This window comes from Pseudomonas sp. T8, assembly GCF_024610635.1.
GTDB classification, from domain to species: Bacteria; Pseudomonadota; Gammaproteobacteria; order Pseudomonadales; family Pseudomonadaceae; genus Aquipseudomonas; species Aquipseudomonas chlororaphis_I.
On the sequence record NZ_CP102374.1, the window covers coordinates 2,900,090 to 2,955,625 of the forward strand.

The following is a 55,536-nucleotide window of genomic DNA, read 5'->3' on the forward strand; positions in this document are numbered from 1 at the left end:
TCCGGTACCAGCTCACTGGCGCCCGCCGGGTCCATTTCGTTGAGCAGGTCGGCGGCACGGGCGTCGAGGCGGGCCAGTTCCTGGGAGACGCCTTCGAGCACCTCCTCGAGTTCCGGCACCCGCTCCGGGTCCCAGGCCGGGCCGCTGGGCAGCAGGCTGCGCAGCTGGCTCTGGTACTGCGCGGCGGTTCTTACTCCAGCCATACGCAACCTCCGAACGTCAGCAACTGGTTACTGGCAGCGGGAACATCCGCGGCCGGCGCGCTGAGCCGGTGATCGTTCTCGCCGGCGGCACTGCTGATGGCCTCGCGGATATGGCTGATCAACAAGGTGTCGCCCAGGCCGGCCTCGCGGTTGTGCAGATCGCGCAACTGCGCCTCGACCGCCGCGCGTACCGCGCTGGTGTCCGGCGACAGCCGCAGGCTGTAGGTCACCGGCAATTGCTGCGGCGCCAGCACATGCAACTCGGCCGTCACCGGACGCAGCGGTTCGATGTAGGCCTTTACCTCCGCCAGTTGCTCGGCATTCGGGATCGGTTGCGCATCGTCGTCACGCATCACGAACAGGCCCACGGTGCCCGGCCCCAGGTAGCTGCCACGGCACCACGCGCGGGTAATCCCCGGGCATTCCAGCGCCCAGGTTTCATAGTCCTGGGCCGAGCCGCCGTGGGGGATGATGCGGTAGGAGCGGATCACCCGCGCGCGCAGCGATTCCAGGCTTTCCGCGGCGACGCCGCCGCTCAGACCGGGGGCGAGCACGGTGAAGCTGTTGCCGATGCCCTGGATCGGTTGCACCGGGATCAGGTCCAGGCCGGCCTCGGCGTTGCCCAGGGTGCCGGCGTCGAGGGCCTGGATGGTGGTGCTGTTGTTGCCGGCGCTGGTGGTGCGGGCGGCGGTGACTTTGTAGGTGCGGCCGTCACTGGCCTGCAGCAGGGTATCGACGTCCAGTACGGCGCCCGCCGCAGCGCTGAAGCTCACCGAACCGCTGGCCGCCTGGGCGGCCTTGCGTGGCTGGTTGAGGCGCAGCGCGGCGATGCGTTCCAGGGTCGACTCGTCGGCCTTGTCCGGCAGGATCTGATCGGCGATCCAGTCCAGGTAGCCGTAGAGGCCATAGGCGGCGCCACCGAGGGCGCGGGCCAGCACTTGCGCATCGGACTGGCGCAGCGCATCGCTGGCCAGGTCGCTTTGGGTGCGCTTGATCAGCACCGGCAGCGAAGGGGTATCAAAGGGCATAGGTCACCTGCCAACTGTTATCGGGGTTGATGTCCAGGCGTTCACCGTTGGCCAGGACCAGCGTCGTGCGCAGGTTCAGGCGCTGGTCGTCGAGACGCTCGCTGATGATCTCGACGGCGCTGCAATGGCCATCGTCGATCAGCCATTGCAGGGCTTCGCGGGCATAGAACTCGGCGTCGAGCTGGGTCTGGCGGGTGAGCTTGACCCGCCGCAGCAGCCACAACCGCGAGCCGATGCGGTCGTCGGCCACGGTGGGAAAGCTGTCGCCCCACCAGCCGAAGCGCTCCTCGTCATCCAGCGGGTCGTCGTCTGCCGCGCGGCGCCAGGTGAACAGGCTGATCAGCACGGCACGGGTCAGTGCGCGATGCAGGTCTTGGCTGATGAACATCATTGGCCTCCCGCCGGCGCGCCGGTCTGCCCGCTACCCGACTGCACGCCGCCATGCACGTGCTGGATCTGGCTGATGCCGCCAGCGACCTGATCGCCCTGGGAGACGATCTTGCCGGTCTGGGTCAGGGTCGGGGTGTCGATGTGCACCGCGCTGCTGGCGCGGATATTGAGCGTGGCGGTCTCGATGTCGATGATCCGCCCGCGCTTGAAATGAATCTTGTCGCCTTCGTCGGTGTAGATCGCCACTTCGCCGGGGGCCAGGGCCTTGAGGCGAAAACGGCGGTCGGCGACCACCAGCACGACGGCATGGGAGCGATCGCCGCCGAGAAAGGTGGCGATGCCTTCGGCGCCGGCCAGCGGGTTGCTGGTGAAGCCGTAGGGTTCGAAGTGCTCCATGTCGTCGTTCACTTCGCCGGCGGTCAGGCGCATTTGCAGCGATTGCAGTTTGTTGGCCGAGTTGGCGAGCACGACGGTGCCGCGCGCCAACAGGCGTGTCAGTAGGCTCATGGTTTTTTCCTTGACCTCTGTAGGAGCGAGCTTGCTCGCGATGGAGGCAGCACGGGGTGTCAGGCGGAGCGCTATCGCGAGCAAGCTCGCTCCTACACATGCATAAGGGGAACAACGTCAGGTTTTGGGGGGCACGGGGCTGGCGTCGAAGGTATGGGGCGGCGCCACCTGCAGGGTGGTGATCGAGCCCAGCTCGGAGAGCGAGTAGGTGACCTTGGAAATCAGCAGGTCCTGGTCGAAACCCAGCACCGGGTCGATCACCCGCACCAGGGTGTTGTGGCGCCACAGCTCGCCGTTGCTCTGGCGCCAGCCCTGCACCTTGTAGGTGCTGGTCAGGGCCTTGCCGGTACGGATGGCGCTTTCCCAGTCGGCCCGTTGCTGGGCCAGCTCCTGGGTCAGCTGGGCCGGCTCGTTGATCACCGTGACCCGCTTGCGCTTGGCCGTGCTGTCGCTGGCCACGCCCGACACTTCGCTGACCGCGGCGCCGCTTTTCTGGTCGTTGCCCTTGTGCTGGCCGATCACCCGGTACTCGGAAAACACCTGGCTGAAGTCCATCGGCGCACTGGCCGAAAGGATGTTCTGGCCCAGCTCCAGCACATCCACCGCGCGCCCGCCGCTGCCCGGCCGGGCCAACAGCACCCGGCCTTCGGCGTCGTCGGTGGAGAACACCCGGAACAACGTCAGCAGGCGGTCGATAGACTGGAACACGGTTTCCCCGGGCACGATGCTGTGGCTGCTCAAGCGCGTGGTTTCCGCGATCTCGCTGACTACACCAACGCCGTAGGACGCCGCCAGGGCCTGGACGATTTTCAACAGGCTCTGTTCGCGCCATTGGCCGGGCTGGTTGATCGCTGCGCAATCCACCAGGTCCTGGGTCAGGGAACTGCCCTCGATGCTCAGGCCGATCTGCCGACCGTCATAGCTGATCGGCGCCTTGAACACATGGCCGCTGAGCAACAGGTCGGCGCCGATGCGCACCTGGCACTTGGCGCCGGGACGGATGCGCTGGTCCAGGGTCTGCCCCGGCCATTGCCAGGTCACGTCGAGCTTGAAGGTGCGAAACTGCCGCTCCAGGTCGGCGCTGATTTCGACGCTTTTCCAGCCGCCGTAATCCTGGCCGTCCACCGTCAACAGCACCCGGTTATCGAAGTTGCTCATGGCTCACTCTCCCGCCACTTTGACGTTGGTCGGCGGCAGGAAACCGGGATGGGCCACGCCGTTGCGCTGCTGCACTTCGGGCGCCCGGGTGGCGTCGCCGAACAGCCGGTAGGCGAGTACCACCGTCGGCAGGCTCTGCATCGGGTTCTTCACCACCAGCCGCACACCGGACGAAGCCACCGCGGTGAGGTGGCCGTAGACCAGCTGGCGCAAGCCGTTGAGCACCTCGTAGTGCACAGCGTCGGCTTTTTCCGCCGCCTGCCAGATCGCCTCGTTGATCGCGTTGCGCAGCGCCAGCACCTCATCGGCCACCGGCACTTCCGCACGGGTCACCGGCTGGATTGCCTGCTTGGCCAGCGACGGCGTGCCGCTCAGCTTGACCGCCGGGGTCGCCACCGGCAGCGATGCCACGGCCTGGGCGATCCGCACCAGCACAGCGTCCTGCACCAGGTCCGCCATGGCTTGCGCCGCGGCGGTGGTGTCCTTGCCGGTGGTGAGTTTCGGCGTGTCGATCTTCTTCACCGCCTCGACCTGCTGCGAAACGTTGGCCAGCACGCCGCGATAACCGTTGCGCGCATAGTCCTTGAGGTCCTTGATGTCCCCCAGCAGGCCCTTGAACTCGGCGCTGACTTCCTTGGGCAAGTCCTTGATCGCCCGCACCAGCAGGTTGAGATCGCGGTAGGTGTCGATCAGCGGCTTGAGCTCCTGCTCGATGGTCTGGTAGACCTCCTTGAGGCTGTTGCGCAGATCGGCGATGCCGATGCGCGCGGCCTTGACCAGGGTCATGGCCTCCTCGAAGCGGCGCACCGCCGAGCCGATAAGGCTGTCGGCCGACACCAGCAACAGCTGGCGGGTGTTGACCGTGGCGCTGGGGAACTGCAACGGCTGGTCGGGGTAGAACTTCAGAGTGAAGGTCACCAGGCCGCCGTCCTGGCGACTCTGGGTCATCTCGCATTCACCGACCTTGACCTGCAGGCGCCCCAGCCACGGATGCACCAGCTCGCCACTGCCCTGCTCCAGCGCCTGGAGCAGCTTGTCACGCTGCTCCAGGCAATCGGCGCCGACGATGAACGCCGTCAGGTCGTGGGTCCGCGCCTGCCGTCCCAGGCTCTCGTAGAACGGCAGGTCACGCTGCGGGTACTCGTGCAACTGGCCCTTGTGGCCGACCGGGGTTTTCGCCTGGTCGACCCAGAACCCGACGCCACGAAACGACGCCGGCAACAAACGATCACGCCAGCTCATTGGAACCTCCTAGCGAAAGTGAGCGATAGCCGACACGCGACGACAGCGCCACGCCGGGTTGGTTGATTTGCGGCGCGCTGGTACGCAGGCCCGCCGGGGCGTTTTCGAAGCTCACCGTCAGCCCGCCCTGCAATTGCGTGCGGTTGTTGGCCGCGCTCTGTTGCAGCAGCGAGGTGGAGCTTTGCGGCAGGCTGCCGGAAAGCGCCGAAGAACCCGGTGCCGGCTGGCCACCACCGAAAAACGCCGGCGCCAGCGCACCTTTGCCTTCGGCATTGGTTTGCCGCTGCGCCTCGGTGAGGTTTTCCACCTTGCCGGTGACGCGAGCGACGAAGCCGGCGAACCCACCGTCGAACAGTTCCCTGATCGGCGCGATCACCGCCTGCAGCCGTTGCCACAGGCCACTGAACCACTCAGTGATCGGCTCCCAGTTCTTGATGATCTGCCCCAGGGGCGACCACTCGAACATACCGCGCATAAACTCGATGGCCGGCGCCGCCAGGGCTTTCAACACCTCCCAGAGGGCCGCGAACACGTCGCTGATGGGCTGCCAGTTGGCGATGACCTGCCCCACGGGCGACCACTCGAACAGGGTGACAAAAAAGTCCTTGATGACCTGTGCCGCGCTTTTCAGGGTGGCCCAGATGGAGTCGAAGTAGGTGCTGATGGCACCCCAGTTGTTGATCACCATCCCCAGTGGCGAGGTATCGAACAACCTGACGAAGAAGTCCTTCACCTGTTGCGCCGGACCTTGCAGGCCGGCCCAGAGCGAAGCGAAGTAGGCGCTGATCGCGCCCCAGTTGTTGACCACCATCCCCAGTGGCGAGCTGTCGAACAGCCCGATGAAGAAGGCCTTGAGCCGTTGCGCCGGACCTTGCAGGCCGACCCAGAGCGAAGCGAAGTAGGCGCTGATGGCGCCCCAGTTATTGATCACCAGCCCCAGCGGCGAGCTGTCGAACAGCCCGATGAAGAAGGCCTTGACCCGTTGCGCCGGACCTTGCAGGTCAGCCCAGAGCAAGGCGAAGAAACCGCTGATCGCTCCCCAGTTGTTGATCACCATCCCCAGCGGTGTCCAGTCGAACAGGCCTTTGAGGAAATCCATCGCCGGAACGGACAACGCCTTGAGCAACTCCCAGAGCGCCGAAAACAGGCCGCTCAGGGGCGTCCAGTTCTCAATCACCAGCCCCAACGGCGTCCAGGAAAACACCTGCTTGAAGAAGTCGACCACTGACGCGGCCATCGTCTTGAGCTGTTCCCAGAGACCGGCGAAAAATCCGGTGATCGATCCCCAATTGGCGATCACCATGCCCAGCGGGGTCCAGCCGAAGACAGTCCTCAACCCCGCCATCAGTTGCGTGGCGGCGTCCTTGATGCTTGCCCAGAGGGTGACAAAAAACGCCGACAGCGGCTCCCAGTTGGCCACGATCAGGCCAGCCGCCACCGCGATCCCCAGGGCGACCAGGCCGATGGGCGAGGCCAGCAGGCCGCTGCTGAACAGGGTCACGGCGGACGAAGCCAGGGTCATGGCGCCGCGGATCGCGGTGAAGGCCAAGGCGCCGGCGGCGAGGCCCTGGACCAGTTGCGGGTTGCTTTCAATGACCTTCGCCACAAAGCCCAGCAGCGGTTGCACGGCGGTCACTACCGAGTTGACCGCCGGCAGCAGCGCGCTGCCGAACTTTTGCGAAATATCGTCGACGCTGTCGCTGAAGGCCTTCAGGTTGGTGCCCGTCTCGCCCAGCACATCCTTGGGCGGTTCGATGCCCTGCGCCACCAGCTTGGCCCGCGCCGCCTGGTTCTCGAATTCGATGGCGGAATTGACCCCCGCCACGAAGGGCGCGGCCAGGCCACCGCCCTTGATCAGGCCGGAAAAATCCAGCCCGCCCAGGCCGCTGTCTTCGATGCTTTTCTTGAAGTTGCTGACTTTCGAACGAACCTCGCCCAGCTCGGCGTCCAGTTTCTGCATGCCTTGCATGACCACCAGCATGTTCACCGTGGTCTGCACATGGGTCACGCTCAGGCGCTGTTTGATGCTCGTCTGATTCAAGCTTTGATTGATGTTCGCCATCACTGCACCTGCTGCATCGCATTGATCCGTTGCGCGTGCTCCAGGGACTCCCGGAGCACATCCAGTGGCCTGGCCATCATCTGTTCGGGGTCAACCTTCCAGAACCAGGCCAGGTCATAGGCAACCGCGATCAGGTCGCTGATGGCTCCGATGCCGCACTCATGAAAAAACTCGCGACCGCCCAGCTCAGGGCGTTGAGGTCAGCCAGGTCCAGCTGGTTGACCGAGGACGGAGGAATGCCGGCACAGACCGCGATGTACTTGGCCGCGACGTCCATGTCGAGGCTGACTTCTTCGCTCTTGTCGATCTTGTACGGCAGCGCCTTGATCGCCCGCACTTCCTGCACCGTCGGGCGGCGCAGGGTCAGTTCGGTCAGCGGTTCGCCGTGGGCTTCGATGGCCACACGCAGCTTTACGCTATCGCTCATTGCCAGGTCCCCTTGATGCCTTCGAACTTCAGTTCGATGCTCGCGTCGTCACCCTTGGAAACCGGCTCTTCCACCAGGTAGGCGCCGGCCAGGACGTAGACCTTGCCGTTGCTGAATTCGCAGGTGACGGTCATGTCGGAACCGGCCACCAGCTGCTTGAGCGGGAAGTCCGGGGTGTGCAGCGCCGTGACCTTGAAGGACGGGGCAATGTCGGTTTCCTTGTAGAAACCCGGCACGATGGTTTCCCGTTTCACGGACATCAGCGGTGCTTCGCAGCCGCCGTTGATGGTCAGTTGAGCGCCGTCCACTTTGACGTAGCAGGTGCCCGCAATCAGTTGACCCATGGTGTTTCTCCCAAAAAATGAGCCCGCGCGAGGCGGGCTGGAAAAGCGCAGTGAAAGAGGCTCGGCTTAGGCCGCCGCGTCGTACTGCAGACGGAATTGGTTGAGCAGCGCGAACACTCGCAGGCCGTTGATGTAGTCCGGCGGGAACAGCACGTTGACCCGGCTCGGGTCCTGGCTGTCGCGCTCGACGATCAGGTGCTCGGCGAACAGCTCGGCGTTCTCCACGTGGCCTTCCAGTTCCAGCTTGGCGTACTGGGCGATCAGCTCGCCGCGGATGGTGCTCGGGGTCACGATCGGCTGGCCGGCACCGAAGCGGGTACCGTCGGCGGCCAGTTTGTGGCGCCCGTACTTGCTGGTGATCACGCTTTGCAGGCGGCGCACGATAAAGGCCGACTGGTGCATGGTTTCGCTGTCCAGGTAGGAGTTGTCGGCCTGGCCGTAGGCGTTCTTCTGGTAGGTGGTGATCGAACGCTGGATGCGCACGTAACCGCCTTCGTAGTAGGCGGTGGCGATGCCGTAGCTGAGCAGCGACTGACGCTCGGTCAGGGTGAAACGCTCGCTGGCCGGCGCCGGATCGACACCCGGCAGGCTGCCGCTCTGGGTCGGACGGCTGGCATCGGCGGAGATGAACACCGAGGTGCGCGCGGCCAGTGCGGCGGCCTGCACCCAGAACGGTTGCGGTACGCCCGGCTCCAGGGCCTGGATGGTGATGTGCTGGTCGTTGCGGGCCTGGCCGGCCGCCACCAGGGTGCCGACGGTACCGCGCTTGGCGCTGTAGACATGACCGAACAGTTGCTTGGCCCAGGACCAGCGACCGGTGTTGTCATCCATGACGGCTTGCCAGGCGTTGAGGGTCGCGGTGTCGGTCCACGGCATGCAGATGAACTCGAACGGTTCATCGCCCAGGGCCGCCAGGGCAGCGACCTGATCCGGCACGCCGGCGCCGCCGGCCATTTTGCCGACCGTCACGCTCAAGCCAGCCGGGGTTTCTTCGCCATTGCTCTTGCCCAGGCGGTTGAGCTGCAGGCTGATGTCGTTAGCGCTGTCGCCGGTCCACTTGGCGGTCAGGGTCAGGGTGCCTTCGACCGCGGCGGCGCTCACCGGCAGGTCGGCGGCGGCGTTGATTTTCAGCGCCAGCGCGCTGGCGGCCTGCGCCGCGGTGGCGGCATTGACGATGGCGGCCTGAACCCGCACACCACCGACATACAGGTTGAGCACGCCGCTTTCGCTGGCGGTGCCGGTGAACTTCAGCTCGGCCTTTGCCACGCTGCCTTCGACGTTGTGCAGCGGCAGGCACCAGATTTCACCGATCGGGTCGGTCTTGCGCCAGGTCTCGTACATGGAGGCGAGCATCGAGCCCTGACCGCCGATGCTCTTGGCCAGCGCGACGCTGGACACCAGCACCAGCTTGCCGGTTTCGGCCGGCGCGACGTTGTCGTTGACCTGGGCCACGATCAGTCGGCGCATGGCCGAAGACGCGCTATTGGCCGCCGAATTGTCCATCTCGGCGTAGAACAGCGGTACACGAATGTCCGCCGGAATATTGCTGAATCCGATCGCCATTATTTGGCTCCTTGTGGTTTGGCCGCCTTCGCGGCCTTGAGGGTGATATCGCCATCGGCCAGACGCCGGCGCCACCAGGCGTTGTCGTCGACTTCACGGCCTTCCAGCGGCAGCAGGTCGCCGGCTTCGGGGTCCGGCACGGCGCGGCCCGCGGCCGGCAGCACAGTGATGCGTTTGCTCATTGCGTTACGTCTCCAGAGAAAGTCAGTTCCAGGCGCCCGTCGGGCCCCGGGTGTTGCAGGTTGGGGTCCGCCGGATCGATGGCATCGACCCGCACCGTGACCCCGGTAAAGGACGGCAGGCCGTCCAGTTCACGCTCACGCCAGGTTTCCGCCGGCTGGCTGGCCAGGTTGCGTCCCAGCTGGAACTCGGCGAAAAAGCGCAGCTGATAGAACAACCGCGTGGCACTGAGCGAAACCAGCTCGCCACCGTCGTATTCGATCGGGTTGTAGTCCGCGCCCGGCTTGAACCCCACCAGCGCCCGCCACAACTCGGCCCGCAGGCTTTCGAGTTGCTCCAGCGCCTGCCGGGCATCGCTGGCATCCAGCACCAGGGTGATCACAAAGCGGTCGCGGATGGCCTGGCGGGTAACGTTCTGCCCGCTGCTCGGGCTGGCCAGATCGGCGATCGGCGTCACATGGGCACTGGGGGTGGGCAACGCGGTATTGCTTTGCAGCAGCGCGAGATCGACGCCGACGGCCACCTGATTGGCCAGGCCGGGGCAGTGATCGCGCAGCTGCGTGAGGATCGGAGTGATCTTCATGAAGAAGCTCCAAAACTGAGTGAATGGGAAACCATCAGGCGCGGCCACAACGGATCGCCCAGGCAGCGGGTGCCCGGGCAACAGGATGGAGCCGTAGAGAAGAAGGACGCGGGAGAACAGGATGCTGGGCAAGGCCCGGCAATTAAGGCTGCTTCTCCAGGCAGGTTGCCTCGATCATGCAGCGATAGTTTTTCTCGCGACTGCCGCTGGCAGTCACCTTGTCGATCGACCAGGTGCCCTGCATGAATGCTGGCCAGCTGTTGTCCAGCAACACCAACCCCTCGGCCGACAGGGACGGGTCGCCGGGACAGTCGAGCTTGAGCTTGATCGCTTCGCGCTCGATCCGGCGCATCGCCCCTTGGGCTGCGCTGCGGGCCTCGCCCTCCCCCGGGTAACGCTGGCGCAGGGTCTGGAAGGGGGTCTGCCCCAACTTGACCACACGCTCCTTGCCGGCCGCCGAATCCCACCAGGTGGCCTGGCAGCCCTTGTGCTTGGCCCGGCCGTTCTCATCGATGCTGGCGGAGATGAACGCCGGATCCCCCGGACGGTTATCCCGGGTGACGCTCAAGCGCACCGGCGAAAGGATTTTCCCCGAGAGCGACTTCGCCTGCCCTCGCAGCGCCAGCACATACATCTCGTTGAGCGGCTTGGTGACGGCATCGTGCGGCCGCGCAATGCGCGTCAAGAAACTCATGTCGGTCTCGTTGCACTGATCGACATGCGGGACAGGGATCGAGTCCAGTTCGGGCGCCACCCGGGGTGAAAAACCGTGCCGGGAGGTCAGCTGGCGAAACAGCGCGCCGAGGGTCGTGGGGCCATGGCTGGCGGAGCGGCGCTGCTTGAAACCGGTCGCGTCCGCCACCTTGAAGGGGGCAGCCGTGGCCACCAGGGTCAGGCGCGGCGGAAACAGGTTGGGCGTGCGCCGGGTGATGATGAACTCGCCACGATCCACCAGTCCCGACTCCAGATAACCCACTCGCAGCCCGACTTTCCCTCCCAGTTCGGGAAGCCCTTCCAGGCCTTCGATATCGAGGGTCAGCGTGAGCTGGTCGGACTCGATACCTGCCGCATCGATGTGCGTCCAGCTGATCAGCCGTTCGTTGAGGCGCGCGGCATTGGCGCCGTAGAGCTCAATGCTCGGGGTGAATCCCAGGGTCATATGCCCTCCTTAGTCCCAGGCCGAGACCGGGGTCGCGGCAACCGGCCGGGACTCGATCTCGGGCACTATCACCCAGACACCCGCCGGCAGCACCGGGCCCTTCTCGGCCAGCAGTGGATTGAGGCGCCAGAGCGCCTCCTCGACCGCATCGTCGCAACGTCCCACCTCGCGGTAGAGCAGCAGGTTGACCGAATCGCCGGCAATACTTCGAACCCTACGCATTGACGAATTCCTCGAGGTTGATGGTCCAGTTGATCACCAGCGCGGTGCCGTCATCGATGATGGAGGTCTGCACCTCCGTCACCAGGTTGACGCGCCAGCGCCCCCAGTTGCGGCCGATGCCATCCACCAGCGGCAAGGGCACACGGGCGGCCTGCAACTCACGCAGCTGGTCCAGGCGCGCCATGCCCGTGGCGTACATCGACTTGCCACTGATCTGCAGCGTTTCCAGCTTCTGCCCGGCCTGCTGCGATTTCGGCTTGCTGGTGATGATGTCGATACTGGCCCAGCCACCGTCCGTCTTGCGTTCAAGCCGGTCGTAGGCAAAGCCGGTGGACAAGCCGAAAATGAAATTGCCCAACGCCATCTGCTGTCGCATCACATCACTCCATCGGTCAGGGCCACGTCGCGCCGTACCGCGAGCGGGTTGGTCATCATCAGAGGCATGACCTGCATCTGCATTTGCTGGATCACCATGTCCACCAGTTGCCTGGAGGTAGCCTGATCCTGGCCATAGATATTGATGACCGGGGCGAAGGTAACCTGCTGGCAGGAAGTCGAGCTGGCTGCGAGGTTCTTGCTCACTTCATCCGGCGGCTTCAAGCGGTCTCCAACCTCACCCCCCAGCCGACTGAACGCCTCGCTGCCAAGCCATCCGCCAATGGCTCCACCCACCAGCCCGCCGACAGCCGTACCGAGGATCGGCACGACGCTGCCCAGGGCCGCTCCGAGCGCGGCACCGGATGTGCTGCCGGCCCAGGCACCACCCAGGGTCCCCAGGCCGGAACCAATGGCCTTGGGATCGCGGTTACGCACGCCCCTGAACACATTCAGACCGGCCCTGAGCAGCTTGAGCGGTCGACTGGCCACCCGGCCGGCCACAGAGCGCAGACCGGCGAAACTGCCGCTCAATCCGCGGCCAATGCGCGAGATCAGGCCGGCGCGCGGTGCAGCTGCAGAGCTGGTTTTTGTTGCGGACCTCGCCGTATTGGCTTGGTTCTTTTGCCTATCTTTCTTTTCTTGCCTGTCCCGTTGCCTTCGCTCTCTTCTGTTCGGGCCGCGGGTTTCACCACCGCCCGGAGGACCGCCACAGCAGCCCCCACCTTCGCTGAACAGCTTGCCAATACTCGACGGCAGGCGCGGAGCCGCCAGACTCAAGAGCTTCTTCGCCACCTGGGTAAAGACCTCGTCCAGCACCGACTTGAGCAAGCGCCCCACCACCGGCGCAATGGCGGCCCCGGCCAGGGCCAGGCCAGCAGCAATCTTCGGAAACTCCGTCGCCAGGCTGGCCAAGCCATCGACCACCCCACCAATGGGCACCATCGCCCCTTCCGCCACTGGCGCGAGGGCGGAACCGAACGCGGTGTTCATCCGGTTCAAGCGGGCATCGAAGGTATTCGCCTGGGCCCATGCAGACTGACGTACCGAGCCCTGGTCGCCCAGCTTGGAGGTGGCGTACTGCTTCTTGTCGGCGACCTGCGCCAAGGCCTTTTGAACCTCAGGCAGTTGTTGCGCCAGGCGCAACGCAGCTTCATTCGCGCTGCCGAACAGGGTAGCGGCCAACGCGGAACGCTCCCGGCTCGACACGTCGGGCGCTTGCAGCGCCTCCAGCACCTTGGTCAGGCCACCTGCCCCATCCAGCTTCAGCGGGTCGATGTGCAACCGTTGCAAGGCCACTTGCTGCGCCTCGGACTTGGGTTCGCCCTTGCCCAGCAGGGCAGCGATGCCTTTCAGCGCGGCTCCGGCATCGGCCTTTTGCGTGCCGGTGTTGAGCAATGCCGCCGTCAGCGCCGCCGCCTGCTCCGGGGCCAGCCCCGCCGCCGTGGCGGCAGCGCCATGCCGTTGCAGGATCACCCCGATATCGGCCGCCTCGGCATCGCCCGGAAGCTTGCCGAGGTGGTTGGTCGCGTCTGCCAGGTCGAGGGCCTGGTTGCGGTCCAGCTTCATCGAGGTGCGCCAGCCGGCCAGCATGTCCCCGGCATCCTTGCCCGGCATCTTGAACGCGGTTGCCATGAGCGCAGCATCACCGCCGAATGCCGTCAGGGTCTGCCGTCGGGACACGCCTTTATCGTTCTCGATCCCTGCCTTGGCAGCGGCGTATTCAAGCTTCGCCAGATCGACCGCCGTGGTTCCACCCGCGGCGATGCCTGGATAACTGGCCATGCGGTAGTTGTCTTGCGCAATTTCCTCACGCTCATTGCCGGGGAGAGAAACCACTCTCCCCAGATCGGCCAGCGCCGCATTCATCGCCATCGCCGACTTGAACAGGTCAGGCGCTTGAAGCCCACTAGCGGCCTTGTCCGTGGCTTTGGCGCCGCTCGCCTCGGCCTTGGCGCTGCCGGAGGATGCCTGCTGCAACGGGCGTTGCGACGACAGCGTCAATTTCAATGAGTCGATGGCCTTAGTCAGCAGACGAATGTCCACGCTGGCGGTATTCAGGGCCAGGATGAAACTGATGGATGACAGGCCGGCATTTGCCGGGCTCGCCACGGCTGTGCTCCGGTCATCTGGCTGGCCGGTACCGACAGGCGCCAGCCAGGACGGCTCCATGCTGGCGTTCTTGAGCGAAAACTGATTGTTCGCCATCCCGCTCTACTCCTCTTTCACGCCAAGGCGAGTAATCGCGATGTCGTAGCGGCGCAAGGCCTTGCCAGCGTCCCACTCCAGGATTTCCGCCTCACTTACCGAGTAAATGAGCGGCACCACATCGAGAATCACTTCGATGTCGCGCTCCGAAAGAAGGCCGCCGGTTTGTTTAAAAAATCGTCGATGCGCTCTTGCAACTGCGTCCAGTCAGGCACGCTGAGCAACGCCAGGTCGGGCAGCATCAGGCCGGTGCAATGCGCGGTGATGAATTCGGCGCGTTCCTTGGTGGTCTTGAGCTTCTTCATCACCTTGGTCGCTCGCAGCGCGGGCATTTCCAGAGTCAGGGAAGTCAGGCGCTGGCCCGCCACATCGAGTGGCAACAGCAGGTTCACCTGGTCCAGGTCATCCTGCGCCGGCCCATCGTCGAGGGTATCGCTGGCCGTTTCGGACTCGACACCCTGCTGGAGGAAGTACGCAGCCGGGCGCGTCGACATGTCATGGACGTATTGAGCGATGCTCACGTAATCCGGGCGCTTGAGCTGGTCGAGCTCATTGGCCGACAGGCCGGTGGCCAGCTTGGCCAGCTCGAAGAACTGATCGTCCTCATCGTCGCCGGCGCGGGCCAGCGCTTCTTTCTGCGCGGCGTAGAACAATGGCTTGAGCTGAATCTGCGCGATCTGCGACTCGTCGTCGGCAGTGATCGGGCACAGCAGGGCATGGATCGGAGGCGTCCAGGACATGAATGAATTCCTATGTAAAAGGTAGGAGCGAGCAGGCTCGCGATAGGAGATGAACAGCGCTTGCGATGCGGGCTGTCGGGCCGTCATCGCGAGCCGCTCGCGCCTACAGAGGGGAAGTGTCGCGGGTTACGGCATCAGTACGGCGCGACGGGCGTCGCCGAGAATGTCGACGCCGCTGAGCACGAACTTCTGGGTGCGCACGTCGATGTCGATCACCGGCACGCCGTTCTCGATGCGGTTGTAGGTACGGCAGGAGAGTTCCAGGGTGGTGGTGGGTTTTTCATTCATCTTCATGGCCGTTTCGGCCAGGGATTTCAGCTTGCCGCCCACGGTGTGGTAGGTGAACCAGGTCTTGCCATCCTGATCCTGGCCCGCCTCGCGGACATTGAGCAGGATGTCGTCACCCAGCTTCACGCCCAGCGCCAGCATAATTTCCGGCCCCAGTCCCTGCAGCTTGAGGGTGGCCGTCAGCGCCTTGCCGCTCTTGGCCATTTCTTCAGCGATGAAGCGTCCACCGGTCATCGCTTCCATTTCGAATTCGATCTTCGGCGGGGTGAACTCTTCCACGGTCGCCGACAACGGCAGGCCTTGCAGGGTGGCCGCGATGGCCTGTCTTACGCGGTTGGTAAACATTAGAGAACATCCTCCAGGAACTGCTCGATGATTTCATCGCGGGCGTTGAGCTGATACACCATGTGCTCGTTCGGCGCGTAGCGGCCGTAGTCGATGACCACGTACCAGGTACCGTTCTTGTACTTCTCGACGCTGTTCAGCTCGGGGTGCAGGTACACGCTGCCGCCCGGGATGGTTTCGTCGGCGACCAGGGTCTGCAGCCAGTCGTTGATGCGCTTGACCTCCTGGTCCATGAAGGACTTGGTCAGGTTCTTGGCCATGGCTTTCTGCCCGGCCTTGACCAGCTTGCGGCTGATGGCATCCTCCAGGCCGACATAGCTGATGAACTTGCCGGTGATGGAGCGGTTACCCAGCAGCGAGAAGCCACCGAGTACGGTGCGGGCGTAGTAGCTGACGCCGTAGCGGTTGAGCAGGTCGCCCTCGGTCGAGGTGTCGAGGATGTTGTATTCCACGGTGCGCGACACGTCTTCGGCGTAGGTCACCTGGTTGCCCGGGCTCTCCCACTGCTTGACCTTGGCCAGCGCAGCGATGGCCAGGCTCGACGGCGCCAGGAACACGTTCTTCTTGGCCGCCTTGGAGTACACGGCCGGCATGTTGTGCACCACCAGGCAACGGTCGAAACCCAGGTCCGCGCCGCCCAGTTCCTTGCTGTAAATCACCTGGTCGGCGACCGAGGCGTCCTTGCCGTCCAGCACCACACGGGCCTTGATGCGCTTGCCGAACGAGGCGAACTCGCCAGCCACCGCCTTGGTACCGGTAAAGCCCGGCGCGCCGATGATGGTCAGGTCTTCCGGGACGCTGCCCAGGGCGGCCAGGCCGAGCTTGCGGCCGGTGGTGGCATCGACGCCGCCGATCACGTTGTTGACGGTGCCGGCCGGGGTCGCGCCCTCTTCGACGATCACCACATAGACCGGAACCTTGACCACTTTGAGGATCTGGTACACCGCCTGGAACAGAGTGCCCGACTCGGCACCGGTCGGGTCCAGCAGCGCCTGGGTGGTGAAGCTGTTGATGCGAAACGGCGCATTGCGCGGAATCAGCGGGTCGGCCTTCGGCGCGGTGCCGACCAGACCGATGACGTTGTCACCCAGGCCACCCATGGCCTCGGGGGATTCGGTGGCATTGACGGTAATGCCGTTGTGCTCGAAGTTCAGAACCTCAGCCATGGTTATTCAGCCTTCTTGGCAGCGGCCTTTTTGGCCGCGGTGGATGGAGTGGCCGGTTCGGCCTGTTGGCGCGCCGCAAGGACGCTGGTCAGTTCCAGGCGGCCGGCGGCACGCAGGGCACTGGCCTCGACATCGAGCAGTTCCAGTTGCTGGCCGATGCTCGACCAGTGGCCGCCGCCGGTGGGGAATGGCACGAGGACGGTGTATTTCTGGCGGATGGACATGTGCGAATTTCTCCAGACGCAAAAGCGCCAAAGCCCCTCAGCGGGGCTTTGTGCGGGCGAAAAAAAAACCGCTTTCGCGGTGAGAGATTAAGTACGATCAGGCAGTGGATAGAGCGCCTTGATTTGAGCAACCTTGTCGCGCCAGGCTTTTTCCTTTTCAGGAGTTTCGTCGTATTGCCACTCGAGGAACAGGGGGTCCGCTTCAGTGATATACAGGGTGCGTCGGGCAGCAAGCACGTTTTCCAGGATTGTTGCGCGCTCCACCTCCAGGCAGATTTCGTCGGCACGCAGATCACTGAATCCAAGCGCAACCAGTGTGGGCCGGTCTGCCGGCACATTGATCAGTGTTTCACCCGAAACGGTTACGAGTTTATTGATATAACCAGTCATATTTAAGCGCTCTTGGCTGCGTAGCGTTTATCGTTGTCGAGGGTGTAAGCCATTCTGTTTTCCGGGTAGGTCTCATTCAGCTCTTTAGCACCGATTGCGTAGGGTTTTACATACCAGGAGATTTCATACTCTGGCATGACCGACTCACTGATCTTCACTTCAGTTTCAACACGGCTAAAGCTCACAGGATTTGAAAAGCTCTTGGTGATGGCATAAGAAAGCCCCCCACGCAAATAGCACCCTGACTCCTGCGGAGAATTGGTCAAGGTCCCGGAGACAATGCCGCCCCACATAGGCTTAACCCCGGTAACAGGTCTGGCAATACTCAGCATGCCAAACTCCACACGGCGAACAGTCTCTCGATAAGTTTGCGAGATACGCTTCATAGTCAAGAAATTTGCATCACCGTTCCAAGGGACTCCACACCCTTCCATTTGCAGGTTCAAACCCGCCACATGAGGTTCGAAGTTGTTATTAAACGGGTTTTTCTCGGTGTCTCGACTGAAGTTTCGAGAAATCACAATCTCAGAGATCCCCTCCTCGTTGCCCGGCATCCGCCACCAGACAGGATAAAAAATATTTGTCGACAGCCCCGTCAAATCAATTACTTGCGTATAAGACGCCCGACCATTGATATCCTTTGCCTGGACACTATTACGCCAACTGGTGAACTGATTGAATGCGGTATCCACTCGAGCATCGATCTTACCGATTTGATTAGTGACCGTCTCTGTTAGCTTGTTACATGCATCCACTACTTTCGTGATGGTCGCTTCAATTCCCATACATACCCCATAAACCTAATTTATATTAAAAACGCCCATGTAAAAACACGCTGCGCACTTATGAAACACACACCAGATAAGATATTGGTGACCTGGCAATACCGAAAAACATTTAACATGTCATCGTTATTTAGCTTCCAAAGACCTCACACGCCACATCAATTCCACATGACGTGACATATTGTCGATGGAGGCTGCCGCCAAGAGGGCGATCTCTTCAGCCAACAATACGTTGAGGTTTTCATTACCCACAACAATCGTCACGCTATCCGCCGGCAACGGCGAAATATCCAACGTGAACTTCTGCAACACCCGCGCCGCCGCCGCTTTGTAAGTCAACAACTTCCCGGCAACGGAATACACTGCCAACAAGGTCCCACTGGCGAGATAAAAACCGAACTCGCCAATTTCATACTCATCCTCGCCATCAAACAACGCGGCCATTCTGAGTTGCCGATCACCCAGGTCCTCGTAATCCACGATCGCCACCCGCTGTCGCTCGTTGCGAAGTGCGGTTTCCGTACCGTCCGGGTTGTAGCGGCCGGTGCCGGCGCCGATGTGGGTGATCTCACCTTTCAAGCCTTGGTTCTTTGCCGCCAACACTTCATCCAGACCGGCGGAAGTGAAGCGAACCAAGCGCGTAATGTCTTCTGTCATAGCTGCGCCCTGAGGTCGTAGTCGTTAATGGTGTAGTGCTGGGAAACCCCGGCACTGTTAAACCGAGCGCCGAGCCCGAATTCAGGCAGTGCTCCGTCAAGACAGAGTTCGCCATCGCTCAGCGGTGTATATGCAACGCAACTCATGCTCAGCGATCCGTGCAGCTTGACCTCGGGCAACGCCCCAGGCTGGCTGTCATCGCTGACGCTCAGGCCAGGATCGGCGCCAGCGGCCAGTCGCAACCCACCCGTGGTTTGATGGACGATGGTGATGGTGCCGTCGTCGCGCTCGCTCTTGGCGGCGTTGATGCGGCGTATCAAGCGATTGTGATCACCGCTGGACCAGTCCCGGACAATGATTGCCTGCACATCGAAGGTGTAGGGCTTGCCCAGCGGTCGCTGCTCATACCAGGCGGCGATGTTGGGCATGAACCCCAGGGATTCGACGGCGTGGCTCAGGGCCTTGTGGGTCCCGGCCTGTCGCTGGATCTGCCAGGACAACGAGACGGTCAGGCGTTTTTCGGTTTCACTGGCCTCCGCGTCCCATTCGCTGACCCCGCGATCTGCCGCCAGATAAGGCAAGAAGTCCACAGGGGTCTGGGTAGGGCTCATCAGTTCGGGAAAGGGCGGATCCACACGTTCGAGCAAGCGGGCGAAACCGAGATCGAGGGCCTTCTCCAGCGCCGAGCTGTTGGCCGGCAGCAGGCTTAAGCGAGCAGTGTCGTCACTCATAAGATGCGCACCTCCACTTCAACCCCCGTGCAATATGGAGCCTGGAAAGCCGTGGTCACGATCGGTTGCAATGGCTCGAGAATCTCCAGCTGTACCGCACCTGCCGTATGCAGCGTGTAATCGATCCAGCTCGGATCCACCCGCCCTTCCAGGCGATGACAGCTGTCCGCGTAGGCCTGTAGTTGCCGCTGCGTGGCGACCTGGGTCAGTCCGGAATCGGGGCCCGGGTTGATCTTGGCCACCACGCGGATCTTGTAGGGTTTGATCTGTGCCGCCTGCACCGTCACCCGATCCGTTTCCGGCTTCACGTCCGGCCGGGCAAAGTGTCGGCGCACGCCTTCGAGCAGGTCCTCGGACGGTGTGCCGTCGCCTTCCCGCGAGAGCACGGTGACCTGCACTTCTCCCGGTGCGGTACGGCGGCCGTTGCCATCCTTGACCCGCGCCGCGTAACCGTCCGGGTCGAAGGTGTAGGTGACGGTCACCACGCCCGCATCGGTGGAGTCCACCTTCACTGTCGGCCGCTCGCCGAGGGTGAACACCTCGCGGCGATACTGCATGCGCGAACCGGCGGCCGGCGCATGGGGCGCCAGGTAGTAGCGCAGGCGGGCATCTTCGTCGCTTTCATAGACCGCGGGCACCGGCGGAAAGGCCGCCGGATCGCCCGGGTCGAGCAACTGCCGCTCCAGGCCCATGTCCGCCAGGCGCGCATCGAGGTTGCTGCCGGTGGCCCACCAGGCCAGCATCTGCTTGATGCGGGCGTTGTACTTGCGCTCATGGGTCTGCAGGCGCAGGCAGAAGGCTTCCAGCGCCAGGGTCAGCAGCTCGCTTTCGTTGGCCAGGCTGGCCTGCAGTTTCTGCGCATGGGCGGGGGAACGCTGGGCCACGTAGTCGACGACGAAGGTCTTGAACTCGGCAAGCAGCGTCTCGAACTCATCGACAGTGACAATGGCCGGCTCGGCCAACTGGTGTTCACCGGGTATCAGCATGCTCATGTCACGACCTCGAACGTCTGTTGGCGGTTTTTCCAGGTGCCGGCGAAACGCAACAGCAGCCCGGCGCCGCGCCGGCTGGCGACTATGACCTGCGGCTCGAAATCGCCGATGCCGTTCTGCTCGTTGTAGAACGCCTGCGCGGCATGGCTCTGGGCGAGGATCAGCAGGTCGTCGCCGAGGTTCTGGCCCAGCAGGTCGGGAATCAGCGAACCGTACAAAGGACGCTTCTGCCGGGTGCCCAACGGCGTGGTCAGGGCACGGGTCGCGCGCTGCACGAACTGCAGCCAGTCATCGACCGCGGCGCCGGTGTTTCTATCGACTCCAATCATGGAAAGCCTCTTATCAAGGGCTGATAACGCGGCCCTGGTGTTCCACCAGGGGGCCGCTGAAGTGGATGCCGGCGCTGTCGAGCAAGATGCCCACCGCGCCCAGCCGCAGCTCGATCGCCTCGGGCCTCATCGCCAGCCGAGCGGGACCGATGCTCAACTCGACCGCCTCGCGGGAAGCGGTGAGCGCGGTCTGGCCGTTGCTCCAGCTCAAGACATGGCCGGCATCGTCATAACTGCTTTGGGTGCCATCGGCGTATTGGCGGCGGGTCAGCGCGGCCAGGGTCGACACCGGTGGAAAGCGGTCGCAGTTGAGGCCGAACAGCGCCACCGACTGGGCCCCGCCGTCGCCGCCACCGTAGTTGAGCAGCAGGCACTGCTCGCCCACGGAAGGAATGCGCGATTCGCTTTGCGCGCCGGCGCTGGGGTTGAAGAACCTGATTGCCGGCGTCAGCAGCTCTCCGTGGCTGACCCGACAGGTGTTGCTGGCCGCATCGACCGACTGGCACACACCGATACGGCAATGGTTTTCCGTCCGCCGGTGCAAGTCATCGAGTTCGGTTTCCATTTCCGCCAGTCGCTCGATGATCGGGCCCAGCTGCATGCGCAGCAGCTCGTCAAACATGGCTCAGCCCTCAAGTGCTTGGTATTGGTCGGGGTCATCGATGTTCGAGACTTCCCAGGTGCGGGCGAACTTCGGTATGCCAGTCGGGTCGTCCAGCAATGGCTGGCCGAGGTACAGCGTCTGGGTGAACGACAGCGTCCAGGCGGCGTATTGCTGCTCGCCGCGAATCAGGGTCGAGGGCAGGCCCTCGAGGTTCATCGGCAGGTCGCACTGCACTGCCGGGAGGCCCCAACGGTTATCCGTAGCGAGATCCTTCAGCACGCTCGCCAGATCGCAGGCCTCGAACCCGGAACGCTCGCTCCCCACAGCCGCCACGGCTTGCAGCGAGATCGTCAGGACATGGGCGATACGCCCTTCCTGGCTGCGCAGCCCCGGGGCATCGCGCTCGATCGCCATCAGCACCCAGGCCTGGTCGAGCAGACCATCGAAGTCCTGGTGACTGCCAACCTTGAGACCAAGGCCCGCCCCTCGCAGGGTCTCGGCAATGGCAAAAAACAGCTGCGACGGCTTGTCGATGACGGCGGGCATAGGGGGGCTTCCTGTTCGGATATCAGGGTTGAGATTGCGCTGGGGTGCTGCGGATGTAGTGCGAGCTGGAGGAGCGGTGAACGCCGGTTTGAGCAGGGCTCTGGCTCGCCAGATCGGTGCACGACATCGCGAAGGGCTGGGTGATGCAACGGATGACTCACGAGACTTTGCTGAGGTCCGGCATCACCTTCGATGGAGACCTCAGCCCTGATTTCGCCGAATCAGGCGTACTTCTCGTTCAGCACATAAAGAATCGCGCAGGTTTCCACATCCAGTTTCCCGGTGTAGTTCTTCGGCCTGAAGTGCATCTGGAACGCCCGCACCAGCGACTGGAAGAAGTCATCCGTTGCCTGGGCCGGCACGCCATAGCCGTAGGTGGCGAAAGCCTTGAGCACTTCGGCACGCTCGGGCAGCCCGGCAGTGCGGAATTGCTGGACGTATTTCTTCTTGGTCGGCTCGTCGTACCAGGCGCCGATACCGGCCTTGTAGAGTTCTTTCCAGGGCAGCTTGGGGCCCGGATCGGATTTGCGGCCCACCGCGATATCGGAGTGGCCCACCACGTTTTTCGGCGACATGTCCGGATAACGCTGGAGAATATTCAGGGCCAGCTGCTTGAGCGCCTCGACCTGCGAGCGTTCGTAATCCGGGAAGGTGAAGACACCATTGACGTCGGTGGCTTCGTTGACGATCTCGATGCCGATGGAGGTGTCGTTCAAGCCGCTGCGACCGGCCCAGTCACTGACACCGGCATGCCAGGCGCGGTCTTCTTCGGCCACCAGGTTGAAGATTCGTTGTTCCTGGAAACCCGCGGCTTGATAGGTCGGATCCTGCACCGCCGGAATCAGGTAATGGGTGCTCGCCGCGCCGGTGGTCAGGGCCTTGACCGATGCCTCGAAGTTCAGGGCCGTGTAATGCAGCACCAGGAACCGCACCCGCTTGTTGTAGGGCGCAAGGGTGCGATAGCTGTTGTAGTCGATTGGGATCATGGGTTGCCTCTGTTTGAAACGGATGGATGGACGGCGCTGGGCCGTACCTGGCGCCTCCCTGCCGGGAGGGCCGATTGAGCTCGTTCAATACGAGTACGCGTCCTGCGTCAGGCGGGTATCACGGCAGCGTCGACTCAATGAATCGACGATCTGTTTTGGTGGTTATTCAGGAGTCCGAGCGGGGATCCTTGGGCGGCACTTCGCACACACCCAGCCGCTTGGCCGCCCAGCGCTCGTAGAGCCCGATGGCTACATCAGCGCCCGCCATGGCGGTCAGGCAGCCGAAGGCGCCAGCGGTCCAGATCGATACGCCGGCGGCGTACAGCAGCATGATGGTCGAGACCCCGCAGATCACGCAGGCCCCGGAGCGCAGTGCCAGGCGCCGCAGCAACAACCAGCCGCGGGCGCCCTCCTTGTCGGCGCGCCACATTTCGCCGGACACCCCGCCCACCAGGGCGAGGACGATGACAAGCCAGATCGGCATGTCCAGCAACGCTTGTTGCTCGTTTGTCATGTCACGCCTCCTGGGAGCGTTGATGAGTGCAGGGATTGAGGGCAAGACAGCACCGAGTCACCGGCACTGTCTTCAACCCTGGAAAAGTCCGCTGAACGGGAGTTACAGACGTTCAACAATGACGTTGTCGATAAAGGCAAAGTTGGCGTACGGATTCTGTTCGTTGGAGAACGCCAGGGTCGTTTGCGTGGTAGTGGCGGTGAAGTCGTAGGTCAGGGTGCTCCACTCGATCGCAACGCCTTTGGCGGTCGGCGTATTGAAAGTGGCGGTTTGGCCGGCCACTTTGACCTGTACCACACCGTCGCCCGAACGACCGGCGAACTTCGAATTGCCGGCGCTGAACGTCAGCCGGTACTTGGCGCCAACGACAGTGGCAAAGTTCTGTTGAATGCCCCCGCCGTTGCCATAGACATAGTTCGCCAGGTCAACAATCACCAGGCCATCCGCGGCTACGGAGCCGCCAATCGAAGCCGGCACGTTGAAGTACTCGGCACCGGACAGGAATGTCGTCCAGCCGGTAATGAAGTTGGTTTTTGCCGGGGTATCCAGAATACAGCTACCACTGCAACCGGGCTGTTCAAAGCTGCCGTTGACCAGCAGGTTGGCCGCAACGACATTGGCTGCGGAGCCCAGCAGCACAGCGGCGGCCAGAATGGGAGCGACGTATTTTTTCAAGACTTTCATGTGTTCACCTATGGCTGTGATGGATTGGGTCGTGCTACCGAAGCAGCACTCATGTCGCTCACAGGCGATCGCTCGGGGCTCGTGGCCCTCACATGATTCAGCGTTCCGCACCGGGAACATTTGATCTGGAGCTCTGCATACTCGCCGATCCGGGCGAGCAGTCTCTTGCAATGTCCACATCGGCAATCTTTCAACATCTGCAATGCCTTGTGATGTTCATCGGATCCTTCCTTTTGCATTGGCCATCCAGGGATGAGGCCTGATGTGCCTGTGCGCTTCAGGTAGGCATTCCAAAAAGCCCGGCAATCCGTCGGGCTTTTCAGAATGCGATCCTTCGCCTTCCTTTCATCCTGTGAACAAAAAGGAAGCTGACTTTTCGGCGCTACTGGCGCGGTACGAGTCTATTCAAATTGTTTTTCCGACCGCGGTCCCTGCCCGCCGGATAACTGTTCACGGTGCTTTACGCTGCACACCCGGGTCAGTTGCCAACCCTCTGAACCGTCGAGGCCGGTTCATCGCTGCCTTTGCTTTTGCCACTAAAGAGCGGTGTCGCTCGCCGCTGTCGGGCGGCTTGGAACGAATAATATGCATGGATGCATATACAGTCAATGCACAAATGCATTTATTTATGCGCAAGAAATGCATAGGCGCATGAAGACCGCATAAATAAAGGCGTGGAGGGTTTTCCGCGGGCACAAAAAAGCCCGCTCGATGGCGGGCTTTGGCGTTATGGGCTGCGGTTAGCGGGCGTACATGCCCCACCAGAAGACATGACCGAGGATGACGATCTGCTCTTCCTGCATTTCCTGGAAGCTGTAGTCCTCATCCGGATGTTCGTCGCGGTTGAAGCTACGCAGGCGAATGCCGGAAGGCAGGCGATAGAGCTGCTTCACCCGCAGCTGGCCATTGTGGTTGATGGCATACAGGTCGCCGTCGATGATGTCGCCGATACCGCATTTGCCGGCATTGACCCCCACCGTGGCGCCGTCGCGCAGCACCGGCAACATGCTGTTGCCGCGTACGGTCACGCATTTGGCCTGGTCGAACTGCACGCCATTGTGTCGCAGGCTGCGCTTGCCGAAGCGCAGACTGGAGCGCTCGCTTTCCTCGATGACGAATCTTCCTGATCCCGCAGCCAATTCAACCTCGCGAAGAAAGGGGACCGACACCTCGTCGTCATCGACGGGGGTATCGTCGTCCCACAGACTTATGTCCTTGAGTTCCGAATGCGGATCGGCCGACCGGGCAGAGGCGACAGCCGCGCGCCCGCGCAGTTGATCGGTGCTCACCTGGAAGTACTCGGCGATCCGCGAGATGTGTTTGTCCGAAGGATCGACAATCTTGCCACTGAGGATCCGCGAAAGGGTGGATTGAGGCACGCCGGTACGCCGATGGAGTTCCGTGGGGGAAATGCCATCGCGATCGAGCAGCTCTCTTAAGACGGTAGAAACGTTGCGCTTTTGCATAACGCGCATATTGCGGGTTATTTTCGCCGATGACAAATGCTAAAATGCATATTCATGCATAAAACACCCGAAATCCAGCCGGGTTCATCCCTGCGAAGGTCGGACCGCCCATGGTAACCTTGCGCCCATCGCGAAAAAGCCGGGCCCATGCCCTCTGCTTTTGCCCACCCTTTCAACGAATCAACCTGACGACCCGATGAATAAAGCGCTCACCGATCTGTCCTCCCACACGCCGATGATGCAGCAGTACTGGCGCCTCAAGAACCAGCACCCCGACCAGCTGATGTTCTATCGCATGGGCGACTTCTACGAAATCTTCTATGAAGACGCAAAGAAGGCCGCCAAGTTGCTGGACATCACCCTGACCGCGCGCGGGCAGTCGGCTGGCCAGGCGATTCCGATGTGCGGGATTCCTTATCACGCCGCCGAAGGTTACCTGGCCAAGCTGGTGAAGCTCGGCGAGTCGGTGGTGATCTGTGAACAGGTCGGCGACCCGGCCACCAGCAAGGGCCCGGTGGAGCGCCAGGTGGTGCGGATCATCACCCCGGGGACCGTCAGCGACGAGGCTCTGCTCGACGAGCGCCGGGACAACCTGATCGCGGCGGTGCTGGGCGACGAGCGCCTGTTCGGCCTCGCGGTGCTGGACATTACCAGCGGCAATTTCACGGTCCTGGAAATCAAGGGCTGGGAGAACCTGCTGGCCGAGCTGGAACGCATCAACCCGGTGGAACTGTTGATCCCGGACGACTGGCCGCAAGGCCTGCCGGCGGAAAAACGCCGTGGCGTGCGCCGTCGCGCGCCCTGGGACTTCGAACGCGACTCGGCCCACAAGAGCCTGTGCCAGCAGTTCTCCACCCAGGACCTCAAGGGCTTCGGCTGCGAGAACCTGACCCTGGCCATCGGCGCCGCGGGCTGCCTGCTGAGCTATGCCAAGGAAACCCAGCGCACCGCCCTGCCCCACCTGCGCAGCCTGCGTCACGAACGCCTGGACGACACCGTGGTGCTCGACGGCGCCAGCCGGCGCAACCTGGAGCTGGACACCAACCTCGCCGGCGGTCGCGACAACACCCTGCAATCGGTGGTCGACCGTTGCCAGACCGCGATGGGCAGCCGCTTGCTGACCCGCTGGCTGAACCGCCCACTGCGCGACTTGAAAGTCCTGCAGGCGCGGCAGACCTCGATCGGCTGCCTGCTGGACGGTTACCGCTTCGAAAGGCTGCAACCGCAGCTCAAGGAAATCGGCGACATCGAGCGGATCCTCGCCCGTATCGGCCTGCGCAACGCCCGTCCCCGCGACCTGGCGCGCCTGCGCGATGCCCTGGCGGCGCTGCCGGAACTGCAAGTGGCGATGACCGAGCTCGAAGCCGAGCACCTGAGCCAACTGGCCGTGACCACCAGCACCTACCCGGAACTGGCAGCACTGCTGGAAAAAGCCATCATCGACAACCCGCCGGCGGTGATCCGCGATGGTGGCGTGCTGAAGACCGGCTACGACACCGAGCTGGACGAGCTGCAATCGCTGAGCGAAAACGCCGGCCAGTTCCTTATCGACCTGGAAGCCCGGGAAAAGGCCCGTACCGGCCTGGCCAACCTGAAAGTCGGCTACAACCGGATTCACGGCTACTTCATCGAACTGCCGAGCAAACAGGCAGAACAGGCCCCGACGGACTACATCCGCCGCCAGACCCTCAAAGGCGCCGAACGCTTCATCACCCCGGAGCTCAAGGCTTTCGAAGATAAGGCGTTGTCCGCCAAGAGCCGCGCGCTGGCCCGCGAGAAGATGCTCTACGAAGCCCTGCTGGAAACCCTGATCGGCCACCTGCCGCCGCTGCAGGACACCGCCGCGGCGCTGGCCGAGCTGGACGTGCTGAGCAACCTGGCCGAGCGAGCGCTGAACCTCGACCTCAATTGCCCGCGCTTCGTCAGCGAGCCGTGCATGCGCATCACCCAGGGTCGCCACCCGGTGGTCGAGCAGGTCCTGACCACGCCGTTCGTGGCTAACGACCTGAGCCTCGACGACCAGACCCGGATGCTGGTGATCACCGGCCCGAACATGGGTGGTAAATCCACTTATATGCGGCAAACCGCGCTGATCGTGCTGCTAGCCCATATCGGCAGCTTCGTGCCGGCGGCCAGCTGCGAGCTGTCGCTGGTGGACCGTATCTTCACCCGGATCGGCTCCAGCGATGACCTGGCCGGTGGTCGCTCCACCTTCATGGTGGAAATGAGCGAAACCGCCAACATCCTGCACAACGCTACCGAACGCAGCCTGGTGCTGATGGACGAAGTGGGTCGCGGCACCAGTACCTTCGATGGTCTGTCCCTGGCCTGGGCTGCGGCAGAACGTCTCGCCCAGCTGCGGGCGTACACCCTGTTCGCCACCCACTACTTCGAGCTCACCGTCCTGCCGGAAAGCGAACCTCTGGTCGCCAACGTGCACCTCAACGCCACCGAGCACAACGAACGCATCGTGTTCCTGCACCACGTGCTGCCAGGCCCTGCCAGCCAGAGCTATGGCCTGGCCGTGGCCCAGTTGGCGGGGGTTCCGAGCGATGTGATCGTCCGCGCCCGCGAGCACCTGAGTCGCCTGGAGACCACCAGCCTGCCCCATGAAGCACCGTCTCCGGTACCGGGCAAGGCTTCGGTCCCGCAGCAAAGCGACATGTTCGCCAGCCTGCCGCACCCGGTCCTCGATGACCTGGCCAAGCTCGATCTGGACGACATGACCCCGCGCAAGGCACTGGAAATGCTCTATACATTGAAGACACGCATCTAACGCTGATGCTTTCAAGCTGTTAGAATCTCGCGCGGTTTGGGATGCTGCGGACTATTAGCCTGGTCCGCAGACTATCGCTCCCGAACCTGGCGACCCCGTCCTGAAGGGGCTCCGCTGCCGCCGCCTGAGGAGAGAATTAGAAATGACCTTCGTCGTCACCGACAACTGCATCAAGTGCAAGTACACCGACTGCGTAGAAGTCTGTCCGGTGGACTGCTTTTACGAAGGCCCGAACTTCCTGGTGATTCACCCGGATGAGTGCATTGACTGCGCGCTGTGCGAGCCTGAATGCCCCGCTGTAGCGATCTTCTCCGAGGACGAAGTTCCGGAAGAGATGCAGGAGTTCATTCAGTTGAACGTTGAGCTGGCCGAAATCTGGCCCAACATCACTGAAAAGAAAGATTCCCTGCCCGATGCCGAAGAGTGGGATGGCGTCAAAGGCAAGATCAAAGATCTCGAACGCTGATTACCTCGCGTTCCCCAAAAAGGCCCCTTGCGGGCCTTTTTGCTGTTCCGGATTCACTTTTACGCAGGCAAAAAAAAGGTTCTTCACGGAATTCCGGGAAACACAGAAACAAGAACGCCGATTTGATTGATGATGTTCGTGCGAGCAAACACATCTAAAAAACCGGCGTTCTTATGCACGATATTAATACTTTCCTTCCTTTTTGGGAGGGCTTTTCTGTCGTCACGATCAAGCCTGATGGCGATGCCCTACAGATCGATCTGACGCCCCACACCACCCGACTCCCTTCCTGTGGTGGATGCCAAAAGCCCTGTTCAACCACTCACGAGTATTGCGAGCGAGTCGTTCGTGATTTGCCCATTCTCGGCCGTGCAGTGCGCCTCAGCGTTTTGCTCAGACGTGTTGGCTGTCGTGACTGCGGCAAACGCATGGAGACTGTCAGTTGGCTGGATCGCTATGCCCGTATGACGCGCCGCTTGGCCGATGCGGTGATTCAAGCCTGCGAGCGCCTTCCCACGTTACACGTGGCTCAACTGTTTGGGTTGCATTGGGACACCGTTCGGCTGCTAGAGCGTCGCGCCCTGCAAACGGCATTGAGCGATCTGCCGAAGGCGCAACCACGGCGTCTGGTGATGGACGAGTTCGCTCTGTTCAAGGGCCATCGTTACGCCAGTGTGGTGCTGGATGCGGATACACGACGAGTGCTGTGGATCGGCGAAGGCCGCAGCCGTGCGGCGGTCAGGCCGTTCTTCGAAGAGTTGGGACCAGAGGGTTGCGCCCGAATCGAAGCGGTGGCGATGGACATGAACACCGCTTTTGACCTGGAGGTTCGCCGGCACTGCCCCAAAGCGCGCGTGGTCTACGACCTCTTCCATGTGGTGGCCAAATATGGCCGAGAGGTGATTGATCGGGTCCGCGTTGACGAGGCTAATCGGCTACGCCACGACAAGCCTGCTCGTAAGGTCATCAAGCAAGCGCGATGGCTACTGCTACGCAATCCACAGAATCTGAAAACGCCGGAACAACAGGTTCACTTGCAGGATTTGCTGGCGGCCAACCAAGCGTTGATGACGGTCTACTTGATGAAGGCTGAACTCAAAACGCTCTGGACGCCGAATACCGCTTGGAGCTGGAGATCGGCCTGGAAGCAATGGTTGCGCCATGCTCATGAAAGCGAAATACCGGCACTGATCCAGTTCGCCAAACGGCTAAAGAGTTACTGGCGGGGCATCGTCAGCCGCGTTCGCTGGCCGATGCACACCGGTCAGCTGGAAGGAATAAACAATCGCATAAAGGTCATCAAACGAATGGCGTACGGTTACCGGGATAGCGAATTCTTTTTCATGAAGATCAAGAGCGTCTTTCCCGGTATTCCGTGAAGAACCAAAAAAAAGGGGCGGTATGACCCGCCCACCTTTTTTCCCTAGTCCCTGTGTTCCTTTTCATCGTCCTGATGAATCGCATCCTGCGATGTCCTGACCATCATCCTTGATGGTTGTGTCTATCCGTCGACACAGGGCTGATATTAGAGAGTTTCCATGACAGAGCAATGGCACTGACAGCTATAAAAAGTGTCGAACACCGTTCTATACCCTAGAATAAGTTCTTATTAATCAATAAGATAACCAAAAACCTCAGATCAAATAGACAACTTTCATACCGCATAAAAACCGAACACTTACGAAAGAGTAAGCCTTTACTTACATGCTCTTTCAGCTATTGAACGCGCGCCTGCCCATTTCATCTAACTCCTATCGATCACCCAATAAAAAGCCCCGAACATGTCGGGGCTTTTCACGGCAGGATTGCTCGTACCGTTACTGGAACAGCGACTCGCTGGACAGGCCGTTCTTCTCGAGGATCTCACGCAGACGCTTGAGACCTTCGACCTGGATCTGGCGTACCCGCTCTCGGGTAAGCCCGATCTCCAGGCCCACATCTTCCAGGGTGCTGCTCTCGTGGCCGCGCAAGCCGAAGCGGCGAACGACCACCTCACGTTGCTTGTCGGTCAATTCGGAAAGCCACTGATCGATGCTTTGCGACAGGTCGTCATCCTGCAGCAGCTCGCACGGATCGGTAGGACGATCGTCGGTGAGGGTGTCCAGCAGGGTTTTATCCGAATCCGGACCCAGCGAGACGTCGACTGAAGAAACCCGCTCGTTCAAGCCCAGCATGCGCTTGACCTCACCTACCGGTTTCTCCAGCAGGTTGGCGATTTCTTCAGGGGAGGGTTCATGGTCGAGTTTCTGTGTCAGCTCCCGTGCTGCCCGCAGGTAGACGTTGAGCTCTTTGACCACATGAATCGGCAGCCGGATAGTCCGGGTCTGGTTCATGATTGCCCGTTCGATGGTTTGACGGATCCACCAGGTGGCATAGGTCGAGAAGCGGAAACCGCGCTCCGGATCGAACTTCTCCACCGCCCGGATCAAACCGAGGTTGCCCTCTTCGATCAGGTCCAGCAGCGAAAGCCCACGATTGACATAACGCCGGGCGATTTTCACCACCAGACGCAGGTTGCTTTCAATCATGCGCTTGCGCCCGGCCGGATCGCCACTTTGCGACAGACGCGCAAAATGAACTTCTTCTTCCGGAGAGAGCAATGGGGAAAAGCCGATTTCATTGAGATACAACTGCGTCGCGTCGAGCGCTCGCGTGTAATCAATGTACTTGTGTTGTTTCAATGAAGCGGAGTGTTTGGATTTGGCACGAACTGAAGGTACAGCAGATCCCTCATTCGACATCGAATCAGTGGCGATATCCGTCTCCATAAGGAGAACTTCATCGTCGATGTCAAACTCCGGCACTTCTTTACTGAGAGCCATTGTTATAGTCCTTTGGTGAGTTCGACCTCAGGCTCAAGCGACGCCTTTATCCTTGGCAACGCTGGAACCTGTTCCCTCTACGTGACGGAACAGGCTTGGTAACGGATCAACGACGTGGCAGGAATTGCAGCGGATCTACAGGTTTACCTTGTCGGCGAATCTCAAAGTGCAGTTTCACCCGGTCTGTACCAGTTGATCCCATTTCGGCAATTGTCTGTCCGACTTTGACCTGCTGCCCCTCCCGAACCAACAGCCTACGGCTGTGGCCGTAAGCACTGACGTAGGTATCGCTGTGTTTGATGATGACCAGTTCGCCGTAGCCCCTTAAGCCACTCCCGGCGTAAACCACCGTCCCATCAGACGCAGCTAAAACAGGCTGTCCCAAATCCCCGGCGATATCAATGCCTTTATTCAAACTACCGTTTGAAGAGAATTTTCCAATCAGAATACCGTTCGCAGGCCAGCCCCAGCCCTTTGGCGCGGGGCCTGCAGGCGGTAATGGAGCCGGCGCGGGCTGGCTCGCAATCGTTGGCGCGGCACCTGCCGGACGACGAATTACTGTGGTTTTACTTGAAGAAGATGCACTGGAAGCCGACTTTGTAACCACCGCTGTCGGTGCCGAACCCGAGCGGCCGTCGAAGCGGATGGTCTGCCCCGGGTGAATGGTGTACGGCTCGGCAATATTGTTGCGCGCGGCCAGGGCCTTGTAATCCCAGCCATAACGGAAGGCGATCGAAAACAGGGTGTCGCCGCGACGAACCGTGTACTGCCCCGTGGTCACTGTCGGGCGCTGCGGTACCGCACTGGTGCGATCGACGACCCGGGCGCTGCTCGACTTATTGCTCGAACACCCGACCAACAGAGAACTCAAGACAAGGCCAATCACCAGTCGCTGAAAGCTTGTTGTACCCATACGCTGCGCAATGACTGTGAGACTCACCCGCCGCTCCCTTTGTGGTGGTTGAAGATAAATGGTGCCTGGCTCAGGCATGAAATGTCGCAAGTATAACCGGCCACCCGCGCTTTACTCCCGGTAAAGCGAAATCGGCAGGTACCGGCATATCGATCATGGTTCAAGGTTGCTTAACCGATTGATCAAGCTGTAAGACCAAGCCGATCAAACAGAATTCACCCGCTCCAAACAAATGCTCAGGCCAACGGCCCGTTGAGCAAGGGAACGAAGCGAACCGCGCCGAGAACCTGCCGCGAAAACCCCTGCTCTTCACGAATGACCAGCATCAGTTGCTGCACTTCGCCGGCCCCGACCGGAATCACCATCCGGCCACCCGGCGCCAACTGGTCCAGCAGGGCCTGAGGGATGTCGGTGGCGACCGCCGTCACGATGATCCCGTTGTACGGCGCCAGCGCCGGCCAGCCTTCCCAGCCGTCGCCCCAGCGGAATACCACGTTGCGCAGGTTCAGCTCGACCAGACGTTCCTTGGCCCGATCCTGCAACACCTTGATGCGCTCGACCGAGAACACCCGCTCCACCAGCTGCGACAACACCGCGGTCTGGTAACCCGAGCCAGTGCCGATCTCCAGCACCTTATCCAACGGGCCGGCCGCCAGCAGCAACTCGCTCATGCGCGCCACCATATAAGGCTGCGAGATCGTCTGGTTGTGCCCGATCGGCAAGGCCGTGTCTTCATAGGCGCGATGCGCCAGGGCCTCGTCGACGAACAGATGCCGCGGCGTACGCCGAATGACTTCCAGCACCTGGGCGTTGGACAGGCCTTCATCGTAAAGACGCTGGATCAGGCGTTCGCGGGTACGCTGGGAAGTCATCCCGATACCGCGACGCAACAAATCGTCCTGTTCGCGAGCCATCAGCGCAGCCCCTCCAGCCAGCCATCAAGACTTCTGAAAGCATCGTTGAAGGTGCGATCGAGCTGCAACGGCGTGACCGAGACATAACCCTGCATGATCGCGTGGAAGTCCGTACCCGGGCCACCGTCCTCGGCGTCCCCCGCCGCGGCGATCCAGTAACCGGCCTTGCCGCGCGGGTCGACCGTCTTCATCGGCGCCGCCGCCCGGGCGCGATGGCCCAGACGAGTCAGCTGAATGCCGCGAATATGATCGAGGGGTAGATTGGGAATGTTCACATTCAGCACGGTACGTGGTGGAAGATCCAGCTGCCCATGGGCCTCGACCAGTTTGCGGGCGAAATAGGCCGCCGTCGGCAGATTATCCACCTGACGCGAGACAAACGAAAAGGCAAATGCCGGAAGCCCCAGAAAACGCCCTTCCAGGGCCGCGGCGACAGTACCGGAATACAGCACGTCGTCACCCAGGTTCGCCCCGAGGTTGATTCCGGATACGACCATGTCCGGATCGCGTTCCAGCAGCCCGTTGAGGCCCAGGTGCACGCAGTCGGTGGGGGTGCCATTGATACTGATGAAACCGTTACTCAAGGTGTGCGGGTGCAACGGCCGGTCGAGCGTCAGCGAGCTGCTGGCGCCACTTTTGTCCTGGTCCGGGGCGATCACCACACACTCGGCGTAATCCGCCAGCGCAGCATGAAGCGCGGCGAGACCGGGTGCTGTTACACCATCGTCGTTAGAAATCAGAATACGCATGGGCTGTCCGTCTGCCCCACCGGCACCAGATCGACGAGTTCACGCACCAATACGGTGGCGAAGCATCCGGCCGGCAGGACGAATTCCAGTTGCAGAATGTCAGGCTCGGGATAATGCCACGTCAACCCGCCAATGGGCAGCCGCAGGATGCGACGTTCGTGGCTCATTCCGGCTTTAATCAACCAATCGCGCAGATCCGCTTCGTCGCCAGCCACCTGCTGTTCCAGCAGTTGGGTCGCTCCCGCGGCAGGCGATTCGCCTTCGCCCCACTGCGGGCCGGTCGGGTGCAAGTCGAGGATGGCCAGGCGCGGATCGCTGCATTCGGCTTCGCCGGCCGGGAAAAAACTGCGGCTGTCGGTGAAGGCCAGCAGGTCGCCGACCTGGGCCCGCTGCCAGCTGCCATCGGCCACACGCGCCGCCAGCACCCGGTTGAACAGATAGCTGCGCGCGGTGGAAAGCAGCCGCGAACGCACGTTGCGCTGTTCCGGCAAGGCCTTGCGGGCGGCCCAATCGCGGGCATCGACCAGGTTGCCGCCGTTATGGCCAAAACGCTGGGCGCCGAAATAATTGGGGATGCCGTGCTTGGTGATCGATTGCAGGCGCTCTTCGATCCCCGCCTTGTCTGCCTTCAATTCGGTCAGGCGCAGGGTAAAGCCGTTGGCCGCATGGGCGCCGCGTTGCAGCTTGCGCTTGTGGCGGGTCAGCTTGAGGATCTTCAGCGTGTCGTTTTCAGCCGCCGACAGATCGGGGTCGGCCTTGCCAGGCAGTTGGATGCTGAACCACTGCCGGGTCAGCGCCTGGCGATCCTTCAAGCCGGCATAGCTGACGGTGCGCAATGGCACGCCCGCGGCCTTGGCAATCCGCCGCGCCGCTTCTTCGGTGTTCAGGCCGCGCTTTTCCACCCACAACCACAGGTGTTCGCCTTCGCCGGTCAGGGGGATGTCCAGGACTTCGTCGACCTGGAAGTCTTCGGCGGTGGCCTTCAGTACCGCGCTGCCCAGGGCTTCGCCATAGGCCCGCGGGCCCAACAGTTGCAGTTCGTTCATGCGCGCAGCAACAAGGCAACGGAATGGACGGCGATGCCTTCTTCGCGCCCGACGAAGCCGAGCTTTTCGGTGGTGGTGGCCTTGACGTTCACTTGATCCAGCTCGACTTGCAGATCCGCGGCGATCAGCGCGCGCATCGTTTCAATATGGGGGGCCATCTTCGGCGCCTGGGCCACGATGGTGTTATCGACGTTGCCGACCTTCCAGCCCTTGGCATGGATCAGTGCGACGACATGACGCAACAGCGCACGGCTGTCGGCGCCCTTGAACTGCGGATCGGTGTCCGGAAAATGCTTGCCGATGTCGCCCAGCGCGGCAGCCCCCAGCAAGGCATCGCTCAGAGCGTGCAGCAGCACATCGCCGTCGGAGTGGGCGAGCAGCCCGAAGCTGTGTGCAATCCGCACGCCGCCCAGAGTGATGAAATCGCCTTCAGCGAAACGGTGCACATCGTAGCCGTGGCCAATACGCATAAAAAAACGCCCTGATTGAGTCAGGGCGTGATTCTACCTGCTTTGGCAGACATTAGCCGCTCAGAGCGCGCGCATGATGCTGCAGGTGGTCACCAATGAAGCTGGCGATAAAGAAATAGCTGTGGTCGTAGCCGGGTTGCAGGCGCAACGTCAGCGGATGACCCGCGGCTTTCGCCGCCTGTTGCAGCACTTCGGGCTTGAGCTGATTGGCCAGGAAATCGTCACGATCGCCCTGGTCCACCAGCAACGGCAGCTTTTCGCTGGCCTCCTGGATCAGCACGCTGGCATCCCATTCGCGCCAGCGGGAGCGCTCTTCGCCCAGGTAGCGGGAAAAGGCTTTCTGCCCCCACGGGCAATCCATCGGGTTGCTGATCGGCGCGAAGGCCGACACCGACTGGTAACGTCCCGGATTGCGCAACGCGCAGACCAGAGCACCGTGGCCGCCCATGGAGTGCCCGCTGATGCCACGCTTGTCCGAGGCAGGGAAATGCGCCTCGACCAATGCCGGCAGCTCCTGCACCACATAGTCATGCATGCGGTAATGCTCGGCCCAGGGCTGCTGGGTGGCATTCAGGTAGAACCCGGCCCCCAGGCCGAAGTCCCAGGCGCCATCCGGATCGCCCGGCACGCCAGGGCCACGCGGGCTGGTATCCGGCGCGACGATGATCAACCCCAGTTCGGCGGCCAGGCGCTGGGCGCCGGCCTTTTGCATGAAGTTCTCGTCGGTGCAGGTCAGGCCGGACAACCAGTACAGCACCGGCAGCTTGCCACCCTGCTCCGCCTGTGGCGGCAGGTACACGGCAAACACCATGTCGCAGCCCAGCACCTCGGAATGATGCTTGTAGCGTTTGTGCCAGCCGCCGAAGCTTTTCTGGCAGGACAGGTTTTCCAGACTCATGGGCATTTCAGCCGCAGGCTTCAAGCTTCAAGCTGCAAGTTGGCGGTGATCGCTCTCGCAGCTTCTGCTTGCCGCTTGCCACTGCTCCTTAGAAATGAATGACGGTACGGATGCTCTTGCCTTCATGCATCAGGTCGAAGGCCTTGTTGATGTCCTCCAGCCCCATGGTGTGGGTGATGAAGGTATCCAGCGGGATTTCGCCGCTCTGGGCCATTTCCACATAGCTTGGCAACTCGGAACGGCCACGCACGCCACCGAACGCCGAACCGCGCCAGACACGGCCGGTCACCAGCTGGAACGGACGGGTGGAGATTTCCTGGCCGGCACCGGCCACGCCAATGATTACTGACTCGCCCCACCCCTTGTGGCAGCACTCCAGCGCAGCACGCATCAGCTGCACGTTGCCGATGCACTCGAAGGAGAAGTCCACGCCGCCGTCGGTCATGTCGACGATGACCTCCTGGATCGGCCGGTCGAAGTCTTTCGGGTTCACGCAATCAGTGGCGCCCAGCTGTTTGGCGATTTCGAACTTGGCCGGGTTGATGTCGATGGCGATGATCCGGCCAGCCTTGGCTTTCACCGCGCCAATCACCGCCGACAGGCCGATACCGCCCAGGCCGAAGATCGCCACGGTGTCGCCGGCCTTGACCTTAGCGGTGTTGATCACCGCGCCGATCCCGGTGGTGACGCCGCAACCCAGCAGGCAGACTTTTTCCAGAGGCGCTTCTTTAGGGATCTTGGCTACCGAGATTTCCGGCAACACGGTGTACTCGGAAAAGGTCGAGGTGCCCATGTAGTGGAAAATCGGCTGGCCTTTATAGGAGAAACGAGTGGTGCCGTCCGGCATCAGGCCCTTGCCCTGGGTGGCGCGGATCGCCTGGCACAGGTTGGTCTTGCCCGACAGGCAGAATTTGCACTTGCCGCATTCCGGGGTGTACAGCGGGATCACATGATCGCCCACAGCCACCGAGGTCACGCCCTCGCCGATGGCCTCGACCACGGCACCACCTTCGTGACCGAGGATCGACGGGAAGATGCCTTCCGGGTCGGCCCCGGACAGGGTGTAGGCGTCGGTATGGCAAACGCCGGAAGCGACGACCCGCAACAACACCTCGCCGGCCTTGGGCATGGCGACATCGACTTCAACGATCTCAAGGGGTTTCTTGGCCTCGAAGGCAACGGCAGCGCGCGACTTGATCATCCTGGGTCTCCAGCGAATAAAAACGAGACAGGGAGTGTAAAACAGCGCCTGGCGATGAATAATCAGGACAAAAGCAAAACATTATTGCTGTACAGGGATAATCGTCATGAATGAGAACCGCTGGGAAGGCATCGATGAGTTCGTTGCCGTGGCCGAGTGCAGCCAGTTCACTGCCGCCGCGGAACGCCTCGGGGTGTCGTCTTCCCATATCAGCCGGCAGATCGTCCGCCTGGAAGAACGGCTGCAGACCCGCCTGCTGTATCGCAGTACCCGCCGGGTGACCCTGACCGAAGCCGGGCAGACTTTCTTGCAGCATTGCCAGCGCCTGCAGGATGGACGCGAAGAGGCGTTGCGCGCCGTCGGCGACCTGACCAGCGAACCCAAGGGCATGCTGCGCATGACCTGCGCAGTGGCCTATGGCGAGCGGTTTATCGTGCCGCTGGTCACCAGTTTCATGGGACTTTATCCGCAACTGCGGGTGGATATCGAACTGAGCAACCGCCCTTTGGACCTGGTGCATGAAGGCCTGGACCTGGCGATCCGTCTTGGTCGCCTGCAGGATTCACGACTGGTGGCGACCCGCCTGGCGCCGCGTCGCATGTACCTTTGCGCCTCGCCGTCCTACCTGGAGCGTTATGGCCGTCCCCACAGCTTGTCGGAGTTGAGTCGGCACAACTGCCTGATCGGCAGCTCGGACATCTGGCAGCTGGAGCAGGACGGGCGCGAGTTCTCCCAGCGGGTACAAGGCAACTGGCGCTGTAACAGCGGGCAGGCTGTGCTGGATGCAGCGCTGCAGGGGGTTGGCCTCTGCCAGCTACCGGACTATTACGTGCTGGAGCATCTGCATCAAGGCACCCTGATTTCCCTGCTCGAGGCGCATCAGCCACCGAATACCGCGGTGTGGGCGCTGTATCCGCAACAACGGCATCTGTCGCCCAAGGTGCGCAAGCTGGTGGACTATCTCAAGGAGGGGTTGGCCAAGCGGCCGGAGTACAAGGATTGATCCGTAGACGCTGCGGCAGGCTGCGATCGGCCCGGAACGAGGTGCGCTTTTCGCAGGTCATCACCACGCATAGTCAAACCGATCGACCGTGTTGCCCGGTAAACGGCTACTGCGTAGCCGATCGCAGCCTGCGGCAGCGGCTACAGGGACCAGCGAAACCTAAGATCAGCGGCGATTGGCCCAACGCTGGCGTAGCCACTCCAGATCTTCCGGGCGGGTCACCTTGAGGTTGTCCGAACGCCCTTCGATCAGGCGCGGTGCCTGGCCGGCCCACTCCATTGCCGACGCCTCATCGGTAATCGCCACATCCGCCACCAGGCTGTCGGCCAAGGCGCGATGCAAGGCGCCAAGACGGAACATCTGCGGCGTATAGGCTTGCCAGATCAGGCTGCGATCCACGGTTTCCAGCACTCGGCCGTGCTTGTCGATCCGTTTCAGGGTGTCACGGGCCGGCACCGCGAGCAGGCCGCCCACGGGGTCATCCGCCAGCTCGCCCAGCAACTTGTCCAGGTCATCCCGGGACAGGTTCGGCCGTGCGGCATCGTGGACCAGCACCCAGTCATCATCCGCAGCGCCCTGGGCGTGCAGATGGAGCAAGGCATTGAGGACCGATCCGGAACGCTCCGCGCCACCTTCGACCCGCTGGATCCGCGGGTCGTGGGCACAGGCCAGGGTCGGCCAGTAAGGATCGTCAAGCGCCAGGCTGACCACCAGCCCCTTCAGGGAAGGATGGTCGAGGAAACAGCCGAGGCTGTGTTCGAGAATAGTGCGCCCGCCCAGTTGCAAGTATTGCTTGGGACGGTCCGCGGCCATGCGGGCACCGACGCCCGCGGCAGGAATCACGGCCCAGAAGGCCGGTAGAGACTGAATCATTGGGCCAACTGGTAGAGGGTTTCGCCCTCCTTGACCATGCCCAGTTCATGACGAGCCCGCTCTTCCACGGTCTCCATGCCTTTCTTCAATTCCATGACTTCCGCGTCGAGTACACGATTGCGCTCCAGCAGGCGCTCGTTTTCAGCGCGCTGATCGGCAATTTGCTGAGTCAGGTCGGTTACCTGCGCCAAGCTGCCATTCCCCACCCAGAGGCGGTACTGCAGGCCAGCCAGCAGCAAGAGCAAGACGAGGAACAACCAATTGGGACTGCGCATCGAATATCGGGTATCCAGTGAAAAAAGACAGCCATGCCAACAACTTCGAACCTACTGACAGCACGAAGCCTGGAAGAACCAGGCTTGTGCTCTTAAGGCATCAGATTAGTGGCAAAAACCTCGCTGATGCGATTTTTCTGACCCAATCCGGTGTCTTTGTACCATCTACCGCTTAACCGCGAAACTCGCTGCGGCCGTTGTACTTGGCCTTGCCATTCAATTGCTCTTCGATACGCAGCAATTGGTTGTACTTGGACACGCGGTCGGAACGGCACAGCGAACCGGTCTTGATCTGGCCAGCCGAGGTGCCCACGGCCAGGTCGGCAATGGTCGAATCTTCGGTTTCGCCGGAACGGTGCGAAATCACTGCGGTGTAACCGGCAGCCTTGGCCATCTGGATGGCTTCCAGGGTTTCGGTCAGGGTACCGATCTGGTTGAACTTGATCAGGATCGAGTTGGCGATCTTCTTGTCGATGCCTTCTTTCAGGATCTTGGTGTTGGTCACGAACAGGTCGTCGCCCACCAGCTGGGTCTTCTCGCCGATCTTGTCGGTGAGGATCTTCCAGCCAGCCCAGTCGGACTCGTCCAGACCGTCTTCGATGGAGATGATCGGGTAACGCTCGGTCAGGCCCTTGAGGTAGTCGGCGAAACCTTCAGCGGTGAACACCTGGCCTTCGCCGGACAGGTTGTACTTGCCGTCTTCGAAGAACTCGCTGGCTGCGCAGTCCAGAGCCAGGGTCACGTCGGTGCCCAGCTTGTAACCGGCGTTGGCCACCGCTTCGGAGATCACTTTCAGGGCGTCTTCGTTGGAAGCCAGGTTCGGTGCGAAACCACCTTCGTCACCTACGGCGGTGCTCAGGCCACGGGCCTTCAGCACGGCTTTGAGGTGATGGAAAATCTCGGTGCCCATGCGCAGGCCTTCGGAGAAGGACTTGGCGCCAACCGGCTGCACCATGAATTCCTGGATGTCGACGTTGTTATCGGCGTGCTCGCCACCGTTGATGATGTTCATCATCGGCACCGGCATCGAGTAGACGCCCGGTGTGCCGTTCAGGTTGGCGATGTGCGCGTACAGCGGCAGGTCCTGGTCCTGTGCTGCTGCCTTGGCCGCGGCCAGGGACACGGCGAGGATCGCGTTGGCGCCCAGGGTTGCCTTGTTTTCAGTACCGTCCAGCTTGATCATCGCCTGATCGAGGGCCTTCTGGTCGCTTGGGTCTTTACCCAGCAGCAGGTCACGGATCGGACCATTGATGTTGGCTACGGCCTTCAGTACGCCCTTGCCCAGGTAACGGCTCTTGTCGCCATCACGCAGCTCCAGCGCTTCACGCGAGCCGGTGGAAGCACCGGACGGCGCGCAGGCGCTGCCGATGATGCCGTTATCGAGAAGCACGTCCGCTTCGACGGTGGGGTTGCCACGGGAGTCGAGAACTTCACGACCTTTGATGTCGACGATTTTTGCCATTGTTGTAAACACTCCAAAGTTGACGAAAACGACGCAGCTGAAGGGAATCTCTTTACCGTCGGCAAGCAGGGAACAGGGGGCAGACTTGCGGACGATAAGGCTCAGGCCCGCGGGCCTGAGCATTTAATCGTGCGGTACTTTACCGGAGAAATCGGTTTTACGCGGTCTCTACCGTCGGAAAACTCTTAACCAGTTCGTCCAGGGCCTTGAGCTGGGCCAGGAAAGGTTCGAGCTTGTCCAGGCGCAGGGCGCATGGACCGTCGCATTTGGCGTTGTCCGGATCCGGGTGGGCTTCCAGGAACAGGCCGGCCAGGGACTGGCTCATGCCGGCCTTGGCCAGGTCGGTGACCTGGGCACGACGACCGCCGGCCGAGTCGGCACGACCGCCGGGCATTTGCAGCGCGTGGGTCACGTCGAAGAACACCGGGTATTCGAACTGCTTCATGATGCCGAAGCCGAGCATGTCCACCACCAGGTTGTTGTAACCGAAGCTCGAACCACGCTCGCAGAGGATCAACTGATCGTTACCCGCTTCTTCGCACTTGCTCAGGATGTGTTTCATTTCCTGGGGCGCGAGGAACTGGGCTTTCTTGATGTTGATCACCGCACCGGTCTTGGCCATCGCGACCACCAGGTCGGTCTGGCGCGAAAGGAAGGCCGGCAGCTGAATGATGTCGCAGACCTCGGCGACGACCGCGGCCTGGTACGGCTCGTGGACGTCGGTGATGATCGGCACGCCGAAGGCTTGCTTGATGTCCTGGAAGATGCGCATGCCCTCTTCCAGGCCAGGACCACGATAAGAGGTCACAGAAGACCGGTTGGCCTTGTCGAAACTGGCCTTGAACACGTAAGGGATACCGAGCTTTTCGGTGACCTTCACGTACTCTTCGCAGACCTGCATGGCCATGTCACGGCTTTCCAGCACGTTCATGCCGCCGAACAGCACCATGGGCTTGTCGTTGGCAATCTCGATGTCGCCGACGCGGATGATCTTCTGTGCCATCGGGGTTACGCCTTCTTCTGGTGTTGAGCCAAAGCGGCCTTGACGAAGCCACTGAACAGCGGATGGCCGTCACGTGGGGTCGAGGTGAACTCAGGGTGGAACTGGCAGGCGACGAACCATGGATGGTCCTGTGCCTCGACCACTTCAACCAGCGCGCCATCGCCGGAACGACCGGAAATCTTCAGGCCGGCGTCGATCAGCTGTGGCAGCAGGTTGTTGTTCACTTCGTAACGGTGACGGTGACGCTCGACGATCACATCCTTGGCGTAGCAATCGTGCACCTTGGAGCCGGCTTCGAGCAGGCATTCCTGAGCGCCGAGACGCATGGTGCCGCCCAGGTCGGAAGCTTCGGTACGGGTTTCGACGGCACCGGTGGCATCAGCCCACTCGGTGATCAGGCCGACGACCGGGTGACCGCTGGCGCGATCGAACTCGGTGGAGTTGGCGTCCTTCCAGCCCATGACGTTACGAGCGAACTCAATCACGGCCACTTGCATGCCCAGGCAGATACCCAGGTAAGGCACCTTGTTTTCGCGAGCGTACTGGACGGCGGTGATCTTGCCTTCCACGCCACGCAGGCCGAAACCGCCTGGAACCAGGATCGCATCGACGCCTTCGAGCAGCGCGGTGCCCTGGTTCTCGATGTCTTCGGAGTCGATGTAACGCAGGTTGACCTTGGTACGGTTGGTAATACCGGCGTGACTCATCGCTTCGATCAGCGACTTGTAGGCGTCCAGCAGCTCCATGTACTTGCCGACCATGGCGATGGTGACTTCGTGCTCTGGGTTGAGCTTGGCGTCGACCACTTTTTCCCACTCGGACAGATCGGCACCGTTGCATTGCAGGCCGAAACGCTCGACGACGAAATCGTCCAGACCCTGGGCGTGCAGCACGGCCGGGATCTTGTAGATGGTGTCGACGTCTTCCAGGGAGATCACCGCGCGCTCTTCAACGTTGGTGAACAACGCGATCTTGCGACGCGAGGACACGTCCACCGGGTGGTCGGAGCGGCAGATCAGCACGTCAGGCTGCAGGCCGATGGAGCGCAGCTCTTTCACCGAGTGCTGGGTCGGCTTGGTCTTGGTCTCGCCAGCGGTGGCGATGTACGGAACCAGGGTCAGGTGCATCAGCATCGCGCGCTTGGAACCGACTTCGACGCGCAGCTGGCGGATGGCCTCGAGGAACGGTTGCGACTCGATGTCACCCACGGTGCCGCCGATCTCCACCAGGGCCACGTCGGCATCGCCGGCGCCCTTGATGATGCGACGCTTGATCTCGTCGGTGATGTGCGGAATCACCTGGATGGTGGCGCCCAGGTAATCACCACGGCGCTCTTTGCGCAGCACGTGCTCGTAGACACGACCGGTGGTGAAGTTGTTGTTCTGGGTCATGGTCGTGCGGATGAACCGCTCGTAGTGGCCCAGGTCCAGGTCGGTCTCGGCGCCGTCGTGGGTGACGAACACTTCACCGTGCTGGAACGGGCTCATGGTGCCCGGGTCGACGTTGATGTACGGGTCCAGCTTGAGCATGGTGACCTTAAGTCCCCGCGCCTCCAGGATGGCCGCCAATGAAGCCGAGGCAATGCCTTTCCCCAATGAAGAAACAACACCGCCCGTGACGAATATGTAGCGCGTCATGAAAAACCCTAGAAGTCTGCGTTAAAGCGGTCCGAGCCGCCGGGGAAAGCGAAGGAAGGCCGAAGCCCCCGATCACCTGCATTAATCACAGTGCACCTTTCAAAAAAACCGCCGCGTTGGGACAGACCGGAAGAGAAAACACCGGTACGTTGCTCGCTACACATTTTTTGGAATCGCCCAGCAAAGACTGCTTGGTAATCGGCAACTCCTGCAATTCAGGCGAATCCACAGAAGTTGTATCAAGAAGGGAGCGTAGTCTACCGGAAAGGGACTTTCAGCTCAAACCTTGATCGCTCGAAGGCGGCTGCCAATGCAATTGCCAGCCTTCATGGGTATTTGCGTCAAGACCTGGCAGGTTCGCCACCGCGAGCAATTCTTCACCTCGATACAGCAGCGGCAATCTGCCACGGACGAAGGCCGGCAGACCCGCCTCATTGAGCAGACGCTTGAGATCGCGGCGGCCGCGCCCAGGCAGTTGCATCACCTCGCCCCCCTGACGGTAACGCACCTGCAAGGGCCCTTGCGGCGCGCCACCGATGAATTGCAATCGCCCATTGCCTGGTAACGGCAAAGGCGCAGCGGTATCGACCCAACTCGGCACCGATAGCGGGGATTGCAGCCAGCTACCCGACAACCACCAGACGCGCCCTGCCGACCGCTGCAACTCGCCCTGCCCCAGCCGCCATACCGGACGGCTGTCGCCCGCGGCATCGCGCAGCGTCTGCCAGCCCGCCCAGTGGTCGCTGTCAGGCAGCGGCGTGAGCCGGCTCAGCCAGTGACTCAGGGCATTGCGCTGACGCGCCTCCGACAAGCCGACCAAAGGCACCAGCGCCAGGGACGGCAACCCCAGCCACTCGAACTCCCCCTCCTTAGCCGCCTCTTGCAGATCGATGATCGCCAGCTCATCCAGCAACTCCCGGGCCTCGCGCACATGCGCCGCGCTACGCGCCAGGCTGCTGGCAGCTTGTGGCCAGCGGGCAGTCAGCAATGGGAACACCTGATGGCGCAGGTAGTTGCGGGAGAACTGCCGGTCCTGGTTGGAGGGATCGTCGATCCAGCGCAGCTGGTGATCACGAGCGTAACGCTCCAGCTCGTCGCGGGAGATATCGAGCAAGGGCCGCAGCAAGTGCCCCTGCCCCAGCACACGGGACGCCGGCATGGCGGACAAGCCCCTGACCCCGGCCCCACGCAGCAAACGGAACAACAGGGTTTCCGCCTGATCGTCACGGTGCTGAGCCGTCAGCAACAGCTCATTGCTGCCGGTTACCTCTTCGAACGCGGCATAACGCGCCTCCCGCGCTGCACGCTCCAGGCTGGCCCCCGGTTGCACCTGCACCGCCACTATTTGCAACGGCACCGCCAAGGCCTCGCACTGGGTTCGACAATACTCCGGCCAGGCGTCAGCCACAGCTTGAAGGCCGTGATGCACATGGATGGCGGTCAACGGGGGAAGTGTGTGTCGCTGCCTGAGTTGGGCAAGCAGGTGCAGCAGGACGGTGGAGTCGAGGCCACCGGAGAACGCGATGCGCCAGGCCGATCGATCCAGCCAGGGCAGGAGGCGTTGCAGCAGTTTTTGCGTAAGGACGGTATCGAATGGGCTCATGAGTGGACCGGATCCTGAGTAGAGACCGAGCTTGCTCGCAGTGCCTGAAAAGCCTCGACCTGAATGGCCGAGGCGCCCATTTCGCGAGCAAGCCCGCCCCTACAAGGAGCGTCGATCTGTCAGAGACCGTAGCTCATCAGGCGATCGTAACGACGCGCCAGCAGGGTATCGTTATCCATCTTCTTGAGCATCGCCAGCTGGGAGGTCAGCTCGGCGCGGATCAGAGCAGCAGCGGCAGCCGGATCACGGTGCGCGCCACCCAGCGGCTCGCTGATGACCTTATCGACAATGCCCAGGCCTTTCAGGCGCTCGGCGGTGATGCCCATGGCTTCGGCGGCATCCGGCGCTTTCTCGGCGGTTTTCCACAGGATCGAGGCGCAGCCTTCCGGCGAGATCACTGCATAAGTGGAGTACTGCAGCATGTTCAGTTGATCGCAGACACCAATGGCCAGCGCACCGCCAGAACCACCTTCACCGATCACGGTGGCGATGATTGGGGTTTTCAGGCGCGCCATGACCCGTAGGTTCCAGGCGATAGCCTCGCTCTGGTTGCGCTCTTCGGCGTCGATGCCCGGGTAGGCGCCCGGGGTGTCGATGAAGGTCAGGATCGGCATCTTGAAGCGCTCGGCCATTTCCATCAGGCGGCAGGCCTTGCGATAGCCTTCAGGACGCGGCATGCCGAAGTTGCGACGGACTTTCTCGCGCACTTCACGGCCTTTCTGGTGGCCGATGATCATGACCGGCTGGTCGTCCAGACGGGCAACACCGCCGACGATCGCGGCGTCGTCGGAGAAGTGACGGTCGCCATGCAGTTCGTCGAACTCGGTGAAGATGTGCTCGATGTAGTCCAGGGTGTACGGACGACGCGGGTGACGCGCCAGGCGTGCGATCTGCCAGCTGGTCAGCTTGCCGAAGATGTCCTCGGTCAAGGTGCTGCTCTTGTCTTGCAGGCGGGAGATCTCATCGCCGATATTCAGCGAATTGTCATTACCGACCAAGCGCAACTCTTCGATCTTGGCTTGCAGGTCGGCGATCGGCTGTTCGAAATCAAGAAAATTCGGGTTCATAGGCGTCCGTCTTGGGTCGACGTCCAAGAGAGCTTGGGCCGGCCGGTTGTCTATTCGCGCCCTACCTTAAGGGAGAGGCGCGTTCAGGTCGAGATTAAAAGTTCGGGTCGAGATCGGCGCACTTTCATGGCGCCTGACCGTCAACGGTATTGGAGGAAGACGTTGTCTCGCCCGAACTGGTCACGCAGGGCTTGAATCAAGGCATCCGCCGGGTCGATCCGCCAGGCTTCGCCGAACTGCAGCAAGGCCTTGGCGTCCTCCTTGGTGTACTCCATGGAGATCGGGCAAGCGCCGCGATGGCGTTTGCACAGTTCCCCCAGCCAGCGTAGCTGATCGCCCTTGAGGGCTTCGGTGTGCACCTTCAGGCGCAGGCTTTCCGCCAGGTTGGTGCGGGCATCTTCCATGCTCATCACCCGCTTGACCCGCAGGCGCAGGCCGCCGGAGAAGTCGTCGTTGCTGACCTCGCCCTCGACCACCACCATCGCGTCGGTCTGCAGCAGGGACTGGGCCGAATGGAAGGCATCGGCGAACAGCGAAGCCTCGATCCGCCCCGAACGATCGTCAAGGGTGATGAACCCCATCTTGTCGCCCTTTTTGTTCTTCATGACCCGCAGGGCAATGATCATGCCCGCGACGGTCTGGGTATCGCGCGCCGGCTTCAGGTCGACGATGCGCTGGCGGGCGAAACGCCGGATCTCACCTTCGTATTCGTCGATCGGGTGCCCGGTCAGGTACAGGCCGAGGGTGTCTTTCTCCCCTTTCAGGCGTTCCTTGAGGGTCAGTTCCTTGGCCTTGCGATGATTGGCGTAGACATCCGCATCCTCTTCGACGAAGACCCCGCCGAACAGGTCGGCGTGGCCACTGTCGGCGGTTCGCGCGGTCTGCTCGGCCGCCTTGACCGCTTCCTCCAGGGCCGACAACAGCACCGCGCGATTGCGGTCGATGTTGGCCTGGTAGGCCTTGAGTTCGTCGTGGAAGTAGGGCCCCAGGCGATCCAGGGCACCACTGCGGATCAGCGCATCGAGGGTACGCTTGTTGATGCGCTTGAGGTCGACCCGGCTGCAGAAGTCGAACAGGTCCTTGAACGGGCCACCTTCGGCACGGGCCTCGACGATCGCCTCCACCGGCCCCTCGCCCACACCCTTGATCGCTCCCAGGCCATAGACAATACGGCCGTCGTTGTTGACGGTGAACTTGAAGTCGGAACTGTTCACATCCGGCGCATCGAGGCGCAGCTTCATGCTGCGCACTTCTTCGATCAGCACCACCACCTTGTCGGTGTTGTGCATATCCGCGGACAGTACCGCCGCCATGAAAGGCGCCGGGTGATGCGTCTTGAGCCATGCAGTCTGGTAGGACACCAGCCCGTAGGCGGCCGAGTGGGACTTGTTGAAACCGTAGCCGGCGAATTTTTCCACCAGGTCGAAGATGTTGCCCGCCAGGTCGGCATCGATACCGTTGTTGGCGCAACCTTCGATGAAGCCGCCGCGCTGCTTGGCCATCTCCTCGGGTTTCTTCTTACCCATGGCACGACGCAGCATGTCGGCCCCACCAAGGGTGTAGCCAGCCATCACCTGGGCAATCTGCATCACCTGTTCCTGATACAGGATGATGCCGTAGGTCGGTGCCAGTACCGGCCGCAAGCCATCGTACTGGTAGTCCGGATGCGGATAGGCCAGTTCGGCGCGACCGTGCTTACGGTTGATGAAGTCGTCCACCATGCCCGATTGCAACGGACCGGGACGGAACAACGCTACCAGTGCGATCAAGTCTTCCAGGCAGTCGGGCTTGAGCTTCTTGATCAGCTCCTTCATGCCTCGGGATTCGAGCTGGAACACCGCGGTGGTCTCGGCCTTCTGCAGCAGCTCGTACGTCTTCTTGTCGTCCAGCGGGATGAAGTCGATGTTGACGTCGGGCAGGTTCTTTTTCACCTGCTCGCGGTTGATGGTCTCCATCGCCCACTTGATGATGGTCAGGGTCCGCAGGCCGAGGAAGTCGAACTTCACCAGGCCGGCAGCCTCGACGTCGTCCTTGTCGAACTGGGTTACCAGGCCGTCGCCGGCTTCGTCGCAATAGATCGGCGAGAAGTCGGTCAGCTTGGTCGGGGCGATAACTACGCCACCGGCGTGCTTGCCGACGTTACGCACCACGCCCTCGAGCTTGCGCGCCATCTCCCAGATTTCCGCCGCTTCTTCATCGACCTTGATGAAGTCGCGCAGGATTTCTTCCTGCTCGTAGGCTTTTTCCAGGGTCATGCCGACTTCGAAGGGGATCATCTTCGACAGACGGTCAGCCAGGCCGTAGGACTTGCCCTGCACCCGCGCCACGTCCCGCACCACAGCCTTGGCGGCCATGGAACCGAAGGTGATGATCTGGCTTACGGCGTTGCGGCCATATTTCTCGGCCACGTAGTCGATAACCCGGTCACGACCGTCCATGCAGAAGTCGACGTCGAAGTCGGGCATGGAAACCCGTTCCGGGTTGAGGAAACGTTCGAACAGCAGGTCGTAGGCCAGCGGGTCGAGGTCGGTGATCTTCTGCACGTAGGCCACCAGGGAACCGGCACCCGAGCCCCGGCCAGGACCTACCGGCACACCGTTGCTCTTGGCCCACTGGATAAAATCCATAACGATCAGGAAGTAACCGGGGAACCCCATCTGGATGATGATATCCAGCTCGAAATTCAGCCGGTCGACATACACCTGGCGCTTGGCTTCATAGTCTTCGGTGGTGTCCTTGGGCAGCAGCACGCTGAGGCGCTCTTCCAGCCCGTCGAAGGAAACCTTGCGGAAATATTCATCGATGGTCATGCCATCGGGAATCGGATAGTCAGGCAAGAAGTGCTTGCCCAGCTTCACTTCGATATTGCAGCGCTTGGCGATCTCGACCGTGTTTTCCAGGGCCTCGGGCAGGTCGCTGAACAGCTCGGCCATTTCCTCGGCGCTTTTCAGGTACTGCTGGTCGCTGTAGTTCTTCGAGCGACGCGGGTCGTCGAGGGCGCGGCCTTCACCGATGCAGACCCGGGTTTCATGGGCCTCGAAGTCTTCGCGCTTGATGAACCGCACATCGTTGGTCGCCACCAGCGGCGCGCCGATCTTGTCCGCCAGGGCCACGGCTGCGTGCAACTGCTCTTCGTCGTTGGGACGGTTGGTACGCTGGACTTCCAGATAGAAACGGTCCGGGAACACCGCCATCCATTCGCGAGCCAGGGTTTCCGCTTCTTGCAGGTCGCCAGAGAGCAGGGCAAGACCGATCTCGCCCTCTTTCGCGGCCGAGAGCATGATCAGGCCTTCGGCGGCCTCGGCCACCCACTCGCGCTCGATGATGATCTGGCCATTACGCTGGCCATCGATAAAGCCGCGGGAAATCAGCTCGGTCAGGTTGCGATAGCCAACGGCGTTCATCACCAGCAGGCTGATGCGGCTCAGTGGATTCTCGGGATCCTTGTTCGACAGCCACAGGTCGGCGCCACAGATCGGCTTGATCCCGGTGCCCATGGCCGCCTTGTAGAACTTGACCAGGGAACACATGTTGTTCTGGTCGGTAACCGCCACCGCGGGCATGCCCATGCCGGCCAACGTCTTGACCAGCGGTTTGATCCGCACCAGACCGTCAACCAGGGAATATTCAGTGTGCAGGCGTAGATGAACGAATGAAGCCGGCATAGTGATCCTGTAATGAGCACAAAAACAACAAGGCCCGGATTGTACCGGGCCTTCGCTAAAACATCAGCCTCAGGACTGAATCTCGCCCAGGTTCTCACGGGCTTCGTAGGCTTGGCGTACCGGCGCGAACGAGCGCCGGTGAATCGGCGTCGGCCCCAGGCGGGCCAGCGCTTCCAGATGAACGGGCGTTGGATATCCCTTGTGTCCGCCGATGCCATAGCCTGGGTAGATCAGCTCGAACGCCGCCATCTCGCGATCCCGGCTGACCTTGGCCAGAATCGACGCCGCGGCGATCGCCGGCACCTTGCTATCGCCCTGGACCACGGCTTCGGCAGGCATCGACAATTTCGGGCAACGATTACCATCGATCATCGCCAGTTTCGGGGTCACGCTCAGCCCTTCTACCGCGCGCTGCATCGCCAGCATGGTGGCATGCAGGATATTCAGTTCGTCGATTTCCTCGACTTCGGCGCGGGCAATGCACCAGCTCAGGGCTTTCTCACAAATCTCGTCGTAGAGCTTTTCGCGACGGGCCTCGGTGAGCTTCTTCGAGTCGTTCAGGCCGAGAATCGGCCGGCTCGGATCGAGAATGACCGCAGCCGTGACCACTGCGCCGCACAACGGGCCGCGCCCGACTTCGTCGACACCGGCCACCAGGTCTTCGGCATCGGCCACCAGAGAGAAATCCAGTCCCATCTGCATCTTTTCGTTACTCATGCCGGTTTGCCAATCAGGTTCAACACCGCTTCAGCCGCCTGGTTGGAGGCATCCCGGCGCAAAGTGCGATGGATCTCGTCAAAACCGCGGGTCTGCTCCTGGCCGTCTTCGATCAAGGGCGACAGGGTCTGGGCCAGGGCCTCCGCAGTCGCGTCATCCTGCAGCAGTTCGGGAACCAGCAGGCGCTGGGCCAGCAGGTTCGGCAGGGAAATATAAGGGCTCTTGACCATACGCTTGAGAATCCAGAAGGTCAGCGGCGCCAGGCGATAGGCGACGACCATCGGGCGCTTGTAGAGCAGCGCCTCAAGGGTTGCGGTGCCGGAGGCGATCAATACCGCATCGCAAGCCGCCAGCGCCTGATGCGACTGGCCGTTGAGCAGGGTCAACGGCAGGTCGCGACCGGCCAGCAGCTCTTCCAGCTGAGTACGCCGCTCGGGGCTCGCGCAAGGCATGACGAAACGCACCCCTGGACGCAAGGCGCGCAGGCGTTGTGCCGCGTCGAGGAACAAGGCCCCGAGGCGCCCGACTTCGCCGCCACGACTGCCCGGCATCAGGGCCACCAGCGGCCCCTCGGGCAAGCCCAGCTCAGCGCGAGCCGCGGCCCGATCGGCCTCCAGCGGAATGGCATCGGCCAGGGAGTGCCCGACGAACCGCACCGGCACGCCCTTCTCTTCATAGAATTTGGCTTCGAACGGGAACAGCGTCAGCATCAGGTCGCAACCTTCGCGGATCTTCAGCACGCGCTTTTGCCGCCAGGCCCAGACCGAAGGACTGACGTAGTGCACGGTCTTGATGCCGGCCTGACGCAACTGGAGTTCGATGTTCAGGTTGAAATCGGGGGCGTCGATGCCGATGAACACGTCCGGCTTTTCGGCGATCAGGGTCTGCACCAGCTTCTTGCGCCGGGCCAGCAGTTCGCGCAGGCGTCCCAGGACCTCTACCAGGCCCATGACCGCCAGGCGCTCCATCGGGAAGTAGGAAACCAGCCCTTCGGCCTGCATCAGCGGGCCACCGACACCGATGAACTCAACGGCGGGATGCTGGACCTTGAGCGCGCGCATCAAACCGGCGCCAAGAATGTCGCCGGAAGCTTCGCCAGCCACCAGCGCAATACGCAGTTTGCTCATGATTAACGGGTGATGCCGCGAGTCGAAGACTGGATCGAGTCACGAAATACCGCGACTTCGGGAAATTGTGCAGCAGCTTCTGCCAGCTCGACGAGCGCCTGATCGACGGTCAAGCCCTGGCGATACACCACTTTATAGGCTCGACGCAGGGCGTGAATCGCGTCTTCGCTGAAACCACGACGGCGCATGCCCTCGAAGTTCATGCTGCGCGCCTCGGCCGGGTTGCCGAACACTGTGACAAAGGCCGGAACATCCTTGCCGATCGCCGTCCCCATGCCGGAAAAGCTGTGGGCGCCGATATGGCAGTACTGGTGAACCAGGGTGAAGCCGGACAGGATCGCCCAATCGTCCACATGCACATGGCCGGCCAACGCCGTGTTGTTGACCAGGATGCAGTGGTTGCCGATCACGCTGTCGTGACCGATATGGGCATACGCCATGACCAGGTTGTGATCACCGAGAGTGGTCTCGGAACGGTCCTGGACAGTGCCGCGATGAATGGTCACGCCTTCACGAATGACGTTGTGGTCACCAATCACCAGGCGGGTTTCCTCGCCTTTGTATTTCAGATCGGGAGTGTCTTCGCCTACCGAGGAGAACTGGTAGATACGATTGTGCTTACCGATCCGGGTCGGGCCTTTGAGCACCACATGCGGCCCGATCACCGTACCCTCGCCGATTTCCACACCGGCGCCAACGATCGACCACGGGCCAACCTCAACGTCGTCGGCCAGAATGGCCGTCGGATCGATGATTGCGCGAGGGTCAATCAAACTCATAGTTTGCGTTCCGCACAGATGATTTCAGCGGAGCAGACTGGCTTGCCGTCGACCGAAGCCTGGCATTCGAATTTCCAGATCTGGCGCTTGCAGCTGATGAACTTGGCTTCCAGGATCAACTGGTCACCCGGCAGCACCGGCTGGCGGAAGCGCAGCTTGTCGGAACCGACGAAGTAGTAGAGGGTGCCATCGGCCGGCTTCACGTCCAGCATCTTGAAACCAAGAATGCCCGCAGCCTGAGCCATGGCTTCGATGATCAGCACGCCCGGCATGATTGGATGCGCGGGGAAGTGACCATTGAAGAAAGGTTCGTTGATGCTGACATTCTTGTAGGCACGAATGCACTTGCCCTCAACATCCAGATCCACTACCCGGTCCACCAACAGGAACGGGTAACGGTGAGGCAGGTATTCGCGAATCTCGTTGATGTCCATCATTTCGGGGGGAAGCCTGTAGTAAAGATTGGGAGCGCGCGACTAACGCACACTCCTCTAGCAAATCAAGGAGGCAGTCTAACGGCTGTGCACACTTGATATGGAAATGGTATCAGCCATCTGATGAAGCTTTACCGTCGGGGGTCACGTCCCCTACGCGCTTTTCCAGTTGTCGCAGGCGTCGCGCAAGATCATCGAGCTGACGGATGCGTGCCGCGCTTTTGCGCCACTCGGCAGCAGGCTGCATGGCTGTACCGGAAGAGTAGGAGCCCGGCTCGGTAATCGAGTGGGTCACCATGGTCATCCCGGTCAGGAAAACGTTGTCGCAAATATCGATATGGCCAACCAGCCCGACACCGCCGGCGAGCATGCAGTGCTTGCCGATCCGGGTGCTGCCGGAAATACCGACACAGGCTGCCATGGCGGTGTGATCACCGACCTGGACGTTGTGGGCGATCTGAATCTGGTTATCCAGCTTCACGCCATTGCCAATGACGGTATCGGCCAGCGCACCGCGATCGATAGCGGTATTCACGCCAATCTCGACATCATCGCCAATGGTGACGCCACCAACCTGCGCAATCTTCTGCCAGATGCCTTTCTCGTTGGCGAAACCGAAACCTTCACCGCCCAGTACCGCACCAGACTGAATGACCACACGCTTGCCGATACGCACATCGTGGTAAAGCGTCACGCGTGGAGCCAGCCAGCCGCCCTCGCCAATCTGGCAACGGGCACCGATAAAACAATGAGCACCGATCGTGACACCCGCGGCGATTTGCGCACCGCTCTCGATGACCGCAAACGCGCCAATACTGGCAGCCGCGTCGACCACAGCATCCTCGGCAATGACCGCAGTCGGATGAATACCGGCAGCAGTCTTGGGCTTGGGATCGAACAGGTGGGAAATGCGTGCGTACGACAGGTAGGGGTCGGCCACTACCAGGGCATCACCGGCATAACCTTCGGCATCCGCCGCCTTCAGCAGCACGGCACCCGCCTGGCTGTCAGCCAGATACTTACGGTATTGGGGATTTGCCAAAAAGCTCAACTGAGCTGGGCCAGCCTCCTGCAAGGTGGCTAGCCCAGTGATTTCTTTCTCTGCGGAGCCACGCAGGGTGGCTCCGAGGAACTCGGCCAGCTGGCCGAGCTTTATAGTCGCTGTCATGGGTTACTTCAGCTGATTCATGCGCTCGATAACCTGGCGAGTGATGTCGTACTGAGGTTTGACATCAATCACTGCACCACGCTCGAACACCAGGTCAAAACCACCTTTCTTGATGACTTCTTCCACGGCGCTGTCGAGTTTCGGCTTCAGTTGCTTGAGCATTTCACGATCGGCAACGGCCTTGGCTTCGTTCAGTTCCTTGGACTGGAACTGGAAGTCACGGGCTTTCTGCTTGAATTCGAGCTCCAGGCGCTCACGCTCGCCCTGCTGCATCTTGTCGCCACCGGCAACCAGACGATCCTGGATGCCCTTGGCGCTGCTTTCCAGGGTTTTCAGCTTGTTCAACTGCGGGCCGAACTTCTTCTCGGCATCCACCGCGTATTTCTTCGCAGCATCGGATTCCAGCAGTGCCATCTGATAGTTCAGTACGGCGATTTTCATGTCGGCGAAGGCCGGACCTGCTACCAGGACAGTCGCCAGGAGAACCAATTGAGTCAACTTACGCACGATGCACTCCTACAAAATCCATTGTCGTTATCTTGGGTCAGGCTCTTAGAAAGTCTGGCCGAGGGAGAATTGGAACACCTGGGTTTCAGCGTTGTCAGGTTTCTTGACCGGCATTGCAAGAGCAAAACTCAGCGGCCCCAGAGCGGTTACCCACGTCACGCCGACACCCACGGAACTGGCCAGATTGCTCAGACTGACGTCATTACACTGCGTATCGGAACGCAAACCACTAGGGTTTCTGACCTGCTCGCATTTGGAGTCGAACACATTACCCACGTCCCAGAATACGGAGGTACGAAGAGAGCGTTGGTCCTTGACGAACGGCATCGGGAACAGCACCTCGACACCGCCCTGGATCAGCACGTTGCCACCGAATGGCAGCGGATCCTGATCCGGATCACGAGTCGTGCCGGCGTTGCCCGTCGCACCTGCACCACGGCTCGGAGTACTGCGAGGACCCAGGGTGCTGTCCTTGAAACCACGGACCGAGTTGAAACCACCAGCATAGTAGTTTTCATAGAACGGCAAGCCGTCGGTCGAACCATAACCGTCGCCATAACCCAGCTCGGTGTGCAGGCGCATGGTGTAGGTGTCGGTCAGCGGCTGGAACAACTGGCCGCGGTAGTCGAGCTTGAAGAACGACAGGTCGCTGCCCGGAGTAGTGGCTTCCAGCACCAGGCTCTGGGAATGACCACGGGTCGCCAGGACACCTTTGTTCAGGGTCGACTCGGACCAGCCGGCCGAAGCCTTGAAGTTCAGATAGTTGTCGCCTTCGCGGTTCACGAAGTCGAAGATTTCGTCGACGGTATAACGACCGGTCTTGATCTTGTCTTGTTGCGCGGTCAGGCCGAAGGTCAGACGCG

At 61.6% G+C, this 55,536-nt stretch carries 60 protein-coding genes (2 of these 60 only partly in view); 4 read left to right on the plus strand and 56 right to left on the minus strand.

The features are described 5' to 3' along the window. The 33 genes from NRG23_RS12975 to NRG23_RS13135 all read right to left on the minus strand — a co-directional run. Window positions 1-203: the start of a YmfQ family protein gene (locus NRG23_RS12975; protein ID WP_009042430.1), read on the minus strand. The gene continues 397 nt to the left of window position 1, outside the view; the window shows 203 of its 600 coding nt (coding positions 1-203); it begins with the start codon at window positions 201-203; its stop codon lies off the left edge, out of view. Then, window positions 191-1,231, minus strand: a complete 1,041-nt coding sequence (locus NRG23_RS12980) for a baseplate J/gp47 family protein (RefSeq protein ID WP_028681832.1) — start codon at window positions 1,229-1,231, stop codon at window positions 191-193. Before NRG23_RS12980 ends, NRG23_RS12975 begins: the two co-directional genes overlap by 13 nt. Further along, a complete protein-coding gene (locus NRG23_RS12985) occupies window positions 1,221-1,619 on the minus strand; it encodes a phage GP46 family protein (protein ID WP_009047315.1) in 399 nt (132 codons plus the stop codon). The genes NRG23_RS12980 and NRG23_RS12985 overlap by 11 nt, the downstream gene beginning before the upstream one ends. Further along, complete coding sequence (locus NRG23_RS12990; protein WP_009047314.1) at window positions 1,619-2,128, minus strand: phage baseplate assembly protein V; 510 nt, start codon at window positions 2,126-2,128, stop codon at window positions 1,619-1,621. Before NRG23_RS12990 ends, NRG23_RS12985 begins: the two co-directional genes overlap by 1 nt. A 117-nt stretch (window positions 2,129-2,245) precedes the next feature. Next, on the minus strand, window positions 2,246-3,286 hold the full coding sequence (locus NRG23_RS12995; RefSeq protein WP_257374684.1) for a phage baseplate assembly protein: 1,041 nt from the start codon (window positions 3,284-3,286) through the stop codon (window positions 2,246-2,248). Between the two features lie 3 nt (window positions 3,287-3,289). Then, entirely contained in the window at window positions 3,290-4,528 is a 1,239-nt protein-coding gene (locus NRG23_RS13000; protein ID WP_016702007.1) for a DNA circularization protein, read from the minus strand. Continuing rightward, entirely contained in the window at window positions 4,515-6,590 is a 2,076-nt protein-coding gene (locus NRG23_RS13005) for a tail protein (RefSeq protein WP_016702006.1), read from the minus strand. The genes NRG23_RS13000 and NRG23_RS13005 overlap by 14 nt, the downstream gene beginning before the upstream one ends. 130 nt (window positions 6,591-6,720) lie before the next feature. Beyond that, window positions 6,721-7,017, minus strand: coding sequence for a phage tail assembly protein (locus tag NRG23_RS13010; protein WP_007923972.1), 297 nt, complete (start codon window positions 7,015-7,017; stop codon window positions 6,721-6,723). Next, a complete protein-coding gene (locus tag NRG23_RS13015) occupies window positions 7,014-7,361 on the minus strand; it encodes a phage tail tube protein (protein ID WP_007923973.1) in 348 nt (115 codons plus the stop codon). Before NRG23_RS13015 ends, NRG23_RS13010 begins: the two co-directional genes overlap by 4 nt. A gap of 66 nt (window positions 7,362-7,427) precedes the next feature. Continuing rightward, on the minus strand, window positions 7,428-8,924 hold the full coding sequence (locus NRG23_RS13020; protein WP_038630744.1) for a phage tail sheath subtilisin-like domain-containing protein: 1,497 nt from the start codon (window positions 8,922-8,924) through the stop codon (window positions 7,428-7,430). Next, window positions 8,924-9,106 carry a DUF2635 domain-containing protein gene (locus tag NRG23_RS13025; protein ID WP_007923975.1) on the minus strand — a complete coding sequence of 61 codons (183 nt, stop codon included), beginning with the start codon at window positions 9,104-9,106 and terminating at the stop codon, window positions 8,924-8,926. The genes NRG23_RS13020 and NRG23_RS13025 overlap by 1 nt, the downstream gene beginning before the upstream one ends. Then, window positions 9,103-9,687, minus strand: a complete 585-nt coding sequence (locus NRG23_RS13030) for a hypothetical protein (RefSeq protein WP_257374685.1) — start codon at window positions 9,685-9,687, stop codon at window positions 9,103-9,105. Before NRG23_RS13030 ends, NRG23_RS13025 begins: the two co-directional genes overlap by 4 nt. Window positions 9,688-9,829: 142 nt before the next feature. Beyond that, on the minus strand, window positions 9,830-10,846 hold the full coding sequence (locus tag NRG23_RS13035) for a phage late control D family protein (protein WP_110175861.1): 1,017 nt from the start codon (window positions 10,844-10,846) through the stop codon (window positions 9,830-9,832). Between the two features lie 9 nt (window positions 10,847-10,855). After that, entirely contained in the window at window positions 10,856-11,068 is a 213-nt protein-coding gene (locus tag NRG23_RS13040; RefSeq protein ID WP_009042420.1) for a tail protein X, read from the minus strand. Beyond that, window positions 11,061-11,444, minus strand: a complete 384-nt coding sequence (locus tag NRG23_RS13045) for a phage tail protein (protein ID WP_016702001.1) — start codon at window positions 11,442-11,444, stop codon at window positions 11,061-11,063. The genes NRG23_RS13040 and NRG23_RS13045 overlap by 8 nt, the downstream gene beginning before the upstream one ends. Then, window positions 11,444-13,651, minus strand: a complete 2,208-nt coding sequence (locus tag NRG23_RS13050) for a phage tail tape measure protein (RefSeq protein ID WP_257374686.1) — start codon at window positions 13,649-13,651, stop codon at window positions 11,444-11,446. The genes NRG23_RS13045 and NRG23_RS13050 overlap by 1 nt, the downstream gene beginning before the upstream one ends. Before the next feature lie 128 nt (window positions 13,652-13,779). Then, on the minus strand, window positions 13,780-14,391 hold the full coding sequence (locus NRG23_RS13055; RefSeq protein ID WP_016701995.1) for a phage tail assembly protein: 612 nt from the start codon (window positions 14,389-14,391) through the stop codon (window positions 13,780-13,782). Between the two features lie 126 nt (window positions 14,392-14,517). After that, window positions 14,518-15,024 (minus strand): phage major tail tube protein, encoded by a 507-nt coding sequence (locus NRG23_RS13060; RefSeq protein WP_038581734.1) that lies wholly within the window; start codon window positions 15,022-15,024, stop codon window positions 14,518-14,520. Further along, entirely contained in the window at window positions 15,024-16,190 is a 1,167-nt protein-coding gene (locus NRG23_RS13065; protein ID WP_257374687.1) for a phage tail protein, read from the minus strand. Before NRG23_RS13065 ends, NRG23_RS13060 begins: the two co-directional genes overlap by 1 nt. Window positions 16,191-16,192: 2 nt before the next feature. Further along, window positions 16,193-16,414, minus strand: coding sequence for a hypothetical protein (locus NRG23_RS13070; protein WP_257374688.1), 222 nt, complete (start codon window positions 16,412-16,414; stop codon window positions 16,193-16,195). A gap of 87 nt (window positions 16,415-16,501) precedes the next feature. Beyond that, the gene (locus NRG23_RS13075; RefSeq protein ID WP_025806657.1) at window positions 16,502-16,804 is read right to left on the minus strand and encodes a hypothetical protein; all 303 of its coding nucleotides are present in this window, start codon (window positions 16,802-16,804) and stop codon (window positions 16,502-16,504) included. A gap of 2 nt (window positions 16,805-16,806) precedes the next feature. Next, the gene (locus tag NRG23_RS13080) at window positions 16,807-17,589 is read right to left on the minus strand and encodes a hypothetical protein (RefSeq protein ID WP_038581742.1); all 783 of its coding nucleotides are present in this window, start codon (window positions 17,587-17,589) and stop codon (window positions 16,807-16,809) included. A gap of 126 nt (window positions 17,590-17,715) precedes the next feature. After that, window positions 17,716-18,246 (minus strand): tail fiber protein, encoded by a 531-nt coding sequence (locus NRG23_RS13085; protein ID WP_038581744.1) that lies wholly within the window; start codon window positions 18,244-18,246, stop codon window positions 17,716-17,718. Beyond that, complete coding sequence (locus NRG23_RS13090; RefSeq protein WP_028681844.1) at window positions 18,243-18,977, minus strand: phage tail protein I; 735 nt, start codon at window positions 18,975-18,977, stop codon at window positions 18,243-18,245. The genes NRG23_RS13085 and NRG23_RS13090 overlap by 4 nt, the downstream gene beginning before the upstream one ends. Then, entirely contained in the window at window positions 18,974-19,969 is a 996-nt protein-coding gene (locus tag NRG23_RS13095; RefSeq protein WP_041985719.1) for a baseplate J/gp47 family protein, read from the minus strand. Before NRG23_RS13095 ends, NRG23_RS13090 begins: the two co-directional genes overlap by 4 nt. Beyond that, window positions 19,966-20,298, minus strand: a complete 333-nt coding sequence (locus NRG23_RS13100) for a phage baseplate protein (protein WP_007924012.1) — start codon at window positions 20,296-20,298, stop codon at window positions 19,966-19,968. The genes NRG23_RS13095 and NRG23_RS13100 overlap by 4 nt, the downstream gene beginning before the upstream one ends. 13 nt (window positions 20,299-20,311) lie before the next feature. Beyond that, entirely contained in the window at window positions 20,312-20,920 is a 609-nt protein-coding gene (locus tag NRG23_RS13105) for a phage baseplate assembly protein V (RefSeq protein ID WP_016701985.1), read from the minus strand. Window positions 20,921-20,923: 3 nt separating this feature from the next. After that, window positions 20,924-21,448, minus strand: a complete 525-nt coding sequence (locus NRG23_RS13110; RefSeq protein ID WP_081362548.1) for a hypothetical protein — start codon at window positions 21,446-21,448, stop codon at window positions 20,924-20,926. Between the two features lie 221 nt (window positions 21,449-21,669). Next, window positions 21,670-22,434 carry an N-acetylmuramoyl-L-alanine amidase gene (locus NRG23_RS13115; protein ID WP_257374689.1) on the minus strand — a complete coding sequence of 255 codons (765 nt, stop codon included), beginning with the start codon at window positions 22,432-22,434 and terminating at the stop codon, window positions 21,670-21,672. 166 nt (window positions 22,435-22,600) lie between these two features. Continuing rightward, entirely contained in the window at window positions 22,601-22,948 is a 348-nt protein-coding gene (locus NRG23_RS13120) for a phage holin family protein (protein WP_009047293.1), read from the minus strand. Between the two features lie 102 nt (window positions 22,949-23,050). Beyond that, on the minus strand, window positions 23,051-23,632 hold the full coding sequence (locus NRG23_RS13125; RefSeq protein WP_009047292.1) for a DUF642 domain-containing protein: 582 nt from the start codon (window positions 23,630-23,632) through the stop codon (window positions 23,051-23,053). An 8-nt stretch (window positions 23,633-23,640) separates the two neighbouring features. Beyond that, entirely contained in the window at window positions 23,641-23,829 is a 189-nt protein-coding gene (locus NRG23_RS13130; protein ID WP_080577932.1) for a Com family DNA-binding transcriptional regulator, read from the minus strand. Window positions 23,830-24,372: 543 nt separating this feature from the next. Further along, complete coding sequence (locus NRG23_RS13135) at window positions 24,373-25,107, minus strand: XRE family transcriptional regulator (RefSeq protein WP_028681850.1); 735 nt, start codon at window positions 25,105-25,107, stop codon at window positions 24,373-24,375. A 187-nt stretch (window positions 25,108-25,294) separates the two neighbouring features. On the opposite strand from NRG23_RS13135, the gene mutS reads away from it, so the two are divergent. The 3 genes from mutS to NRG23_RS13150 all read left to right on the plus strand — a co-directional run bounded on the left by mutS (window position 25,295) and on the right by NRG23_RS13150 (window position 29,719). After that, a complete protein-coding gene (mutS, locus tag NRG23_RS13140; protein ID WP_028681851.1) occupies window positions 25,295-27,874 on the plus strand; it encodes a DNA mismatch repair protein MutS in 2,580 nt (859 codons plus the stop codon). Between the two features lie 142 nt (window positions 27,875-28,016). Further along, a complete protein-coding gene (gene fdxA / locus NRG23_RS13145; RefSeq protein ID WP_007924025.1) occupies window positions 28,017-28,340 on the plus strand; it encodes a ferredoxin FdxA in 324 nt (107 codons plus the stop codon). A gap of 173 nt (window positions 28,341-28,513) precedes the next feature. Beyond that, entirely contained in the window at window positions 28,514-29,719 is a 1,206-nt protein-coding gene (locus NRG23_RS13150) for an ISL3 family transposase (protein ID WP_038575043.1), read from the plus strand. 438 nt (window positions 29,720-30,157) lie between these two features. Here NRG23_RS13150 and rpoS read toward each other — a convergent pair whose 3' ends face one another. The 8 genes from rpoS to NRG23_RS13190 form a co-directional block, all read right to left on the minus strand. Continuing rightward, on the minus strand, window positions 30,158-31,162 hold the full coding sequence (gene rpoS / locus NRG23_RS13155) for an RNA polymerase sigma factor RpoS (RefSeq protein ID WP_007924026.1): 1,005 nt from the start codon (window positions 31,160-31,162) through the stop codon (window positions 30,158-30,160). A gap of 106 nt (window positions 31,163-31,268) precedes the next feature. Next, window positions 31,269-32,102 (minus strand): peptidoglycan DD-metalloendopeptidase family protein, encoded by an 834-nt coding sequence (locus NRG23_RS13160; RefSeq protein WP_007924027.1) that lies wholly within the window; start codon window positions 32,100-32,102, stop codon window positions 31,269-31,271. A 209-nt stretch (window positions 32,103-32,311) separates the two neighbouring features. Further along, a complete protein-coding gene (locus NRG23_RS13165; RefSeq protein WP_172833404.1) occupies window positions 32,312-32,947 on the minus strand; it encodes a protein-L-isoaspartate(D-aspartate) O-methyltransferase in 636 nt (211 codons plus the stop codon). A 41-nt stretch (window positions 32,948-32,988) separates the two neighbouring features. Continuing rightward, window positions 32,989-33,738 (minus strand): 5'/3'-nucleotidase SurE, encoded by a 750-nt coding sequence (gene surE / locus NRG23_RS13170; RefSeq protein WP_009047229.1) that lies wholly within the window; start codon window positions 33,736-33,738, stop codon window positions 32,989-32,991. Continuing rightward, window positions 33,726-34,784: a tRNA pseudouridine(13) synthase TruD gene (truD, locus tag NRG23_RS13175; protein WP_009047228.1), complete on the minus strand. Its 1,059-nt coding sequence runs from the start codon at window positions 34,782-34,784 to the stop codon at window positions 33,726-33,728. Before truD ends, surE begins: the two co-directional genes overlap by 13 nt. Continuing rightward, on the minus strand, window positions 34,781-35,254 hold the full coding sequence (gene ispF / locus NRG23_RS13180; RefSeq protein WP_007924033.1) for a 2-C-methyl-D-erythritol 2,4-cyclodiphosphate synthase: 474 nt from the start codon (window positions 35,252-35,254) through the stop codon (window positions 34,781-34,783). The genes truD and ispF overlap by 4 nt, the downstream gene beginning before the upstream one ends. A gap of 52 nt (window positions 35,255-35,306) precedes the next feature. Next, window positions 35,307-36,158: an S-formylglutathione hydrolase gene (gene fghA, locus NRG23_RS13185; RefSeq protein ID WP_162094495.1), complete on the minus strand. Its 852-nt coding sequence runs from the start codon at window positions 36,156-36,158 to the stop codon at window positions 35,307-35,309. 82 nt (window positions 36,159-36,240) lie between these two features. Continuing rightward, window positions 36,241-37,353: an S-(hydroxymethyl)glutathione dehydrogenase/class III alcohol dehydrogenase gene (locus NRG23_RS13190; protein WP_007924035.1), complete on the minus strand. Its 1,113-nt coding sequence runs from the start codon at window positions 37,351-37,353 to the stop codon at window positions 36,241-36,243. A gap of 106 nt (window positions 37,354-37,459) precedes the next feature. Between NRG23_RS13190 and NRG23_RS13195 the strand changes: the two genes are divergently transcribed. Further along, window positions 37,460-38,356 (plus strand): LysR substrate-binding domain-containing protein, encoded by an 897-nt coding sequence (locus NRG23_RS13195; RefSeq protein WP_009047227.1) that lies wholly within the window; start codon window positions 37,460-37,462, stop codon window positions 38,354-38,356. Window positions 38,357-38,521: 165 nt separating this feature from the next. Here NRG23_RS13195 and ispD read toward each other — a convergent pair whose 3' ends face one another. The 15 genes from ispD to bamA form a co-directional block, all read right to left on the minus strand. Further along, a complete protein-coding gene (gene ispD, locus NRG23_RS13200; protein ID WP_016705315.1) occupies window positions 38,522-39,229 on the minus strand; it encodes a 2-C-methyl-D-erythritol 4-phosphate cytidylyltransferase in 708 nt (235 codons plus the stop codon). Continuing rightward, window positions 39,226-39,504 (minus strand): cell division protein FtsB, encoded by a 279-nt coding sequence (ftsB, locus tag NRG23_RS13205; protein WP_007924039.1) that lies wholly within the window; start codon window positions 39,502-39,504, stop codon window positions 39,226-39,228. Before ftsB ends, ispD begins: the two co-directional genes overlap by 4 nt. Before the next feature lie 172 nt (window positions 39,505-39,676). After that, window positions 39,677-40,966, minus strand: a complete 1,290-nt coding sequence (gene eno, locus NRG23_RS13210) for a phosphopyruvate hydratase (RefSeq protein WP_009047225.1) — start codon at window positions 40,964-40,966, stop codon at window positions 39,677-39,679. Between the two features lie 157 nt (window positions 40,967-41,123). Further along, window positions 41,124-41,969, minus strand: a complete 846-nt coding sequence (kdsA, locus tag NRG23_RS13215) for a 3-deoxy-8-phosphooctulonate synthase (protein ID WP_009047224.1) — start codon at window positions 41,967-41,969, stop codon at window positions 41,124-41,126. Window positions 41,970-41,974: 5 nt separating this feature from the next. Continuing rightward, complete coding sequence (locus tag NRG23_RS13220; protein WP_007924045.1) at window positions 41,975-43,606, minus strand: CTP synthase; 1,632 nt, start codon at window positions 43,604-43,606, stop codon at window positions 41,975-41,977. A 274-nt stretch (window positions 43,607-43,880) separates the two neighbouring features. After that, complete coding sequence (gene tilS / locus NRG23_RS13225) at window positions 43,881-45,209, minus strand: tRNA lysidine(34) synthetase TilS (protein ID WP_257374708.1); 1,329 nt, start codon at window positions 45,207-45,209, stop codon at window positions 43,881-43,883. Window positions 45,210-45,328: 119 nt separating this feature from the next. Then, a complete protein-coding gene (locus NRG23_RS13230; protein WP_016705313.1) occupies window positions 45,329-46,276 on the minus strand; it encodes an acetyl-CoA carboxylase carboxyltransferase subunit alpha in 948 nt (315 codons plus the stop codon). Between the two features lie 140 nt (window positions 46,277-46,416). Next, window positions 46,417-49,941, minus strand: a complete 3,525-nt coding sequence (gene dnaE, locus NRG23_RS13235; RefSeq protein ID WP_009047221.1) for a DNA polymerase III subunit alpha — start codon at window positions 49,939-49,941, stop codon at window positions 46,417-46,419. Between the two features lie 69 nt (window positions 49,942-50,010). Then, on the minus strand, window positions 50,011-50,643 hold the full coding sequence (gene rnhB / locus NRG23_RS13240; RefSeq protein WP_016705311.1) for a ribonuclease HII: 633 nt from the start codon (window positions 50,641-50,643) through the stop codon (window positions 50,011-50,013). Window positions 50,644-50,654: 11 nt separating this feature from the next. After that, window positions 50,655-51,785 carry a lipid-A-disaccharide synthase gene (lpxB, locus tag NRG23_RS13245; RefSeq protein ID WP_028681759.1) on the minus strand — a complete coding sequence of 377 codons (1,131 nt, stop codon included), beginning with the start codon at window positions 51,783-51,785 and terminating at the stop codon, window positions 50,655-50,657. A gap of 2 nt (window positions 51,786-51,787) precedes the next feature. After that, the gene (gene lpxA / locus NRG23_RS13250; RefSeq protein ID WP_007924057.1) at window positions 51,788-52,564 is read right to left on the minus strand and encodes an acyl-ACP--UDP-N-acetylglucosamine O-acyltransferase; all 777 of its coding nucleotides are present in this window, start codon (window positions 52,562-52,564) and stop codon (window positions 51,788-51,790) included. Beyond that, window positions 52,561-53,001 carry a 3-hydroxyacyl-ACP dehydratase FabZ gene (gene fabZ / locus NRG23_RS13255; protein ID WP_007924058.1) on the minus strand — a complete coding sequence of 147 codons (441 nt, stop codon included), beginning with the start codon at window positions 52,999-53,001 and terminating at the stop codon, window positions 52,561-52,563. The genes lpxA and fabZ overlap by 4 nt, the downstream gene beginning before the upstream one ends. Window positions 53,002-53,110: 109 nt before the next feature. After that, window positions 53,111-54,166, minus strand: coding sequence for a UDP-3-O-(3-hydroxymyristoyl)glucosamine N-acyltransferase (gene lpxD, locus NRG23_RS13260; RefSeq protein WP_110175169.1), 1,056 nt, complete (start codon window positions 54,164-54,166; stop codon window positions 53,111-53,113). A 3-nt stretch (window positions 54,167-54,169) separates the two neighbouring features. Then, window positions 54,170-54,673: an OmpH family outer membrane protein gene (locus tag NRG23_RS13265; RefSeq protein WP_007924063.1), complete on the minus strand. Its 504-nt coding sequence runs from the start codon at window positions 54,671-54,673 to the stop codon at window positions 54,170-54,172. A gap of 45 nt (window positions 54,674-54,718) precedes the next feature. Continuing rightward, window positions 54,719-55,536 carry the 3' portion of an outer membrane protein assembly factor BamA gene (gene bamA, locus NRG23_RS13270; RefSeq protein WP_009047217.1) on the minus strand. Its footprint extends 1,570 nt past the window's final position, so 818 of the gene's 2,388 nt are visible here — the last part of the coding sequence; its start codon lies beyond the right edge, outside the window; its stop codon occupies window positions 54,719-54,721.

Bases quoted from the DNA above. Each gene is read 5' to 3' on its own strand.
- NRG23_RS13040 (WP_009042420.1), bottom strand. From the start codon at position 11,068: ATGCGTAGGGTTCGAAGTATTGCCGGCGATTCGGTCAACCTGCTGCTC.
- NRG23_RS13195 (WP_009047227.1), top strand. From the start codon at position 37,460: ATGAATGAGAACCGCTGGGAAGGCATCGATGAGTTCGTTGCCGTGGCC.
- NRG23_RS13005 (WP_016702006.1), bottom strand. From the start codon at position 6,590: ATGGCGAACATCAATCAAAGCTTGAATCAGACGAGCATCAAACAGCGC.
- NRG23_RS12990 (WP_009047314.1), bottom strand. From the start codon at position 2,128: ATGAGCCTACTGACACGCCTGTTGGCGCGCGGCACCGTCGTGCTCGCC.
- NRG23_RS13150 (WP_038575043.1), top strand. From the start codon at position 28,514: ATGCACGATATTAATACTTTCCTTCCTTTTTGGGAGGGCTTTTCTGTC.
- fabZ (WP_007924058.1), bottom strand. From the start codon at position 53,001: ATGATGGACATCAACGAGATTCGCGAATACCTGCCTCACCGTTACCCG.
- NRG23_RS13010 (WP_007923972.1), bottom strand. From the start codon at position 7,017: ATGAGCGATAGCGTAAAGCTGCGTGTGGCCATCGAAGCCCACGGCGAA.
- fghA (WP_162094495.1), bottom strand. From the start codon at position 36,158: ATGCCCATGAGTCTGGAAAACCTGTCCTGCCAGAAAAGCTTCGGCGGC.
- NRG23_RS13080 (WP_038581742.1), bottom strand. From the start codon at position 17,589: ATGGGAATTGAAGCGACCATCACGAAAGTAGTGGATGCATGTAACAAG.
- NRG23_RS13090 (WP_028681844.1), bottom strand. From the start codon at position 18,977: ATGAGTGACGACACTGCTCGCTTAAGCCTGCTGCCGGCCAACAGCTCG.
- NRG23_RS13190 (WP_007924035.1), bottom strand. From the start codon at position 37,353: ATGATCAAGTCGCGCGCTGCCGTTGCCTTCGAGGCCAAGAAACCCCTT.
- eno (WP_009047225.1), bottom strand. From the start codon at position 40,966: ATGGCAAAAATCGTCGACATCAAAGGTCGTGAAGTTCTCGACTCCCGT.
- NRG23_RS13060 (WP_038581734.1), bottom strand. From the start codon at position 15,024: ATGTTTACCAACCGCGTAAGACAGGCCATCGCGGCCACCCTGCAAGGC.
- NRG23_RS12980 (WP_028681832.1), bottom strand. From the start codon at position 1,231: ATGCCCTTTGATACCCCTTCGCTGCCGGTGCTGATCAAGCGCACCCAA.
- ispF (WP_007924033.1), bottom strand. From the start codon at position 35,254: ATGCGTATTGGCCACGGCTACGATGTGCACCGTTTCGCTGAAGGCGAT.
- dnaE (WP_009047221.1), bottom strand. From the start codon at position 49,941: ATGCCGGCTTCATTCGTTCATCTACGCCTGCACACTGAATATTCCCTG.
- ftsB (WP_007924039.1), bottom strand. From the start codon at position 39,504: ATGCGCAGTCCCAATTGGTTGTTCCTCGTCTTGCTCTTGCTGCTGGCT.
- NRG23_RS13110 (WP_081362548.1), bottom strand. From the start codon at position 21,448: ATGCCCGCCGTCATCGACAAGCCGTCGCAGCTGTTTTTTGCCATTGCC.
- NRG23_RS13135 (WP_028681850.1), bottom strand. From the start codon at position 25,107: ATGCGCGTTATGCAAAAGCGCAACGTTTCTACCGTCTTAAGAGAGCTG.
- NRG23_RS13125 (WP_009047292.1), bottom strand. From the start codon at position 23,632: ATGAAAGTCTTGAAAAAATACGTCGCTCCCATTCTGGCCGCCGCTGTG.
- mutS (WP_028681851.1), top strand. From the start codon at position 25,295: ATGAATAAAGCGCTCACCGATCTGTCCTCCCACACGCCGATGATGCAG.
- NRG23_RS13065 (WP_257374687.1), bottom strand. From the start codon at position 16,190: ATGGCTGAGGTTCTGAACTTCGAGCACAACGGCATTACCGTCAATGCC.
- NRG23_RS13035 (WP_110175861.1), bottom strand. From the start codon at position 10,846: ATGACCCTGGGATTCACCCCGAGCATTGAGCTCTACGGCGCCAATGCC.
- tilS (WP_257374708.1), bottom strand. From the start codon at position 45,209: ATGAGCCCATTCGATACCGTCCTTACGCAAAAACTGCTGCAACGCCTC.
- NRG23_RS13220 (WP_007924045.1), bottom strand. From the start codon at position 43,606: ATGACGCGCTACATATTCGTCACGGGCGGTGTTGTTTCTTCATTGGGG.
- NRG23_RS12985 (WP_009047315.1), bottom strand. From the start codon at position 1,619: ATGTTCATCAGCCAAGACCTGCATCGCGCACTGACCCGTGCCGTGCTG.
- NRG23_RS13095 (WP_041985719.1), bottom strand. From the start codon at position 19,969: ATGAGCATGCTGATACCCGGTGAACACCAGTTGGCCGAGCCGGCCATT.
- ispD (WP_016705315.1), bottom strand. From the start codon at position 39,229: ATGATTCAGTCTCTACCGGCCTTCTGGGCCGTGATTCCTGCCGCGGGC.
- truD (WP_009047228.1), bottom strand. From the start codon at position 34,784: ATGAACGAACTGCAACTGTTGGGCCCGCGGGCCTATGGCGAAGCCCTG.
- NRG23_RS13015 (WP_007923973.1), bottom strand. From the start codon at position 7,361: ATGGGTCAACTGATTGCGGGCACCTGCTACGTCAAAGTGGACGGCGCT.
- NRG23_RS13130 (WP_080577932.1), bottom strand. From the start codon at position 23,829: ATGTTGAAAGATTGCCGATGTGGACATTGCAAGAGACTGCTCGCCCGG.
- NRG23_RS13000 (WP_016702007.1), bottom strand. From the start codon at position 4,528: ATGAGCTGGCGTGATCGTTTGTTGCCGGCGTCGTTTCGTGGCGTCGGG.
- lpxD (WP_110175169.1), bottom strand. From the start codon at position 54,166: ATGACAGCGACTATAAAGCTCGGCCAGCTGGCCGAGTTCCTCGGAGCC.
- NRG23_RS13165 (WP_172833404.1), bottom strand. From the start codon at position 32,947: ATGACTTCCCAGCGTACCCGCGAACGCCTGATCCAGCGTCTTTACGAT.
- NRG23_RS13100 (WP_007924012.1), bottom strand. From the start codon at position 20,298: ATGATTGGAGTCGATAGAAACACCGGCGCCGCGGTCGATGACTGGCTG.
- NRG23_RS13055 (WP_016701995.1), bottom strand. From the start codon at position 14,391: ATGTCCTGGACGCCTCCGATCCATGCCCTGCTGTGCCCGATCACTGCC.
- NRG23_RS13230 (WP_016705313.1), bottom strand. From the start codon at position 46,276: ATGAACCCGAATTTTCTTGATTTCGAACAGCCGATCGCCGACCTGCAA.
- lpxA (WP_007924057.1), bottom strand. From the start codon at position 52,564: ATGAGTTTGATTGACCCTCGCGCAATCATCGATCCGACGGCCATTCTG.
- NRG23_RS13085 (WP_038581744.1), bottom strand. From the start codon at position 18,246: ATGACAGAAGACATTACGCGCTTGGTTCGCTTCACTTCCGCCGGTCTG.
- lpxB (WP_028681759.1), bottom strand. From the start codon at position 51,785: ATGAGCAAACTGCGTATTGCGCTGGTGGCTGGCGAAGCTTCCGGCGAC.
- NRG23_RS13050 (WP_257374686.1), bottom strand. From the start codon at position 13,651: ATGGCGAACAATCAGTTTTCGCTCAAGAACGCCAGCATGGAGCCGTCC.
- NRG23_RS13075 (WP_025806657.1), bottom strand. From the start codon at position 16,804: ATGACTGGTTATATCAATAAACTCGTAACCGTTTCGGGTGAAACACTG.
- kdsA (WP_009047224.1), bottom strand. From the start codon at position 41,969: ATGGCACAGAAGATCATCCGCGTCGGCGACATCGAGATTGCCAACGAC.
- rpoS (WP_007924026.1), bottom strand. From the start codon at position 31,162: ATGGCTCTCAGTAAAGAAGTGCCGGAGTTTGACATCGACGATGAAGTT.
- NRG23_RS13045 (WP_016702001.1), bottom strand. From the start codon at position 11,444: ATGCGACAGCAGATGGCGTTGGGCAATTTCATTTTCGGCTTGTCCACC.
- NRG23_RS13105 (WP_016701985.1), bottom strand. From the start codon at position 20,920: ATGTTTGACGAGCTGCTGCGCATGCAGCTGGGCCCGATCATCGAGCGA.
- NRG23_RS13030 (WP_257374685.1), bottom strand. From the start codon at position 9,687: ATGAAGATCACTCCGATCCTCACGCAGCTGCGCGATCACTGCCCCGGC.
- rnhB (WP_016705311.1), bottom strand. From the start codon at position 50,643: ATGCAGATGGGACTGGATTTCTCTCTGGTGGCCGATGCCGAAGACCTG.
- NRG23_RS13070 (WP_257374688.1), bottom strand. From the start codon at position 16,414: ATGTCCATCCGCCAGAAATACACCGTCCTCGTGCCATTCCCCACCGGC.
- surE (WP_009047229.1), bottom strand. From the start codon at position 33,738: ATGCGTATTCTGATTTCTAACGACGATGGTGTAACAGCACCCGGTCTC.
- NRG23_RS13020 (WP_038630744.1), bottom strand. From the start codon at position 8,924: ATGGCGATCGGATTCAGCAATATTCCGGCGGACATTCGTGTACCGCTG.
- NRG23_RS13120 (WP_009047293.1), bottom strand. From the start codon at position 22,948: ATGACAAACGAGCAACAAGCGTTGCTGGACATGCCGATCTGGCTTGTC.
- fdxA (WP_007924025.1), top strand. From the start codon at position 28,017: ATGACCTTCGTCGTCACCGACAACTGCATCAAGTGCAAGTACACCGAC.
- NRG23_RS12995 (WP_257374684.1), bottom strand. From the start codon at position 3,286: ATGAGCAACTTCGATAACCGGGTGCTGTTGACGGTGGACGGCCAGGAT.
- NRG23_RS13115 (WP_257374689.1), bottom strand. From the start codon at position 22,434: ATGATCCCAATCGACTACAACAGCTATCGCACCCTTGCGCCCTACAAC.
- NRG23_RS13025 (WP_007923975.1), bottom strand. From the start codon at position 9,106: ATGAGCAAACGCATCACTGTGCTGCCGGCCGCGGGCCGCGCCGTGCCG.